46 protein-coding genes and 2 pseudogenes are annotated in these 48,097 nt (G+C 66.0%); 26 read left to right on the top strand and 22 right to left on the bottom strand.

The genetic code is table 11. The annotated features are described in order from the left end of the window. Positions 1-76: 76 nt before the first annotated feature. The 6 genes and pseudogenes from AB0H61_RS37670 (at position 77) to AB0H61_RS37695 (ending at position 5,801) form a co-directional block, all read left to right on the top strand. Positions 77-466, top strand: coding sequence for a hypothetical protein (locus AB0H61_RS37670; RefSeq protein ID WP_357313422.1), 390 nt, complete (start codon positions 77-79; stop codon positions 464-466). 128 nt (positions 467-594) lie between these two features. Next, positions 595-837 (top strand): annotated as a pseudogene (locus AB0H61_RS37675) (zinc-ribbon domain-containing protein); the annotation flags it as partial. A gap of 45 nt (positions 838-882) precedes the next feature. Beyond that, a complete protein-coding gene (locus tag AB0H61_RS37680) occupies positions 883-2,163 on the top strand; it encodes a zinc-ribbon domain-containing protein (RefSeq protein ID WP_357313518.1) in 1,281 nt (426 codons plus the stop codon). Positions 2,164-2,325: 162 nt separating this feature from the next. Continuing rightward, on the top strand, positions 2,326-2,814 hold the full coding sequence (locus AB0H61_RS37685; RefSeq protein ID WP_357313424.1) for a hypothetical protein: 489 nt from the start codon (positions 2,326-2,328) through the stop codon (positions 2,812-2,814). 33 nt (positions 2,815-2,847) lie between these two features. Beyond that, complete coding sequence (locus tag AB0H61_RS37690; RefSeq protein WP_357313426.1) at positions 2,848-3,915, top strand: serine/threonine-protein kinase; 1,068 nt, start codon at positions 2,848-2,850, stop codon at positions 3,913-3,915. 1,416 nt (positions 3,916-5,331) lie between these two features. Beyond that, a pseudogene (locus tag AB0H61_RS37695) lies at positions 5,332-5,801 on the top strand (NUDIX domain-containing protein). Positions 5,802-5,924: 123 nt separating this feature from the next. Here the strand turns inward: AB0H61_RS37695 and AB0H61_RS37700 are convergent. From AB0H61_RS37700 to AB0H61_RS37730, 7 genes are all read right to left on the bottom strand, one after another. After that, positions 5,925-6,137, bottom strand: coding sequence for a hypothetical protein (locus AB0H61_RS37700; protein ID WP_357313428.1), 213 nt, complete (start codon positions 6,135-6,137; stop codon positions 5,925-5,927). After that, positions 6,134-7,555, bottom strand: coding sequence for a hypothetical protein (locus AB0H61_RS37705; protein WP_357313430.1), 1,422 nt, complete (start codon positions 7,553-7,555; stop codon positions 6,134-6,136). The genes AB0H61_RS37700 and AB0H61_RS37705 overlap by 4 nt, the downstream gene beginning before the upstream one ends. 286 nt (positions 7,556-7,841) lie before the next feature. Continuing rightward, positions 7,842-8,756 (bottom strand): HNH endonuclease signature motif containing protein, encoded by a 915-nt coding sequence (locus tag AB0H61_RS37710; protein ID WP_357313431.1) that lies wholly within the window; start codon positions 8,754-8,756, stop codon positions 7,842-7,844. A 75-nt stretch (positions 8,757-8,831) separates the two neighbouring features. After that, positions 8,832-9,056 (bottom strand): hypothetical protein, encoded by a 225-nt coding sequence (locus AB0H61_RS37715; RefSeq protein ID WP_357313433.1) that lies wholly within the window; start codon positions 9,054-9,056, stop codon positions 8,832-8,834. A 147-nt stretch (positions 9,057-9,203) separates the two neighbouring features. Further along, positions 9,204-10,097, bottom strand: a complete 894-nt coding sequence (locus tag AB0H61_RS37720) for a Shedu anti-phage system protein SduA domain-containing protein (RefSeq protein WP_357313435.1) — start codon at positions 10,095-10,097, stop codon at positions 9,204-9,206. Between the two features lie 47 nt (positions 10,098-10,144). Beyond that, positions 10,145-11,239: a redox-regulated ATPase YchF gene (gene ychF, locus AB0H61_RS37725; protein WP_357313437.1), complete on the bottom strand. Its 1,095-nt coding sequence runs from the start codon at positions 11,237-11,239 to the stop codon at positions 10,145-10,147. Positions 11,240-11,475: 236 nt separating this feature from the next. Next, entirely contained in the window at positions 11,476-12,048 is a 573-nt protein-coding gene (locus AB0H61_RS37730; protein WP_357313440.1) for a TetR/AcrR family transcriptional regulator, read from the bottom strand. 76 nt (positions 12,049-12,124) lie between these two features. Here AB0H61_RS37730 and AB0H61_RS37735 point away from each other — a divergent pair, with 76 nt between their 5' ends. Then, on the top strand, positions 12,125-12,757 hold the full coding sequence (locus AB0H61_RS37735) for an NAD(P)H-binding protein (RefSeq protein WP_357313441.1): 633 nt from the start codon (positions 12,125-12,127) through the stop codon (positions 12,755-12,757). Between the two features lie 39 nt (positions 12,758-12,796). Here the strand turns inward: AB0H61_RS37735 and AB0H61_RS37740 are convergent, their stop codons facing one another. Continuing rightward, positions 12,797-13,720, bottom strand: a complete 924-nt coding sequence (locus tag AB0H61_RS37740) for a zinc-binding dehydrogenase (RefSeq protein WP_357313444.1) — start codon at positions 13,718-13,720, stop codon at positions 12,797-12,799. A 380-nt stretch (positions 13,721-14,100) separates the two neighbouring features. Here AB0H61_RS37740 and AB0H61_RS37745 point away from each other — a divergent pair, with 380 nt between their 5' ends. Both AB0H61_RS37745 and AB0H61_RS37750 read left to right on the top strand, forming a co-directional pair. Next, on the top strand, positions 14,101-14,928 hold the full coding sequence (locus AB0H61_RS37745; protein ID WP_357313446.1) for a helix-turn-helix domain-containing protein: 828 nt from the start codon (positions 14,101-14,103) through the stop codon (positions 14,926-14,928). A gap of 19 nt (positions 14,929-14,947) precedes the next feature. Then, on the top strand, positions 14,948-15,376 hold the full coding sequence (locus AB0H61_RS37750) for a VOC family protein (protein WP_357313448.1): 429 nt from the start codon (positions 14,948-14,950) through the stop codon (positions 15,374-15,376). Positions 15,377-15,398: 22 nt separating this feature from the next. Here AB0H61_RS37750 and AB0H61_RS37755 read toward each other — a convergent pair whose 3' ends face one another. From AB0H61_RS37755 to AB0H61_RS37765, 3 genes are all read right to left on the bottom strand, one after another. Continuing rightward, on the bottom strand, positions 15,399-16,247 hold the full coding sequence (locus AB0H61_RS37755) for a carbohydrate ABC transporter permease (RefSeq protein ID WP_357313520.1): 849 nt from the start codon (positions 16,245-16,247) through the stop codon (positions 15,399-15,401). A 236-nt stretch (positions 16,248-16,483) separates the two neighbouring features. Beyond that, positions 16,484-17,362, bottom strand: coding sequence for a sugar ABC transporter permease (locus tag AB0H61_RS37760; RefSeq protein ID WP_357313522.1), 879 nt, complete (start codon positions 17,360-17,362; stop codon positions 16,484-16,486). A gap of 35 nt (positions 17,363-17,397) precedes the next feature. Continuing rightward, a complete protein-coding gene (locus AB0H61_RS37765) occupies positions 17,398-18,702 on the bottom strand; it encodes a sugar ABC transporter substrate-binding protein (protein WP_357313450.1) in 1,305 nt (434 codons plus the stop codon). 336 nt (positions 18,703-19,038) lie between these two features. Here AB0H61_RS37765 and AB0H61_RS37770 point away from each other — a divergent pair, with 336 nt between their 5' ends. From AB0H61_RS37770 to AB0H61_RS37780, 3 genes are all read left to right on the top strand, one after another. Further along, entirely contained in the window at positions 19,039-21,315 is a 2,277-nt protein-coding gene (locus AB0H61_RS37770) for a carbon starvation CstA family protein (RefSeq protein WP_357313453.1), read from the top strand. Then, positions 21,312-21,554 carry a YbdD/YjiX family protein gene (locus tag AB0H61_RS37775; RefSeq protein ID WP_357313455.1) on the top strand — a complete coding sequence of 81 codons (243 nt, stop codon included), beginning with the start codon at positions 21,312-21,314 and terminating at the stop codon, positions 21,552-21,554. Before AB0H61_RS37770 ends, AB0H61_RS37775 begins: the two co-directional genes overlap by 4 nt. Positions 21,555-21,905: 351 nt before the next feature. After that, complete coding sequence (locus AB0H61_RS37780; RefSeq protein WP_357313457.1) at positions 21,906-23,495, top strand: Ada metal-binding domain-containing protein; 1,590 nt, start codon at positions 21,906-21,908, stop codon at positions 23,493-23,495. Between the two features lie 4 nt (positions 23,496-23,499). On the opposite strand, the gene AB0H61_RS37785 is transcribed toward AB0H61_RS37780, so the two are convergent. Then, the gene (locus AB0H61_RS37785; RefSeq protein ID WP_357313459.1) at positions 23,500-23,673 is read right to left on the bottom strand and encodes a hypothetical protein; all 174 of its coding nucleotides are present in this window, start codon (positions 23,671-23,673) and stop codon (positions 23,500-23,502) included. Between the two features lie 294 nt (positions 23,674-23,967). Between AB0H61_RS37785 and AB0H61_RS37790 the strand changes: the two genes are divergently transcribed. After that, a complete protein-coding gene (locus AB0H61_RS37790; RefSeq protein ID WP_357313462.1) occupies positions 23,968-24,465 on the top strand; it encodes a methylated-DNA--[protein]-cysteine S-methyltransferase in 498 nt (165 codons plus the stop codon). 83 nt (positions 24,466-24,548) lie between these two features. Further along, on the top strand, positions 24,549-24,728 hold the full coding sequence (locus tag AB0H61_RS37795) for a hypothetical protein (protein ID WP_357313465.1): 180 nt from the start codon (positions 24,549-24,551) through the stop codon (positions 24,726-24,728). A gap of 137 nt (positions 24,729-24,865) precedes the next feature. On the opposite strand, the gene AB0H61_RS37800 is transcribed toward AB0H61_RS37795, so the two are convergent. Continuing rightward, positions 24,866-28,174, bottom strand: a complete 3,309-nt coding sequence (locus AB0H61_RS37800) for an AAA family ATPase (protein WP_357313467.1) — start codon at positions 28,172-28,174, stop codon at positions 24,866-24,868. Between the two features lie 73 nt (positions 28,175-28,247). Next, positions 28,248-29,429 carry an exonuclease SbcCD subunit D gene (locus AB0H61_RS37805; protein WP_357313471.1) on the bottom strand — a complete coding sequence of 394 codons (1,182 nt, stop codon included), beginning with the start codon at positions 29,427-29,429 and terminating at the stop codon, positions 28,248-28,250. Positions 29,430-29,623: 194 nt separating this feature from the next. Here AB0H61_RS37805 and AB0H61_RS37810 point away from each other — a divergent pair, with 194 nt between their 5' ends. Then, on the top strand, positions 29,624-30,781 hold the full coding sequence (locus AB0H61_RS37810) for a DNA recombination protein RmuC (RefSeq protein WP_357313474.1): 1,158 nt from the start codon (positions 29,624-29,626) through the stop codon (positions 30,779-30,781). A gap of 146 nt (positions 30,782-30,927) precedes the next feature. Beyond that, positions 30,928-31,806 carry a DUF6542 domain-containing protein gene (locus AB0H61_RS37815; RefSeq protein WP_357313476.1) on the top strand — a complete coding sequence of 293 codons (879 nt, stop codon included), beginning with the start codon at positions 30,928-30,930 and terminating at the stop codon, positions 31,804-31,806. An 88-nt stretch (positions 31,807-31,894) separates the two neighbouring features. Here the strand turns inward: AB0H61_RS37815 and AB0H61_RS37820 are convergent, their stop codons facing one another. Continuing rightward, on the bottom strand, positions 31,895-32,905 hold the full coding sequence (locus tag AB0H61_RS37820; RefSeq protein ID WP_357313479.1) for a 4-hydroxy-3-methylbut-2-enyl diphosphate reductase: 1,011 nt from the start codon (positions 32,903-32,905) through the stop codon (positions 31,895-31,897). 111 nt (positions 32,906-33,016) lie between these two features. Here AB0H61_RS37820 and AB0H61_RS37825 point away from each other — a divergent pair, with 111 nt between their 5' ends. From AB0H61_RS37825 to AB0H61_RS37840, 4 genes are all read left to right on the top strand, one after another. Next, a complete protein-coding gene (locus AB0H61_RS37825; RefSeq protein WP_357313481.1) occupies positions 33,017-33,658 on the top strand; it encodes a lipid droplet-associated protein in 642 nt (213 codons plus the stop codon). A 91-nt stretch (positions 33,659-33,749) separates the two neighbouring features. Next, positions 33,750-35,108: an exodeoxyribonuclease VII large subunit gene (xseA, locus tag AB0H61_RS37830; protein WP_357313483.1), complete on the top strand. Its 1,359-nt coding sequence runs from the start codon at positions 33,750-33,752 to the stop codon at positions 35,106-35,108. Then, positions 35,105-35,365 (top strand): exodeoxyribonuclease VII small subunit, encoded by a 261-nt coding sequence (locus AB0H61_RS37835; protein ID WP_357313485.1) that lies wholly within the window; start codon positions 35,105-35,107, stop codon positions 35,363-35,365. Before xseA ends, AB0H61_RS37835 begins: the two co-directional genes overlap by 4 nt. A 50-nt stretch (positions 35,366-35,415) precedes the next feature. Beyond that, positions 35,416-35,760 carry a VOC family protein gene (locus AB0H61_RS37840; RefSeq protein ID WP_357313488.1) on the top strand — a complete coding sequence of 115 codons (345 nt, stop codon included), beginning with the start codon at positions 35,416-35,418 and terminating at the stop codon, positions 35,758-35,760. 67 nt (positions 35,761-35,827) lie between these two features. Here AB0H61_RS37840 and AB0H61_RS37845 read toward each other — a convergent pair whose 3' ends face one another. Beyond that, entirely contained in the window at positions 35,828-36,394 is a 567-nt protein-coding gene (locus AB0H61_RS37845; RefSeq protein WP_357313490.1) for a DUF4245 domain-containing protein, read from the bottom strand. Between the two features lie 132 nt (positions 36,395-36,526). On the opposite strand from AB0H61_RS37845, the gene glpX reads away from it, so the two are divergent. The 4 genes from glpX to AB0H61_RS37865 all read left to right on the top strand — a co-directional run bounded on the left by glpX (position 36,527) and on the right by AB0H61_RS37865 (position 40,620). Next, positions 36,527-37,570 (top strand): class II fructose-bisphosphatase, encoded by a 1,044-nt coding sequence (gene glpX, locus AB0H61_RS37850; RefSeq protein ID WP_357313493.1) that lies wholly within the window; start codon positions 36,527-36,529, stop codon positions 37,568-37,570. 167 nt (positions 37,571-37,737) lie between these two features. Next, the gene (locus AB0H61_RS37855; RefSeq protein WP_357313496.1) at positions 37,738-38,766 is read left to right on the top strand and encodes a phosphotransferase; all 1,029 of its coding nucleotides are present in this window, start codon (positions 37,738-37,740) and stop codon (positions 38,764-38,766) included. 39 nt (positions 38,767-38,805) lie between these two features. Further along, entirely contained in the window at positions 38,806-39,066 is a 261-nt protein-coding gene (locus tag AB0H61_RS37860) for a zf-TFIIB domain-containing protein (RefSeq protein WP_357313498.1), read from the top strand. Between the two features lie 150 nt (positions 39,067-39,216). Continuing rightward, a complete protein-coding gene (locus AB0H61_RS37865) occupies positions 39,217-40,620 on the top strand; it encodes a class II fumarate hydratase (protein WP_357313501.1) in 1,404 nt (467 codons plus the stop codon). Between the two features lie 120 nt (positions 40,621-40,740). Here AB0H61_RS37865 and AB0H61_RS37870 read toward each other — a convergent pair whose 3' ends face one another. The 3 genes from AB0H61_RS37870 to AB0H61_RS37880 form a co-directional block, all read right to left on the bottom strand. After that, positions 40,741-41,598, bottom strand: coding sequence for an acyl-ACP desaturase (locus AB0H61_RS37870; RefSeq protein WP_357313504.1), 858 nt, complete (start codon positions 41,596-41,598; stop codon positions 40,741-40,743). 115 nt (positions 41,599-41,713) lie between these two features. After that, the gene (locus AB0H61_RS37875; RefSeq protein WP_357313507.1) at positions 41,714-42,244 is read right to left on the bottom strand and encodes an esterase; all 531 of its coding nucleotides are present in this window, start codon (positions 42,242-42,244) and stop codon (positions 41,714-41,716) included. A gap of 216 nt (positions 42,245-42,460) precedes the next feature. Then, complete coding sequence (locus AB0H61_RS37880; protein WP_357313524.1) at positions 42,461-43,735, bottom strand: PhoH family protein; 1,275 nt, start codon at positions 43,733-43,735, stop codon at positions 42,461-42,463. Between the two features lie 434 nt (positions 43,736-44,169). Here AB0H61_RS37880 and AB0H61_RS37885 point away from each other — a divergent pair, with 434 nt between their 5' ends. After that, complete coding sequence (locus tag AB0H61_RS37885; protein WP_357313509.1) at positions 44,170-44,442, top strand: hypothetical protein; 273 nt, start codon at positions 44,170-44,172, stop codon at positions 44,440-44,442. 49 nt (positions 44,443-44,491) lie between these two features. Here AB0H61_RS37885 and AB0H61_RS37890 read toward each other — a convergent pair whose 3' ends face one another. Together AB0H61_RS37890 and AB0H61_RS37895 are read right to left on the bottom strand one after the other, a co-directional pair. Then, positions 44,492-44,914, bottom strand: a complete 423-nt coding sequence (locus AB0H61_RS37890; protein WP_357313511.1) for a limonene-1,2-epoxide hydrolase family protein — start codon at positions 44,912-44,914, stop codon at positions 44,492-44,494. A gap of 50 nt (positions 44,915-44,964) precedes the next feature. Next, positions 44,965-45,711, bottom strand: a complete 747-nt coding sequence (locus AB0H61_RS37895; protein ID WP_357313513.1) for a TetR/AcrR family transcriptional regulator — start codon at positions 45,709-45,711, stop codon at positions 44,965-44,967. 113 nt (positions 45,712-45,824) lie between these two features. Here AB0H61_RS37895 and AB0H61_RS37900 point away from each other — a divergent pair, with 113 nt between their 5' ends. Then, positions 45,825-47,021: an FAD-dependent monooxygenase gene (locus tag AB0H61_RS37900; RefSeq protein ID WP_357313515.1), complete on the top strand. Its 1,197-nt coding sequence runs from the start codon at positions 45,825-45,827 to the stop codon at positions 47,019-47,021. A 103-nt stretch (positions 47,022-47,124) separates the two neighbouring features. Here the strand turns inward: AB0H61_RS37900 and AB0H61_RS37905 are convergent, their stop codons facing one another. Next, complete coding sequence (locus AB0H61_RS37905; protein ID WP_357313516.1) at positions 47,125-47,898, bottom strand: hypothetical protein; 774 nt, start codon at positions 47,896-47,898, stop codon at positions 47,125-47,127. Positions 47,899-48,097 lie beyond the last annotated feature (199 nt).

Raw genomic sequence — 48,097 nt, forward strand, 5'->3', positions numbered from 1 at the left:
CGTAACCAGCACACCGCACCGATCCGAGACTTCGCCGTCGGTTCCAAGATCCGGTACCCGGATTACCTAACCGACGTTGCGTGACGCGGCACTAGCAGACCTCCTCGTTCAGCAGGATGACGAGCGGCTCTCCTCGCTGAGCGAACAATTGCAAATCGTGCGAGACAAGATCGCGCGCGCACGCACGGACTACAAAAATGATCTGATAGATGGCGACCTGTACTCCGAAATCAAGGGCGAGTCCGAAACCGAGATAGCCCGCCTCGACGCCGAGCGCCTTACACTTTCGGCAGGCTCCGCCGCGTCTGCCATCCTGATTGCTCCATCGCCGGGCGCAGCGTTCGAGGGCGCGGACCTTGCGGCTCGACGGGCAATCATCGACCTGCTGTGCGAGGTACGCCTCTTTTCCGCCCCGCGTGGCCGAAAAGTACTCGACCCCAGGACCGTTCACATCACACCTCGTTAACCCACTGGTGTGTCCCACAATGCCGCCCGCCGGTCAACCACTGACTGACCTGTCGTGCCTGAAGGCGTCCAGATACTCAACGATTCCTGATGAAGCAATGATGAACTAGAGTCCAGCCCTGGCATACGATGGCAGCACGGAGGGGGTCCCAGACGTTGAAACCACCGAAACGGGTTGGCCGTCCGCCTCGTTCGTACTTGATTGATAGTCGCCCCGACATCGCAGCTCAGTTCCATCCGAGCTACAACACGGTCGAGCTCGCCACGTTGGGTACCGGATCAACAACAAAGGTCTGGTGGTGTCACAGGGACGAGGACGGGCGGATGCATGAGTGGCCCGCGACCCCCGCGCATCGAACCGCCGGCCGCGGCTGCGCAGTGTGCGCTGGCAAGCGGGTCCAGCCCGGGATCAACGACTTGGCGACCAATCGCCCAGATATAGCTAGAGATTGGCATCCCGACCGCAACGATCTGACACCAGACAAGGTGTCGCCAGGCTCGGACAAGAAGGTGTGGTGGCGCTGCCCCCAAGGCCATGAATACGAGAACACGATCTCGAAGCGGACGATAAATGGCAGAGGTTGCGCCGTCTGTACAGGTCAAGCAGTTCTGAACGGATACAACGATCTCGCGACACTGAATCCCATCCTCGCTGGCGAGTGGCATCCCGACCTCAACGGCGAACTCATGGCGGCTGACGTGACCGCTGGCACCGGGCGGCTCATCTGGTGGCTCGGCAAGTGCGGACATCCATTCACCGCTACCGTCGACCAGCGCCGCCGCGGGAACGGGTGCGCGGTCTGTGCTGGTCACCAAGTATTACCAGGGGTGAATGATCTTGCCACGACGCATCCGGCTGTCGCCGCAGAGTGGCACCCTCACTTGAACTCCCCGCTCGATCCCAACACGGTGACGGCCGGATCCGAATTGAAGGTCTCCTGGCTCGGCTCCTGCGGCCACACCTTCAAGGCCACAATCAACAGCCGCGCACTCGGAGGAAACGGCTGCGGCGTATGCCACGGAACTCAGATCGTAAAGGGCATCAACGATTTGGCTACCAATGCACCAGATGTAGCTGCAGAGTGGCATCCAAATCTAAACGAGAAGAATGCCACCGAGGTGTACTGCGCGTCACAAGCATACGCATGGTGGCAGTGCAACTCGGGACACGAATGGCGTGCAATAATTCGGACACGTTCGGTCCATCCGCGAACCGGATGCCCAAAATGCTCGGCTTCAGGACCGGAAAAAGAACTCCTCGCGGCCTTACAGACGAACTTCGATGAGGTAGAACATGACGCGCGACTATCTGTCCGATGGGGAGCGTTCAAGAGCTCGCGAGTCGATATTCGCGTACACGTCGACGGCGCCGATGTCTTAGTTGAGTACGACGGCGCATACTGGCATCGCAACAAGATCGACAATGACACCGCCAAGACATTGGCCCTGCTCCGAGCCGGATACCGCGTTGTGCGGGTGCGAGAGGGAGACCTGCCGGACCTAGCGCTCGATAGTCCGCACCTGCTGCAAATTCGGCGGCCAACGTCGACCACCCTGGCCGAAACTGCGTCCTCGATCGCGGCGTGGATCAGGACGGGCGGCCCTTCGACATCGACGAACTCACCGTCGACACAGTTCTCGTCGACAAATCCTGGTCAATCTCGGTCTACATCGCCAAGAGCTGCTTCGACACACTGATCGTGCGGTCAGCCTAGCCGGTTCCGCGGATCCAGCGCGTCTGAAGCTTCAGTGCGCCAAGGTTTAAGCTATACGGCTGACCGCCGCGTGCTGTCGCCTTTCCAACCGGGGTTTCGTCTGATGTGCCACTTACCGTGTTCCTGCTCTAGAAAGGCGTGAAGCGTGAAGGTTCTGGGTGCTGCCGTCTCTTCCGGTGTTCTCTACTACGGAGCGCTGGACACACCCGGCCGTGCCGCAGCCCCCAGGGCGATAACCGGGACTCCCGAACGCCTGGTTCCCGCAGCCGGCCTGACGGGAGCGAGCCGGTTGGCGGACACGTTCTCCAGGATCACCCAGGACATACGAATCCTTGAACCCGATGCCGTCGTACTCGTCGGTACCCGCAAGCACAGCCAGTGGAAGTACAAGGACGCGGTGGAGCGCATTTCTTTGATTTCGGCCCTGATTCTGTCCTGTGCTCAACTCGATGTGGCCTACGAGGAGTTGACCACTATGCGAATCGGCAAGGCACTCGGACTTCCCCCCACGTCTCTGGCCTCATTCAGTCACGAGACGATCGGCATGCCACAAAGGCCGACATACTGGGCACCGGGGCGAGCAGCCGCATTCGCCGCAGCCATGACTTACGCCATTGACGGATCCAAAGACTGACGCGCTCGGCCGCGCGGACAAAGGAGACTGCCCGTGAACCAGCGCGAAAGACAGCTCACCCTCAACTATGAGTGCCTGCACAGCATGCCCAGCGGCCTGAGAGAGGTGCGCGTCTGGTGGGACCCAGTTTTGGAGAACTGGCTGGTCGGTAAACGTATCGACCTGTCGGAAGTCCAGGACAGCGCAGACTTGGTCGAGCCCCGTGTCATGGAGATGATCGACCACCCCAACGTGGTCAAGGTCCGCTCCGTCGCCACGGTGGCGGGCTTTCCGCCGCCTATGCGAGTGGTCGAGGTGTTGATGCCCTTCTACGACAAGGGCAGCATCACCGACGCCCTCGAAGCTGGCGAACGCTTCACCGCCGGCCAGGCCCTGGGCATCATCCGGGCGGCTCTACAGGGGCTGACGGAGATGCACGAGCGCCACGGCATCCTGCACCGCGACGTAAAGAGTCCCAATCTCTTCCTTACCGGCGACGCCCACACTTTAAAGATCGGAGACTTGGGCCTGGCCGGCACGATGGACGCCACTGGCAAGGCTCCGTGCGTGAACGCACCACAGCTGTACGCGCCGCCCGAACTGCTCACAGGCAACGGCCTTACCCGGGCCTCGGACTTGTACTCGCTGGGCGTGGTCCTGCTCGAACTACTCCGCGGAAAGTTCGACTACGACTCGTACTCGAAGACGCACACAGTCGACTCCCTGCTCAACGGGCAGTCACCGCTGCGCACGGAGGATCGGGTACTGCCCGTGTGGGTATGTCGGTCACTGCGCAAAATCGTCCAGAAAGCCATGGATCCCGAGCCGCCACGCCGCTTTCAAGCAGCTCGCGAGATGAGCGACCAGATTGCCAGGGTCAAGATCGCCGACTGGCAGGAAACAGGTGCCGACGTCTGGGAAGCTCCTTTCCTCCGCGACAACCACATGCGCGTTCGAGTCACAGCGCAGCCCCTCTGTCGTGGCGGTGGCTTCACCCTCATCACGCAGAGACGCAAAACGACGTTATGGCGACGCATCGAGACAGACGTGACGGTAACCGACTTGCGGCATCAGCGGGCGCTGGCCGTCTTTGAGAAGGCCAATAGCCTAGCCGTCAGCTGAACTACGGCGAAGTCGACAACGCGATTCTGCTCCGATGTGAGCGGGTTGGAGGCCGCTTCACCGCAGAACTCGGCCGACGCCTCGAACCTCGCCGCGGTACCCACACCCGCAGGAACAAGTGCTCCTGCCTGCGCTAGTCCCCACATCTCTTTTCGGATGCGCCCCGGATCCACACCGCGCTGGCCGACGAGCGGCGAAAGCACACCTCTCAAGCCATCACTCTGCGCTTCGTCCGTGCATGCCCACAACTGTTCGACCAGTACTTCGGCGGCCCAGGCGTGCCGGGGCAAGGTGCGCTCGGGTAGCCGAGAGATGCACAGCATCAGTAGGGCACCCTGGGGTGAGAGCGTGTTCACTGCCAGCTCCTTCCCTTCGGTTAACAGCCTGCCGAGGAACCTCTACTTCAGCGTGCCTCACGGCATACAGCCCTGCAAGACTCGAACGCTAAAATGTAGAACATACATTCGATTCACGAGACCTGGGGCGTAGCAAACGGAACCAATTGACAGGGATACAGGAAGCGATTCGGGGCCTTCTGCTGGACTCGCACACCGTTTCGTAGCCAGCCTGATACGCCCTCCCAGCCGAGTCTTCAGACGACTCGGCCGATCTGGTTGCGGCCGTATCAGACTGAGTCCTGCCGTTTCCGCCCCGACAAGCGGTGCCCTGTGGAGTTCAAAAACTACATACTAGAACTCGAGTCCGGCGGTGCTGCATGAACACCGCTGCTGAAGTGGGTTGCGGAGGCATGCGACGGCCGCGGCAGGCGAAGGTCGAAACCTCGGTCGGCCTCAACATCACCAGTTCCTGGTATTGCCCCGGCGGTGCTGAGATACTCAGCCACCTTGGGATACGAAGTGCGGAAACGCTTCTCGTCTCCGAGCAGCTCGGAAAGCTCCTCGTGGCGCTCTGGTGTCAACACGAATCCCGTCATGTAGTCCAGTGTGACGACCACCGCGCACACCCGTCCGCCGATCGATCAACACGGATACAGGCTGCGGGTTTCTCCGAACGCACCTCAGCGGGGCTATCCACGCCCTCGACATGCGTTCAATCGTCACGGCAGCGCCATGAGATGCACATGCGCCAGGCACTCGGCCCAGCTGGAGACGCCCCTGTCATACCTGCCACAGTAATCACCCAACCGACCAGCTCACGGGCGCTTCGGTAGGCGTAATCACTTCTTCGAGCCAGAAGCTACTCCGCTTCGGAACTCGGGCGGAATGACGCTGTATAACTCGATCTTAAGGTTTGACGACGAGATGATCGTCAACATGCACGCCTGCGGGCAGCCGGGGGCCTCTCCGCCGGCACTCCACCTTCGGCAGCTGCCCGCCAACGGTTTGTTCGAGATGTACCTGAAGAGTTTCGAGCAAGTCCGGACCGAGAGCACGCCAGCAGAATTCGGAGCCTGGGATGAGCCGGACCGACTACTTTCACGATCCGGACGCACCCGTCCCGAACAGCATCAAAGTCGCTATGAGCGCCTTGGTGCAGGACGAGCACGGCCGCATCCTCATGATCCGGCGTACGGACAATGACAAGTACTCCATCCCTGGCGGCGGCCTGGAAGCTGGCGAGACTGTCGCCCAGGCCGTCGCTCGCGAGGTTATGGAAGAGACCGGAATCGAAGTCGACGCAACCGAACTGATCGGCGTGTTCTCAAACCCCGATCATGTGATCGCCTACGACGACGGGGAAGTCCGCCAAGAGTTCTCACTTTGCTTCCGGGCGAATCCCATCGGAGGTACGCCACAAACCAGCTCGGAGTCTAAGGAGGTGCGGTGGGTCGATCCCGCCGACTCGGCGAGATCGACGTCCACCCATCGATCCGTCTCCGCATCAGCAAGGGACTCGAAGCTTCGGGTGAGCCCTACTTCACTTGAGCAGCCGCCTCCGCGATGCGTTGCTGGTCCTCGCGGCGGCCTCGACCAAGTACGGCGCAGCCTCGGCGACCGCGTCCGCGACAACATGGCCTGGTCCGTACCTGGCTTGGACCTCAGCGACCCTCAACGCTGGTTGTGCCCCCGGGTAGGGGTAATCGTCATGCCTGCCCACCAGAGCGCATCCCGCAAGGGCGTGCGCTCGTCGGCCCACTCGATCTCGATTGCACGCCGACGGGCTTCGACTTGGGCGGCGGAGTGATTGGCCACGAGCCCGCACATACGACGCTCGACTTTGCCTAGAATAGGGTCGGGAGGGATTTTTTTCAGCATCCTCATAGTCCGAGTCTACTTTCAAGATACTTCTGCAACGTTGATACAGCCGCAGTCGAAATATTAGGCCCGATCATCGACAAGAACCGCCGCAGCTTTTGTCGAGCAACAATTCGATCTGGCACCCGCGCGGCATCGTCTTCCACTTCATGCACGGCAGATTCGAGCTCGGATGCCTGGGTTCCACCGAAGGTACCGATCAACTCAAGCAATTGTTGAGCGTCTGGACCGAGATTGACGGTGCCCTGCAGGTTTTGAACCACATTGCCTGTCATATTCCGAATGACTTGCTGATTCACTGTGACATTGATCTGACTTGCAGGTGGCGTCGGATTCCAGCCCGATTGCGAACCCATGACCATTGTAGCGACATTCTCCGACGGAACGAGATTGTCGATGAACCGTTGAAGCTCTAAACCAGATGCTTGACTATCAATAAGCTCGGATTCGAACTGCTGGCGCAAACTCAGAACTCGCTGCTCACGGGCGTGCCTAAGGTCGAGATGCAGACGGCGAGCCGCTTTCGCATAGCGCGTTACCATCTGATCGGCAGAATGCCGATCTATCCCAGAAATCTCCAAATCACGTGCAGCTTGTTCGGGACTGACCGAACATGCCTCAAGGAAATCGGAGAAGTCTTGGAACTGTAGCGTCAGGTCTCTTCCACCGTGAGAATTTTCGGAAAAGAACTCGTAAACGTGACCCGCTGGGGTGCTATAGCCGTCCTGCCTGACAGCATCCCTACCCGTCTGGTTCAACCAATTCCTAAAAAGCCCGATTAGCGTAGATGCCTCATCGGCATACAGGCGACCTGCTGGGATATACACGCGAAAGACCAGGTGCCGATCGAGATCATCTAAGAATTGCGCAGCCATCGTCGACCGCTCCGCGTTCGTTCTATACGGCAAAACATTCAACGCGCGGAATGCTAAAGCTTCGTTTACGCGCGCGCGCACCTCATCAGGAACCACCCCAAATAACTCGTGCGGATTGGGGAATTCCAAGTCAAAGGACGGGTCAGACCGCCTCAGTTCCTCAATAAGTTCTTCTTGCCGCTGTTGCTCTTGCCGCCGTTCCTCACGCCTGATTTCATCGAGAGGGCTTGGCGTCCGCTCGTGCTCAAAAAAGAATACCGCTTCGTGAACGAAAATGACATGCGGGACATCTTTCAAAGCATCCAACAGATCCCGACCCACAGATTCAAAATTACTACTTTCGAACCTGCAATAATCATATCCGGTAAATACCGCAATTGCACCTTTTATTCCAGGGTCGCGTAGGAAGCCGACTATCGTCCGCCAATTATCCGGACCCGACTCCAGCAGCTTAGTGCGATATCTAACACCGTTCGCAGATAAACGGCTAGTGGTTGACTCAAAATTTGCGCCAATGAGCAGAAAGAATTCGTCGCTACTGGTCGACATAGCGATCCAACCTCCCCCAGGCAGAAAATCCACCCGTATTGAAGTAGCGTGCCTAGGGGCTACACCCCAAGGAGACATTAACTGATGCCAAGGCTATCAGCCCTGGAAACGACTGTTCGACCGCGTCCAGCACATGAAACCTGCCGCATGACTTCTTCGCAGACGCTAATCCGCTACGGAACTTACCCGCTCACAGCGCCTGGGCTAACGTCACCGCGTCAGCCTCACCTGGATGGATGCGCTGGTTGCAGGGGTGCGCGACACCTTCATCCCAACGCCGAACAACCTAACCCGCGTTCAGCTCTACAGTTCCGGTCCAGGCTTCATGGCGGTCTCTTGCCGCGGCAAGGAGCCGCTCACGGAGTTGGTGGCGCGACCGCCCTCGGGTCTTCACCGCATGGCAGTCCGGGCACAGCGCAATCATCTGCACTGGATGATCCCGGCCGCCTGTGGCAATGTCGGATACATGATCCACCTCGAGCACCGGGTGCCCTCGGTCGGTGTGATCCGGTGCAGGCTTGCCGCATGCGGGGTTCTCACATAAGCCTCCACTGCGGAAGATGACAGACCGCCGGGCCGCAGCCAGCCGGATCGGATCATTGGTGACTCCTGGGCGACGCTTCCCGCGGGTGCTCGGTTCACGTTTCATGACCACCTCGATCAAATCCTGGTAGGCACGCTTGGGATCATCGTCGCGTGGGTCTTCATCGGACAGCGCGGGATCGTCGTCGGCGATCGAGTCACTCCCAAGGCCTACCGCCTTTGCCACGGCGGAGTAATCGAAGTCACCGAAGAACTTGTCGATAATCGCGGTGACGATCTGCACTCGAGCCAGACCAGACGAGCGGAGGAGTTCGTAGACCGGCTCGGGAAGCCCTCCTGCGGGCTGCTGCTCGTCAAACCATCGGTGCAACCTGGCATCACCGTGAGCGGCAGGGACGGGAGTCGAGGTATCGAGTGTCCAGAGGTCGCCACGACACAGCGCGGCAATCGGGTAGTCGGGGCGTCCCCCGGGTCGCTCACCAGATCTGTGGTGTGCGGTCAACAAAGGCACGAGTTCAGCGTGTGTGCGCTCCCACGTCAACACACGGTCCGCGCCCCGTTGCGCTCTACCGATCGCCCACAGCAGCACCACTGCCTGTTTCAGCATCGGGCCACCCGCCACGGTGGCGGGACGAAGTTTATCGATCGCGCGGACCATGTCGTGGACCGTCGCTGTAGGAACGCATTCGACCACGTCGAATCCCAAACGCTGCAAAACGCCAGCCGCATGGCGTCAGCCACCGGAAATCTCCGTGGCCTTCAAAGGTGGCTGTCCGATGAGATAGGAGTGCGCGGCACCGGCAAGGGCCTTGGAATCGTATGACCTGCCCTGATATACGACGAATAGCCGCCGAGACTCGGCGAACCCATACCTGGCAAGGAACTGCTCACGCCCGACACGGTCGAACTCGCCGATTGCCGCAATGACCGCGTCCCGCGTCAAGTCCTTGAGCACCACGTCGACACGATAGGCGACCACACCGACAACGCCCCTGTCTCGCCCCAGACTTCGCTCCCCTAGCCGGGCGCACAGGCTGAATACTGTGCCTGCAAGTACCCCGATCGGTCGCACTTGGCGCGCGGGCGCCTACGTCGTCAGCGTCGGCTACTCGGCGTCCAAGATCGACTTCACATCGACCGGCCGCCAACTCGATTTCGCAACTTCCTGATCATGCCAATAGCGCCACCGTTCCGCCAAGTAGCGCTTCCGATCACTGGACATCATCGCGCTTCGCTCAAATGCGGCCTCGACGTCGGCCCCGAAGACCTTCGTGTCTCGGCCAGAGCTTGACGTCGTGCTGTATGTCGGGGAAAAAGCGAATACGCGAGGACCATGGCTGGTCATCGTCGCCGTCAGCGACCACCTCAGGTCATAGCTGGGGCGCAGAGAATCGAACGTCATGAACGACTCATTCGAACGGCGGAGGCCATCTCGTTTGAACCGAAGCTCGTCAGGGTTCCTGTGAATGCCCCCTGGCTCAAACTCTGAGCTGCGACCATATATCAGCAGATAGTAGGGCTCGATCGGTCGATTCTTGTACTGCTCGCGAACGAGATAGTGCGATCTGAACAGAACCTGATTCGCATCTGATCGGAACCAGGCACGCCAGTCGTTGAGTTGCTCTTGCGCGTGAGTGAACTCAGCAGTCGGCTTGCCATCTCGGGTAAACCATCGCTTCGATGGCTTTTCTATCTCAATCAGAACCGGCGTAATGCAACCGCTGGAACGCGTGACCCACATGAAGTCAGGATGGCGCTGTCTACCTCCGCCAACCAGCCCAGGTTCCCGCCATACTGCAGTCATTTCGGACCCATGGTGACCGCCGTGGCCAACGTCGCCGAGACCGCCAGGAATCATGGACGGATGCAACTCAAGAAAGGTCTGCACCTCGGTTTCGGCAGGGTCCGTGCTCAACAAGGCTTGCCACTCGCGCATGACTGCACGCGAATACTCCTCCCACTCCATCGCGGGCGGGCGGGCGAGGACGGGGTCGACCATGAGCTCCCTCTGTGATCAGACGCATCGCAACCTGGGCGTGGAAAGCGTTACCCCTTCTTAGTGGTTAGTCCGCTTCGGAACTCGACAACGTCGCCGTCGGACATGATGTAGTCCTTACCTTCCATGCGGACCTTGCCCGCGGCCTTGGCGGCGGCCATGGAACCAGCCTCGACCAGGTCGGTGAAGGCGACGATTTCGGCTTTGATGAAGCCGCGTTCGAAGTCGGTGTGGATGACGCCGGCGGCCTTGGGGGCGGTGTCGCCCTGGTGGATGGTCCAGGCGCGGGCCTCTTTCGGGCCCGCGGTGAGGTAGGTCTGGAGACCGAGGGTGTGGAAGCCGGCGCGGGCCAGGGCGTGCAGACCCGGCTCGGTCTGGCCGATGGACTCCAGCAATTCCAAGGCGGATTCGTCATCGAGTTCGAGGAGTTCGGCTTCGACCTTGGCGTCGAGGAAAACCGCATCCGCCGGGGCGACAGCGGCTTTCAGCTCGGCGACCTTCGCCTCGTCGGTGAGCACCGATTCGTCGGCGTTGAAGACGTAGAGGAAGGGTTTGGTGGTGAGCAGCGAAAGTTCTTTCAGCAGTTCGGTATCCACCTTGTCGCCCGCCGCGAACAGCGTGGTACCGCTGTTGAGGATCTCCTGCGCCGTTTTGGCGGCATCGGCGATCGGCTTGCGGTCCTTCTTGATCTTGGCTTCCTTCTCGAAGCGCGGGACCGCCTTTTCCAGGGTCTGCAGGTCGGCGAGGATGAGCTCGGTCTCGATCACCTCGATATCGGCGGTCGGATCGACCTTGCCGTCCACGTGCACCACGTCGTCGTCGGCGAAGACGCGCACCACCTGGCAGATGGCGTCGGCCTCGCGGATGTTGGCGAGGAATTTGTTGCCGAGGCCCGCGCCTTCGGAGGCGCCCTTGACGATGCCCGCGATGTCGACGAAGGACACTACGGCGGGCACGATGCGCTCGGAACCGAAGACCTCGGCCAGTGTGTTCAGCCGCGGGTCGGGCAGCGGAACCACCCCGACGTTCGGCTCGATGGTCGCGAACGGGTAGTTCGCGGCCAGCACGTCGTTCTTGGTCAGCGCGTTGAAGAGCGTCGACTTTCCGACGTTGGGCAGGCCGACGATTCCGAGGGTGAGACTCACGAGGTAGAGAGTCTACGCGGCGCGGTCGGCCACCCGCCCCGCGCCTGCCGCGGCCGACGGCGGCACCGCCGAGCACAGCCCGGCAGTGCGGTGGAAGCGAACCGCGCTGCACCGTTCCGAACTGCTCGATGCGCGACAGCCACCTTCGACCCGGCCCCGCTCACGTCGACCGGGTCGGTCGCGCTTCCCGCCGACAGTCCTGCGCCACACACCTCGATCGGTCCGATAAGCACGTCTTACAGACCGCGCGCCAGCGTCCGCGCCAGGCTCCGGGCGAGTTCGTCGGGCGCGGCGGTCGCGGCCGGCCCCTCCTGGTAGTACCGCAGGAAAGCCTGATGGAAGCAGGCGCCGTCGAGTAATGCCGCCACCGCGTCGACCTCGACCGCGTCCCCGACCCGGGCAAGTCCCTGTTCGGCGCGCAGATATTCGGCGATGCCCGCGATCGCGTGACCCGGCCCGGCCCCGTGTCTGCTCATCGCGTCCCGGTGGGCAGCCATCCGCTGGGGCTGCGCCAGCAGTCCGCCGAGCAGCGGCAACGACTGCTGGTAGAAGTTCAGCGCACCGCGGGCCAGGGTGGCGAGATTGTCCTCGACCGTGGCCGCACCGGGCTTCGGGCGCGCCTCGACCGGACCGGGCATGCGGTACCGGAGGACGTTGAGAATGATGTCCTCCTTATCGCTGAAATGCTTGTACAGCGCGGCTTCGGAGTACCCGGCGGCTTTGGCGATCTCCTTGGTCGTGGCGTGTGCGACACCGCGCTCGCGCATGATCTGCGCGGCGGCATCGAGGATTCGGTCACGAGTGCCCACGAAACTCCCCCTTGACAGGTTGGTAAGTGCTCACCCATTCTAGGTTAGTAAGTATTCACCAACCAAGGGATTCGACATGCGACTCACCATCTTCGGAGCCAGCGGCAACACCGGCGGACGTCTCGTCCAGCAAGCATTGGAACGCGGACATGAGGTGACGGCCGTGGTGCGCGAGCACTACGACGGAGCCCGGCACCCGAATCTGCGGATCGTTCGCGCCGATGTGATGAATCCGGGCGATATCGCCGAGGCGATCCGGGGCGCGGACGCGGTGCTCGACACCATCGGATCGCGGGATTCCGGGCCGACCTCGGTGAGCACCGATGCGGCGCTCTCGATCACGAAGGCCATGGAGTCGACTGGCGTCCAGCGCCTGCTCATTGTCAGCAATAGCGCGAGAGTCGCGGGGCCGGGCGATGATTGGTTCACCCGGTTCGTCGTGAAGCCGCTCATCCTGCGCCCGCTGCTGCGTCACAGCCTCACCGATATGGCCGCCGCCGAGCAGGTCGTCCGCGACAGCGTGCTGAACTGGACCATCGTTCGCGCACCGCAGCTCACCGACAACCGGGCGAAGGGTTCCTACCGGTCGGCAGTCGACCGCAATGTCACCTTCGGCATCCGCATCACCCGCGACGACCTGGCGACCTGCCTGCTCGACCTACTGACCGCACCGCAGGCCACCCATCACCACGTCAACGTCGCCAATTGAGCGAAGCGGTGGTCACCGAGACGGTCGGCGGCAGCTGGATCAGGGGATGAGAACGACTTTGCCCAGGTTGGCGCGGGTTTCGATGGCGGTGTGCGCGTGGGCGGCCTCGGCGAGGGGGAATTCGGCGTGGACGGCGGGGCGCAGTTGGCCGGAGGCGAAGTACTGCCACAGTTCCTGACGCCAGTGTTCGTAGATGTCCGGGGTTTCCCTGGCGACCCGGGCCATCTGGAAGCCGATAACCGATTTCGCGCCGACGAGCAGGTCGTAGGCCTGGATGGTGCCGCCGCCCGAACTGTAGGCGACCAGGCGACCGCCGGGTGCGAGCGCCGCCAGGGCCGGGCCGAGGAGTTCGCCGCCGACGGCGTCGAGCGCGTAGTCGGCGGGCTCACCCCAGGATTCCTGCGGGTAGGCGACGACCTCGTCGACACCGAGTTCGTAGAGGAACTCCGCCTTGGCCAGGTCCGAGACCGCGGCCACCACGCGTTCGGCGCCGCGCACCCGGGCCAGCTGCACCGCCAGATGCCCGACCCCGCTGGCAGCGGCGGTGATCAGCGCCGACTCGCCCGGCTGCGGGCGCGCCGCGTCGAGTGCGCCCAACGCGACCAGGCCGCTGCGCACCAGCGCGACGGCGTCGACGGCGGACGCGCCGTCGGGGATGGTCGAAGCCATGGCCGAGTTCAACAGCGCGTACTCGGCGTAACCGTGGCCGAAGCACAGGCCGGTGACGCGATAACCGGGCATACAGCTGGTGACGCCCTCGCCGACCGCGACAACCTCGCCCGCGATCTCCCCGCCGAGGGGGATCGGCTCGCGGGGCTCGCGGACCTTCCGCACCACGGGAAGGGTCACGCCGATCGCCTCGACGCGGACCAGGAGTTCGCCGAGCCCGGGCGTCGGCACCTCGGCCGACACCACCTCGAGCACCTCAGGACCACCGCTGTGCTCGTATTGGACCCGACGCATCACAACCTCCGTCAATCGTTAGAAGGCGTAACGGTAACCGGGTAGCAACTCGATCTCACACATCCGCGGGCGCTCTTGTGCGCCATCTCACCGCCGTGCTGCGGCCCCGGAAGGACCGCCTTCCCGACGCGACAGCCGACTGCCGCGCGACCAACCGACCGATGGCTGCCGGACGCACAACGTGTCGGCGTCCATCGGATGAGTGCCCGAACGCCACCCGGCCCCTCGGTCCTATCGCACACCACCCGACCCCTCGGCCATGCTGCCGCGCGCCACCCGCCCCGTCCCGCGGCTGCCGCCATCTCGGACGGCTCCGCGCCGAGTCGGCCTGTATGCGCTCATCGAGTTGCGCACCACACTCCCGGGCGTACCGTGACCCTATGGAGCCGACCACAGAGGTGGTGCGGGCGCGACCAGCACCGATGCTGGCGAGCTTCATCGACTACTACCTCGGTTACCGGATGACCGGATACGAACCCGGCCTGCACCGCGGCATGCCGTCGCGCCATATGACTTTCATCGTCGCCATCGGCCCGACCATCGACGTTGTCGCACAGACGGATCCGCGACAGAGTCCGCAGAACTACCGGTGTGTGCTGAGCGGCTTACAAGCGAGCCCGGCCTCCATCGCGCACCACGGCTCCCAGGAGGGCGTGGCGATCACGCTGACGCCGCTCGGGTGCCGGACCCTGTTCGGGATGCCCGCCGCCGCGCTCTGGGACACCTCGGTGGAGTGCGCCGATGTCGCGGGCCCGGTCGGCTACCAACTGTGGGAGGAACTACAGGGCCTGCCCACCTGGCCGGACCGCTTCGCCGCCTGTGATCGGGTGCTGACCCGCCTCGCCGACCCGGACCGTACGGTCACGCCCGAACTGGCGTGGGCGTGGCGCACCGTGGTCGGGACCGGCGGCACCGCGAGTATCGGTCCGCTCGCCGACGAAATCGGTTGGAGCCGTCAATATCTCACCCGGCGATTCGGCGCGGAGTTCGGTCCGAGCCCGAAGCTCGCCGCCCGCGTCACCCGGTTCGAGCGCGCCTACCGGATGATCCAGAGCACCCCGTCCTTCGTCACCCTCGCCCAGATCGCCGCGACCTGCGGCTACTACGACCAGGCGCATCTGAATCGGGACTTCGCCGAACTGGCCGGATGTAGTCCGACGACCTGGCTGTCGCAGGAGATTCCATCCGTCCAAGACGACCCGGGGTGAGACGCGCGAACCTGGTGACATGACGAATCCGACAACCTCCGAAACCACCGTCCACACCGCCACCGCGCTCTGGCCGTGCCTGGCCTTTCGCGATGCCCGCGCCACCGCCGAATTCCTGGTCGAGGCCTTCGGCTTCGAACTCGGGGCGCTCTATGCCCGCGAAGACGACCCGTCGATCGTCGAGCACGCCGAAATGCGCTGGCCGCTCGGCGGCGGCCTGATGTTCGGCTCCGCGGGTCGCGATGACAGCCCGTTCGGTAGCCGCCCGCCGGGCACCGCCTCGATGTATCTGGTCTGCACGGACCCGGACGCATTATTCGCCCGCGCCACCGCGGCGGGAGCCGAGGTAGTCCGAGGTCTGCGCGACGAGGACTACGGTTCCCGAGGGTTCACCGTCAGTGATCCCGAGGGCAATCTGTGGAGCTTCGGCACCTACGGCGGGGAGTAGGCCGACACGGCGGGCGGGCGGCTCACCGGCCGCCCATGCCCGACATGGCGATGCCGCGCACGAATGCCCGCTGGGCCAGCGCGTAGATCACCAGCAGGGGCAGCAGAATGATCACGGCGGCGGCCATGAGAATCGGCCATTGGGTGTGATACTGCCCTTGCAGACGGATCAGACCCAGTGTGGCGGTGGCGTATTCGTTGCGCTGAATCATGATGAGCGGCCACAGGAAGTCGTTCCAGACCGAGATCCAGGTGAGTACCGCCAGCACCATGAGCGCGGGACGGGTGTGCGGCAATAGGACACGCCAGTAGATCTGCCAGGTGGTGCAGCCGTCGAGGATCGCGGCCTCCTCCAATTCCGTGGGCAGAGTTCGGAAGAACTGCCGCATGAGGTAGGTGCCGAATGCGCTGCCGAACAGTCCGGGGACGATCATCGCCCACGGGGTATCCACCCAGCCGAGCGCGCGCATGAGCAGGAACTGCGGGATCACCGTGACGGTCAGCGGCACCATCAGGGTGCCGAGGTAGGCCAGGAACAATACGTCCCGGCCGCGGAACCGCAAGCGCGCGAAGGCATATCCGGCCAGTGAGCAGAAGAACACCTGCCCGGCGGTCACACACGCCGCGTAGACGGTGGTGTTGAACAGCATCCGCCCCAGCGGCAGGAGTTCGAAGACGCGGCCGTAGTCGGCCCACTGCGGTTGCGCGGGAAGCAGAGTCGGTTCGGTGATCTCGCCGTCGCGTTTCAGCGATCCGGATACCGCCCACAGGATCGGCATCAGCGCGCACCAGGCGATGCCGACCAGCACCGCATAGATCACGGTGCCGCGCACCAGCCGCCGCACCGTCGCACTCTCGGCCCGGCCGCGGATCCGGACAACGTCGCGCTTGCCGCGCGCACCAGCCCAGCCGGACCGGGGCCGAGGGTGTCCGTCCGACAGCGGAGCGGGTACCGAGATGGCGTCGAATTCATCTCCCGGCCCGGTCACCTCGGGCTCGGTGCCCGCGCGGACACCATCGGATTTCTCCCGCGCCGGGCGGATGGTGTCCGGGTCGGCCCACACGGAACCGCACTGCATGGCGGACCGCCGGAAGCTCTTCGGCCGCATCAGAACTCCACCTCGTCACGTCGGGCGAATCGCCATTGCAGCAGTGTCAGTACCAGCAGAATCGCGAAGATCACCCAGGCCAGGGCCGAGGCGTAGCCGACCTCGTAGAACCCGAAGGCGTGCTGGAACAGCATGATGCCGAGCAGATACGTCCCGGTCTCCGGTCCCCCGTTGGCGCCGGTGAGCGCGTAGGCCTGATCGAACGCCTGCACCGAGTTGATCACGGTGATCACGAACACGAACGACAGCGGTCCCCTGATCAGCGGCACCGTAATCGACCGGAAGCGCCGCAGCGCACCGGCGCCATCGATCCGCGCCGCTTCGTACAAGGTGTCCGGCACCCCCTGCAATGCCGCGAGCAGGATCACGGTCGCGAATGGCACGCTCTTCCAGACCGTCACGATGCTGAGGGAGATCAGCGCCCAATCCGGATCGGTCAGCCATGGCACCGGGTCGATCCCGACCCGGCCCAGCATGATGTTGAGCAGCCCGTCATCGGTGGTGAAGATGAACCGCCACACCACCGCCATCGCCACCGTGGAGGCGACCAACGGCAGGAAGGCGATGGTCCGGAAGATGGCTATACCGGCCAGCTTTCGATGCAGCGCCGACGCCACCGCCAGCCCGATCACGACCGTCGGCACCAAGGTGAGCACGGTGAACACCGCCGTATTCCGCAACGCGATCGGGAACAGCGGATCCGATCCGAACAGCCGCTGGTAGTTCGCCATCCCCACGAACCGCGGTGGACTGAACAGATCCCACGAATGGAAACTCAGGTACAGCGAGAAACCCAGGGGAAACAGCAGAAATACCGCCACCGCCGCCAGATTCGGCGTCACGAACGCCCACCCGGCCCGCTCGCGCCGTCGCGCCAACGCCCCATGTACGCAGGTGGATTCGGGGCGGGCGGTCATCGGGCGTCCAAGATGGCATTGATGTCGTTCGGGCTCAGCGATGACGCGGGCGCCGCACCACGCAGCACCCGATTGCCACTACGTTCCAGCAGCGCCGACACCTTGCCCCAGGCCGGGGTCACCGGTAGCGGCCGGGAATTCGCGGGCCCGTCGGTCATCACCTCGAGGTTGCGGATATGACGGTGCGCCGTCGCGAATCCCGGCGAATCCATCGCGGATTTCAGTACCGGTACGAACAACCCCGACCGCGCCACGATCGCCTGCCCCACCGGACCGGTCGCGAATTTCACGAATTCCCAGGCTTGTTCGATCCGCGGGCTGTCGGCGGCGATGGACAAACCGGTGCAGCCGACATCGGTGATCGCGCCGGGCCCGCCGTGCGGCCCGACCGGCAGCACCGTCAGATCGATATCCAGATCGTCCTGTCCGGCGAATTCGGAATAGAGCCAATGCCCGCCCATCGCCATTCCCGCCCGGCCGCGGCGGAACAGATCCGGCGCCGAAACCGACTGCTGGTCACCGACTCTCGGAGCGACCCGGTGCCGCACCGCGAGATCCGCGTAGAACTGGAAGCCCTCGGCGAAACGTGGATCGCCCAGATTGGTGTGCGTCGGGTTCACCGCGGGGGTGAACCACTCCGCTCCGTTGTTCATGCCGAAGCAGGCCGCGGAGAAATACGGCACCCAGGCATCGGTGAACCCCCACTGCGCGGTGCGACCGGAGGATGCACGGCGGGTGAGCGCGCGGGCCGCATCGAGGAACTCGTCGTAGCTCCACGCGTCGCGCCAGCGGACCGGAGGAGTGATTCCGGCGTCGGCGCACAGCTCCCGGTTGTAGTAGAGAAACACACCGGACCACTGTTCGGGCAGTGCGTACTGACCGCCCGCATACGTGAAGGTGTCGTAGAGCGTGGGGTAACTGTCGCGACGCAGCGCTTCGGCATGGGCGGGGTCGCGGTCCAGCAGTGTGCGCAGATCCAGCAGTACCCCACGCTCCGCGAGCCCGGCATACAGCAGCTCCCAGGCCATCATGACATCCGGGCATTTGCCGCCCGCGCAGTAGGTGAGCATCTGCTGAAGCGGATCCGGGCCGGACATGATGGTGCGAATCCTGATCTCCGGGTGCCGTTTCCGGAATTCTTCGATGATCGACAATCGCACCCGCGCCTCCTCGGGGCGGGCCTGGAAGAAGAAGGTCAGCGCATCGTCGTCGGCGCCGCACCCCGCACTCAGCAGCGGCAGGGCGAGCGCCGAACCGAGCAATGTGCGTCTGCGCACCCCCGGCGTGTTGTCGACTCCCACGACGTGCCTTCCTCACTTCGAGCGACTCGTTGTCCGGCTGAACCTGTTCCGATATCCCCGGGCAGTCGTCGAGCCGTTCCCGCGCAAGGGAGATCTATCGAGCCCGGACTCGGCGCGACGAGAGCGATGCGACGGCGTCGACTTCATCCCGCGCGACGCCCGCCGGTTCCGGCATGGCAGCATACTTCCGGCAACATCCAGGTGACTGCCGACACACTGAACAATATTTAACGGTGAGCCTTCGATGGCGGAAATCCGCGCAATCGCGATCACCGATCGGATACGTTGTCACGTGTTTCAGCAAGATCCTGCAGCGTTTTACAGGAGAGTAGGCAGATGGCGACAATCGAATATCTGCGGACCGACCCCGATCTGCCGCCCGTCGGCGTGGTCGACCGGTCCCCGATAACCCCGGCGAAGAAGGCGATCTTCGCCGGGATCGCGATCCTCGGAGCGGTCGCCTGGGCCATCCTCGCCATCGCGCGCGGCGAGAACATCAATGCGGTCTGGATCGTGATCGCGGCGGTATGTACCTACTTCATCGCCTATCGGTTCTACGCCAAGTTCATCGAATGGAAGATCACCAAGCCGCGCGACAATGTCGCGACTCCGGCCGAAATCCTGGAGAACGGCAAGGATTACATGCCGATGGACCGGCGGGTCCTCTACGGCCACCACTTCGCCGCCATCGCGGGCGCGGGACCGCTGGTCGGTCCGGTCCTGGCCGCGCAGATGGGTTATCTGCCGGGCACCATCTGGATCGTGGTCGGCGTGGTCTTCGCCGGCGCGGTGCAGGACTTCCTGGTGCTGTGGGCGTCGACCAAACGACGCGGCCGCAGCCTCGGGCAGATGGCCAGGGATGAGCTCGGCGCCATCGGCGGCGTGGCCGCGATCGTGGCGATCATCGTCATCATGATGATCCTGCTGGCGGTGCTGGCGCTGGTCGTGGTCAATGCACTCGGAGAGAGCCCGTGGGGTGTTTTCTCCATCGGCATGACCATTCCGATCGCCCTGTTCATGGGCATCTACCTGCGCTTCCTGCGGCCGGGAAAGGTCGGCGAGGTCTCCGCGATCGGCGTCGCGCTGCTGCTGCTCGCCATTGTCTCGGGCGGCTGGGTCTCCGAAACCGAGTGGGGCGCCGACTGGTTCACGCTGTCGCGGACGACCATCGCGTGGCTGCTGATCGGTTACGGCTTCTTCGCCTCGGTACTGCCGGTGTGGTTGCTGCTCGCGCCGCGCGATTACCTCTCGACCTTCATGAAGATCGGCACCATCGGCCTGCTCGCGATCGGCATCGTCATCACGATGCCGGTGCTCCAGGCGCCCGCCATCTCCCAATTCGCCAGCTCCGGCACCGGTCCGGCGTTCGCGGGCAGCCTGTTCCCGTTCCTGTTCATCACCATCGCCTGCGGTGCGCTGTCCGGATTCCACGCGCTGGTCTCCTCCGGCACCACGCCGAAGCTGCTGGAGAAGGAGTCGCACGCCCGGATGATCGGGTACGGCGGCATGTTGATGGAATCGTTCGTCGCGGTGATGGCCATCATCACCGCCTCGATCATCGACCAGCACCTGTACTTCGCCATGAACGCGCCGCTCGGGCTCACCGGCGGCACCCCGGAAAAGGTTGCGGCGTACACCAATTCGCTCGGCCTGTCCGGTCCGCCCGCCACCCCGGCCGACTTCTCCCAGGCCGCCGCCGATGTGGGTGAGAAGAGCATCATTTCCCGCACCGGTGGGGCGCCGACCCTCGCCGTCGGCATCTCCGAAGTGTTCCACCAGTTCCTCGGCGGCTCCAGCATGAAGTCGTTCTGGTACCACTTCGCGATCATGTTCGAGGCGCTGTTCATCCTCACCACCATCGACGCGGGCACCCGTGTCGCGCGGTTCATGGTGTCGGACGCGCTGGGTAACTTCGGCGGGCCGCTGCGCAAGTTCAAGGATCCGTCGTGGCGCGTCGGCGCCTGGCTGTGCTCGCTGTTCGTGGTGGCGGCCTGGGGCTCGATCCTGCTGATGGGCGTCAACGACCCGCTCGGCGGCATCAATGCGCTGTACCCGCTGTTCGGCATCGCCAACCAGCTGCTGGCCGCGGTCGCGCTGACCGTGGTGCTGACCATCATCGTGAAGAAGGGCTTGGTGAAGTGGGCCTGGATTCCGGCGGTTCCGCTGGTCTGGGATCTCACCGTGACGATGACCGCGTCCTGGCAGAAGATCTTCTCCGCCGATCCGAAGCTCGGCTATTGGAAGCAGCACAGCCTCTGCCAGCAGGCCAAGGATGCGGGCAAGGGCTGTCTGACGGCGAAGACGCCGGAGCAGGTGGACACCGTCATCCGCAACACCTTCATCCAGGGCACGCTGTCCATCATCTTCGCGGGGCTGGTGCTGATCGTCGCGGTCGTCGGCGTCCTGGTTTGCCTGCGGGCCTGGCGCAAGGGCGGTTCGGAGACCACCGAGTCGCCGGAGGAGCCGTCCAAGATCTTCGCGCCGAGCGGCTTCATCGCCACCCCGGCGGAGAAGGAAATCCAGAAGGAGTGGGACGAGTTGATCGCCTCGGGCAAGGTGCGCGCCCCCGGCGCGGCGCATGCGCAGACACCGGTGGAAATCCCCGCGTCATGACCGAACCCGTTGTGCCGCAGGGCGGCCGGTCCACCGGACCGGCCGCCCTGCGGCGCATACGCGACGGGGCGAAGACCGCCGTCTGGTGGTTCGACTCCGTACTCGGCGGACAGGACTATCAGCGCTACGTCGACCATCTACGCCGCAATCACCCGGGCTGCGCGATCCCGACCGAACGCGAGTACTGGCGCAATCGGCACGCGGACGCCGATCGCAATCCCACCAACCGCTGCTGCTGAAACCGCTCGGTCAGCCTTGGAGCCGCTAACCGACAGGCTTGGGCAGCTGTCGCCAGGAACACCGTGCGCGTTCCACACCGGGCACCGTCGCCGTCCTCGATCAAACCTCGAGCCGCTGGCCTACAGCCATCGCAGGAACGCTGAGCGCGGCGCACTTCGGGCGGTGTCGCCGCTCTCGATCAGCGCTTCGACTCGGTGGCCGAGCACCTGTCGCGGGAACTCCTAGCGCGCCACGTGCCTGGCGCCATCGGGGTTGCCGGGCCTGCGGTCGCTCACGGTCGGAGCCGGGGTCGGACCGAGGGCGCGTTCGTGTCTGATTTCCGCTAGCACGGGGCCGCGCGAGCTGACATTGTGGATTGGGTGACGATCACGGCGTTGGATTTCGAGCGGTGCTATCGGGCGGTGTCGACGCGGGACTCGCGGTTCGACGGACAGTTCTTCACGGCGGTACGGACCACCGGGATCTATTGCCGCCCCTCCTGCCCCGCCATCACACCCAAACGCACCAATGTCACCTTCCTGCCCACCGCCGCGGCCGCACAGCACGCCGGATACCGGGCCTGCCGCCGCTGCCTGCCCGATGCCGCACCCGGCTCACCGCTGTGGAACACCAGGGCCGATCTGGCCGCCCGCGCCATGCGGCTCATCGGCGACGGGGTCATCGAACGCGGCGGCGTACCCGCGTTGGCGGCCACCCTCGGCTATTCGCAGCGGCAGTTGACCCGGGTACTCACCACCGAACTCGGCGCCGGACCGCTAGCGCTGGCTCGGGCGCACCGCGCGCACACCGCGCGGCTGCTGATCCAGACCACCTCGATGCCGATGTCGGATATCGCCTTCGCGGCCGGCTTCGCCAGCATCCGGCAGTTCAACGACACCGTGCGCGAGGTCTTCGCGGTCAGCCCCACCACCATGCGCACCGAGGCCCAGCGGGCGCGCAAGGATCCGCACGGCGTGCCCGCCACCAACGGCTCCCTCACCCTGCGGCTGCCCTACCGGGAGCCGCTGGATCGGGCCTGGCTGGAATGGTTCCTCGCCGCGCATGTGGCGCCGGGTATGGAACTGTGGGAGGACCACGCCTACACCCGTAATCTGCGCACCCCGCACGGACACGCGACCACGAGACTGAGCTTCCAGCGCGACCACGTGCGCGCCGAACTCGCCCTGCACGATATGCGCGATCTCGCCCCGACCGTCGCGCGACTGCGGCACCTGCTCGACCTCGATGCCGACCCGGTCGGCATCGACGAGATACTCGGCGTGCTGCCGGGCCGCACGGAGCCGGGGTCGCTGGACAGCGCGCAACTACCCGATGCGGGCGCCGCGCCCGCCACCGACACTCGGACACAACCGGGTGGAGCGCAGCGCCCGCTGTTCACCCCGGGCATCCGGGTGCCGGGCTGCCTGGACGGTCCGGAGTTGTTGCTGCGCACCATGATCGGACAGCAGATCTCGGTTTCCGCGGCGGCGACGCATACCGCGCGGCTGGTCGAGGCACTCGGCGAATCCGTCGACGGGCCGGTGGCTCGACTGTTCCCGACTCCCGCGGTGATCGCCGAACGCGGCGCGGAGGTGCTGACCGGTCCGGCTCGCCGCATTCGCTCCATTATCGGCGCGGCGACTGCCCTCGCCTGCGGCGACCTGCAACTACATCAGGGCCGCACCGCCGCCGACCTGCGCCGCGACCTGTTGGCATTGGACGGTGTCGGCCCGTGGACCGCCGACTACGTCACCATGCGACTGCTGGCCGACCCGGACATCCTGCTCGACACCGACCTGGTGGTCAGGCAGGGCGCCACAGCGCTCGGCGTCGACCTCGCCGACACCGGGCGGTGGGCGCCCTGGCGGTCATATCTGTCCATGCACCTGTGGAAGGCGGCACTGGCCGGGCGGGCGGCGGGATCGCGTAAGAACGGCAACGGGCGGGCGGGTACCGCATGAGTTATTACCCGAAGGGATTGGCCAGCCAGTTGGACGGACGCACCGCGAGCATCACGATCAGCGGGGGTCCCGGCAGCAGAAGACTCGACACCGTCGGGCAATTCGCCACCGACCGGTTGGACGAACCCGCAGCAGGCATCACGATCAGCGGGAGTCCCCGCGGTAGAAGACTCGACACCGTCGGATAATTCGACACACCATCGCGTGGGTCGGGTTCCGTCGCAACACCACTCGCAAATAGCGCAAGAGATCGACTCGGCGGCGTCGTACAACGACCCAGCTCAAGCACGAAAAGCCGGGCGCAAGACCGAAAGCCGAGCGCCAGCACCAGAGCTCAGCGCAAGCTGGAAAACCCCGACGCAAGCCCCGAAGCCCAACATCAGCCGGAAAACCCTGTACCAGCACCAAAAACCCAGCGCACGACCGAAACCCAGCACCAAACCCAGCGCCGCACAGAAAGCGAGCACACAGCATGAGCACCGCGGACTTCACCATCGTCGACACGCCCATCGGGCCGTTCACCGCCCTCGCCGATGCGGACGGCACCGTGCTGGCCTCGGGCTGGACCGACGACGCCGAGAACCTGCGCCAGCTGATCCACCCGCGGCTGCGCCCGGCCGAACTGCGCCAACGGGATTCGCTCGGCGCGATCAGCACCGCCATCATCGACTATCACCGCGGTGATCTGACCGCCATCGACGCCGTCCCGGTCCACCAGCACTCCGGCGAATTCCTGTTGCACGCCTGGGAAGTCCTGCGCAAGGTCCCCGCGGGCGACCCCATCACCTACACCGAATTCGCCGCCATCTCCGGCCGCCCCAATGCCACCCGCGCCGCCGCCAACGCCTGCGCCCGCAACGCCGCCGCCCTCTTCGTTCCCTGCCATCGCGTCCTGCGCATCGGCGGCGCCCTCGGCGGCTTCCGCTGGGGCCTCGACGTCAAGCGCTGGCTGCTGAGCCACGAGTCATAGACCTCGAATCACACCTCGACACCCCGTAGCGCGGATGTACAAAATTCGTAGCACCCTGGGCGCTGACCAGCTAGTTTCGAACTATGTCCGTCACCCGACGCACCGCGGTTCCGCGCGACGAGGTCATCGCCGCGTTCCTCGGCCTGTTGTCGGACATCGGGAATCCGAAGGAGGACGCCGACCAGTTCGTGGACGATTCGCTGTACGACCCGTATGACCGCGCGCATCGACGCGGGGAGTTCGAGATCGAGACCGGCGAATGACGTCCGCGATAGCGCACGGCCTCATAGAAGTTGACGGCCGGACCGCACCACACCGGGGACGCAGACGATCGTCGCTAGCATCGGGCGAATGCGATCATCGGCCACTGCACGCCATCCCGGCCGTACGTCCGGCAAGTTCAGGCGACGGTGGTTTCGAGGTGGGAGCCGGTGCGGCCGCGGATGACGTGCAGGCGGCAGGGGATGCGCTGGCGCATTTCGTCTACGTGGCTGACCACGCCTACGACGCGGCCGCCCGCGCGGAGTTCGTCGAGGACGCCCATGACGGCGTCGAGGGTGTCGGCGTCGAGGCCGCCGAAACCCTCGTCGATGAAGAGGGTGTCCAGGACGAGGCCGCCGGATTCCGCGGCGACCGTATCGGCCAAGCCGAGCGCCAAAGACAGTGAGGCCATGAAGGTTTCGCCGCCGGAGAGGGTTTTGGCGGGCCGGATCGCGCCGGTGTAGTCGTCGCGGATGTCGAGGCCGAGGCCACCGCGGCGACCGCGCGGGCCCGCCTTGTCGGAGTGCACGAATTCGTAACGGCCGCCGGACATTCGGCGCAGACGAACGGATCCGGCCAACGCCACCTCTTCGAGGCGGGCGGCCAGCACATAGGAACGCAGCGACATGCGCCGGTTGTTCTCGCCGCGCCCGGCGACGACATCGGCGAGGGCGGCGAGTTCGGCGTGGGCGCGCCGCAGCGGGGCGATGCGATCCAGCGCGGCCCAGAGTTGGCCGCCCAGATCCTCCAGCAGATTCACCCGGCGGGTCGCCTCGGCATGGGCGGCGACGGCGGCGTTCAGCGCGGTCTGCGCCGCCGTGACCAGGCGTTCCGACTCGGCCAGATCACCCGGTTCGCTCGATGCGGCCGCCTGGATCGCGGGCTCGGCGAGTACCGCCTCCGCATGCGCGCGAACCCGATCGGCGGCCACCAATTCCGCGTCGATCTCGTTCTGGCGCTGCGGAGTTCGCGACGCTGCGGTGACAACCTTCGCATACGCGGTGAGCATCGCGACGTCGTCGCGCGGTGGTACCTCGACCACCGGCGCGGCCGAGGTATGCCCGGGCGAGGCAGCGTCGCCCGGAACCGGCGCGTCAACCGCGTCGATCTGGAAACCCGCTGTGCGAGCGAGATTTTCGACGCGGTCCGCGATGACGGTGACCTGGTCTCGAGCCGCGGCGGCCGCGGCGCGCGCATCGCGCAGCGTGGTGGCTCCGGTCACGAGGGCGTTGAGACGGGTCCGGCGGCGGTCGATGGTTTCATCGGCGCCCGCGGCGGCGCGCAGGCGGGCGGTGAGCTCGTCGAGACGGACGGTGGCGGTGGCGATGTGGGTGGTGACGGTGCTGCGGCGGGTGTCGGCGGCGCGCAGTTCGTCGTGCAAGCGGGTTTCATCGGCACGCAGACGGTTCAGCTCGGCGGTGAATCCTTCGGCCAGTTCGGAGATTTCGGCGGCGTCCTGATAGCGGTCGGTGGCGGCGCGCAGGGCGGCGGCGAGTTCGACGCGGTCGGCATCGCCGCCGCGGGCGATGAGCGCCTCGATCTCCCGTTCCAGTCCGGCGATTCGGGCCAGCACGCGATCTCGCGCGTCCTCCGCGGCACGTTCGGCGGCGACGGCCGCGTCCTCGGCGTCCTTCGATACCGCGTGTGCGGTCGGGCGGGCCGGATCGGGATGGTCGGCGGATCCGCATACCGTGCACGGTTGACCGTCGCTCAGCTGACCGGCCAGTTCGGCCGCCATTCCGGCCAGCCTGCGCTCGCGCAGCTCGAGTACCTGTTCCTTTGCGTCGTTGTGAGCGGCCCGGGCGGTTTCGAAGTCGATCTTGGCGCGATCCAGATTATTTCGGCGCGTGGCCAATTCGACCGCGGCGGCGGCAGCGGTCTGCAGCCGCTCGCATTCGGCGGTGAGCGTCGGCAAGGTCGCCGCGGCGGCAGTGGCCTCACGCAACCGCGTGTCGACGGAGTCGATCGTGGCGGGCAGTTCCGCGCGCCGCCGAGTCAACGTGCCGACGGTTCCGGTCAGCGCGGCGTCCTCGGCCCGCAGCGCGGCCAACTCGGCATCGAGCCGGTCCGCGGTCGCCGCATCGGCCCGAACCTCTTCCAATGCCCCGATCTGCGCGCTCCACCGCTGGATCGCCCCATCCAGATCCGCGTCCTCGCGAATCATCGGCGTGCCGATATTCGAGGCACCCGACTGCCCGGCCGTGGACTGCCTCGAATCAGCTTCGGCCCGTGCGCCCGAGTGCTCGTCGCCGACGGGACGCACCTCGAGCGCGGATCGCTCCGCCCCACGCTGCCCTACGGCACCGGGCGATATGGCGGCCGTCCCCGCGCTCCCGGCCGAGGTAACGGTCTCGTCGCATTCGAAGGAGACCAATGCCACGCCACCGATATCGGCCGCCGCCGGATCGACGAGCTGGGCCGCCAATTTCGCTGAGGCGCCGCGCATGTCATTGTGCAGTCGCCTGCTCGTCATGACCGCCGCGCGCGCCTCGTCGATCGCCTCCGCGACCGGTTGGGCGCGATGGGCGAGTTCCAGCTCGGCCTGTAGCGCGGCGCGATGGCCCGCCGCCGCGGTGTAGTCGTCGAGTTGCTGTCGGGCGGATGCCATGCGGCGGCGCAGCTCCGTCAATCGGCGCTGCTCCTCGGCGTGGGCCCGCACGCGCGTCGATTCCTGTTGGCGGCGTTCGGCTTCGGCCGTGGAGGTCGTCAGCTCGGCGCGCGCGGTGGCGAGCAGATCCTGTGACCAGTTCACCGCGTCCGGCAGCTCGACCGCCTCGGTGACATTGCGCCCGGCCGCCATGGCGACATTGTCGATCAACCGGTGGATGGCCTCGGTCCGTAGCTTCATATCGGCATCCGAGGCGCGGCGCTTATCCGCGAGCCATTGCTCAGCGGTGCCGAATCGTTCGGTGTCGAAGAGCTTTTCGAGCAGTTTCTCGCGATCTTCGTTGTCGGCACGCAGAAACCGCGCGAAGTCGCCCTGCGGTAGCAGCACCACCTGGAAGAACTGATCGGCGCTCATGCCGAGCAGCCGGATGATCTCGTCCCCGATATCCGGGATCCGGGACAGGTGTTCCCCACGCCCGTCCAACCAGGTCAACGTGGCCTTGGCCGGATCGGTGCGCATACCGGTGCCGCGGAGCTTGGGCCGCTCGAATTCGGGAATCCTGGTGAGCCGCAACCGGCGTCCGCCGATGGTCGCCTCCAGCACCACCTGCGGCGGCGTCTGCTCGGGGGCGTGATCGGAGTGCAGCCGTTTACTCTCGCCGCGCGCGCCCGGCACCCGGCCGTACAGCGCGAAGGCGATCGCATCCAGCACGGTGGTCTTACCCGCACCGGTCTGCCCGTGCAGGAGGAACAATCCGTCGGCGCCGAGCGCGTCGAAGTCGATGACGGTGGTCTCGGCGAACGGGCCGAACGCGGTCATCTCCAGCCGGTGCAGTCTCATGCACCGGCCTCACTCGATGACCCGCCCGGGATCATCCGCGCGACCGGATCGGTCCGCTCAGCTCGTGCGATGTTCATGCCGACAGTTCCCCGGTAACCGCTGTCACCGCGGCGTCCACCCGATCCGGCTCCGCCACCGCGGCGGCGAGCGCCCGCTCCAGCCAGACCATTTCACCGTCACTGGGCACACCGCGCACATCGGTGAGGAAGCTCTGCGCTACTTCGGTATCGCGGCGACCGTGCACCCGTTCACGGTAGCGCAGCTCGGGGTTGCCGTCGGGGCGCGACCATTCCACGTGCACCGCGTGCGGGAAGCGCCCGCGCAAGGTGCGCAGCGCGTCGACCGGGCGGGCGGTGTCGGTCAGAACCGCGGATACGTAATGCTCCTGCGCGCCGGCGTGGGCCGGATCGCCGAGGAGTTCGTCCAGGGTGCCGGTCAGCCTGCTCAGTCCCCGCACCAGCGGGAGGTCGCGACGCTCGACCGAATGCAGCCCGGACGCATCCAGATCGATGATCCATACCGCTTTGCGATGTGAACTCTCCGCGAACGAATACGGCAGCGGCGAGCCCGAATAGCGCACCGACGCCGACAGCGTCTGCGGCGAATGCAGGTGGCCGAGGGCGACGTAGTCGATGCCCTCGAAGGCCGACAGCGGCACCGTCTCGACTCCGCCGACGGAGATGGACCGCTCCGATCCGGTCGCCTCACCGCCGACCACGAAGGCGTGCGCCAGCACCACCGTGCGGGTGTCGCCGCGCCGCGCGATATCGGCCCGGATCCGGCTCATCGCCGCGTCCAGAATGTCGGCGTGCGAACGTGCCTGCGGCACACCGAGTTCGGCGCGGGTGATCTCCGGTTCGAGATACGGGATGCCATAGAAGGCGACCTCGCCGTGCGCGTCGGAGAGCACCACCGGCCGATCGGCCTGCGCCACCGTGGTGCGCAGATGCAGCCCGCCCGCGGCGGCGAAGCTGGCGCCCGCGCCGAGCCGGGCGGGCGAATCGTGATTGCCCGAGGTGGCGACGATCTGCGCGCCCGCGGCCCGGATGGCCTCGAATCCGCGGTTACACACCGCGATAGCGTCGGAGCTCGGGATCGACCGGTCGTATACGTCGCCGGGCAGCACTACGACATCGATCGATTCGGCGGCCACCAACTCCGCGATGACGGTCAGCGCATGCTCCTGATCGGAGAGCAGATCGACGCCGTGGAAGGTGCGCCCGATATGCCAGTCCGAGGTGTGCAGCATCCGCATGGGCCGAAACCGTAGGCGTACCCACCGACAGAATTCAATTGTCTGACCCGCCGTGTCGGATTTGCCGGACTCGGCCCGGCGTGTTCACCGGTGTCGCACCGCGGCACCGGTTCTCCGAACCACCCGGGTTTGCCGACGCGCTGCTGTCCGGTAGCTCGGCGAGTTCGTCGGTGACGTACGGCACTATCTGCGCTATGACCGCACCGATGCTCGTCGCACTGATGCTGGTATTCGCCGCCGGGATGGGGCTCGGCTGGCTCGGCCACGCCGCGCGCGCGGGCCACCGCGCCACCGCGGCGGAGGCGAGACTCGCGGCGTCCACCGATAACGAACGGCTGCTACGCCAGTCGCTCACCGCGGCGAACGAGGATGCGGCACGCAGGCATTCACATGCCATCGGCGCCATGGTGGAACCACTGCGAGAGGCGGTCGGCGCGCTGAATCAGCACATCCAGCAGGTCGAGCACCATCGCATCAATGCCTATTCCGGACTGCGCGAACAGGTCGCGGGCATGCAGCGCACCTCGCATCAACTCTCCAGCCAGACCGGCCAGCTGGTGGCGGCGCTGCGGGCGCCGCAGGTACGCGGCCGCTGGGGTGAAATCCAATTGGAGCGGGTGGTGGAGCTGGCGGGTATGACGCGACACTGCGATTTCGACACCCAGGTCAGCCGCGCCGCCCGCGGCGACGGCAATGCCGACCGTACCGGCACCGTCCGCCCGGATCTGGTGGTGCGCCTGGCGGGCGGCAGACATATCGTCGTCGATGCCAAGGTGCCGTTCACCGCCTACCTCGATGCCAGCACCGCCGACGATCCGGATGTGCGCGCCGACTTACTGATCCGGCACGCCAAACATCTGCGCGCCCATATCGACCAGCTCGCCGACAAGGCATACTGGGCCGCCTTCGATCCCGCGCCGGAGTTCGTGGTGCTGTTCGTACCGGGCGACCCGTTCCTCGATGCCGCGCTCACCACCGATTCCGGGCTGCTGGAGTACGCATTCGGCCGCAATGTGATTCTCGCCACCCCGACGACCCTGATCGCATTGCTGCGCACGGTGGCGTTCAGCTGGCGGCAGGAGGCCATGTCCCGCGATATGGCAACGATTCAGCAATTGGGAAGGGAGCTTTACGCCCGGCTCGGTATGACCGGCAGGCATCTGGATCGCCTCGGCGCACAGCTCGGCAAGGCGGTCGACGCCTTCAATTACACGGTGGCCTCGGTGGAGTCCCGGGTCATGGTCACCGCCCGCAAGCTGCACGACCTGGAGGTAGCCGAACAGCAGGTACCCGCCATCGAGCGAGTGGATTCCTGGCCGCGGGCGGTGGGTTTCGCCGACGCCGACGATTAACCCGAGCGTCTGGTTGCCGACCACCGGAATCCGGTCGGCTCGAATGCCGAGCCGCACATGTGTCGCTCGTCGCATGCGTCGCTCGTCCGAGCCCCGGTGGCCGTGCCGTAACACCCCCCGGCGCGACGACAGTTAGTGTTCATAACGTGGCTGCTTCCCAACGTGTGCGATCCCGGGTGCCCGCGCCGCAACGTTCGATCCTGCCGTCGGTGTCGGGTATCCCGGCCGGGGCGGCGATCCTGATTGCGGTTGCCAGCACATTTCTGGGGTTCTTGATCGATGCCAAGGGCGAGGGCGGGGAACTGACCGGCACATTCGCCGCGCTGTATGTCGCGGGCTGTGTGGCGGCGGTGCTGGCTGTTCGCCACCGCGGGCTCTTCACCACGATGGTGCTGCCGCCACTGCTGCTTTTCATCGCCGTCCCGCTGTCCTATCAGCAGCTGACCGGCCGGGCCTCGACCGGACTCAAGGACATCCTGCTGAATCTGGCCATCCCGTTGGTGAACCGCTTCCCCACCATGATCCTGGCCACAGTGCTGGTGCTGGCGATCGGCGGGCTCCGAATCTTCCTCGATCGACGCGACGAAGCCACCGAACGCGCCGACGAGGGCCGCCGCGGTTCGAGTTGGGGTCGCAGCAATGCGACCGGACGCACCCGACAGGCCAAGGACGCGAACGGCACGCTGGCCGACGCCACCAAGCGCCGCGCCCGGCGCAAACCCGAACCGCTGGTGGATCTATCCGATCAGAAGACCGACAAGTACGAACCCCCGCGCCCGGGCAGGCGCCCGGCCGGTGAGGTGGCGGATACGCCCCCGCGGGTCGCCACCAAGGGCCGTCCGGCCGAGGGTAGGCCGGCTGCCGGACGGGTGGCCCGCCCCACCGCCGCCATGCCGCGCTCCGAGGCGGAGCCGCCGCGCGCGGGCCGCGGCCGCGGCGAGGTACCGCCGCATCCGCGCCCGAACGTGCGCTACCGAGAGCGCGATTCACAGCACACCGAGCGCCGCAAGCCCGAGAGTCTCTAGCCGAGAGCGCTCCGGACATCCCGCTCGACGAGCCGAGGCGCGAATCCCGCCACGCGGAAGCCCTCGGCGCGATCGATGACCGGCGGCGCTACCGCCGGGTGGTGCGCAGTTCGCGCGGCAGGGCGAAGACCAGGGTCTCGTTCGCGGTCGTGACCGGCTGGACATCGGCGAACCCGTGCTCCTCGAGCATGTCGAGAACGCCGCGCACCAGGATCTCCGGCACCGACGCGCCGGAGGTGATGCCGACAGTGCGCACACCTTCGAGCCAGGCCTGATCCACTTCACGGGCGTAATCGACCAGGTACGCGGCCTTGGCGCCCGCGCCGAGCGCGACCTCGACCAGCCGCACCGAATTCGAGGAATTGCGCGAACCGACCACGATCACCAGATCGCACTCCGGCGCCATGGCCTTCACCGCGACCTGACGGTTCTGGGTGGCGTAGCAGATGTCATCGCTGGGCGGATCCTGCAGCAGCGGGAACCGCTCGCGCAGCCGCTGCACCGTCTCCATCGTCTCGTCCACGCTGAGCGTGGTCTGCGAGAGCCAGATCACCTTGTTCTCATCGCGCACGGTCACCTTGTCGACCGAATCCGGCCCGTCCACCAGCTGCACGTGTTCGGGCGCCTCGCCGGCGGTGCCCTCGACCTCCTCGTGGCCCTCGTGGCCGATGAGCAGGATGTCGAAATCGTCGCGGGCGAAGCGCTTGGCCTCCTGATGCACCTTGGTCACCAGTGGGCAGGTCGCGTCGATGGTGTGCAGGTTCCTGGCCGCCGCCGACTCGTGCACGGCAGGCGAGACGCCGTGCGCGGAGAACACCACGACCTGACCATCGGGCACCTGATCGGTCTCGTCGACGAAGATCACACCGCGCTCGCGCAGGGTCTCCACCACGTGCCGGTTGTGCACGATCTCCTTGCGGACGTAAATGGGGGCGCCGTGCTTCTCCAGCGTCTTCTCCACCGTCTCCACGGCACGGTCCACGCCCGCGCAGTAGCCGCGCGGCTCCGCGAGTAGGACGCGCTTTCCACCGTCGGCATCGGAGGTTCCGGAACCCGCCGAGCGCGCGATTCCGACGTTCAAGGGGATGGCCGAAGACATGCCGACAGCTTACTTGCGCGATGCGGTCCCCGCCCCGGCGGATAGACACGCGAGAATCTGTCTGTGACACCTACCCTTTGCATAACACGGCGTATCGGGCAGGCTAGGACCATGCTTCGACCACCCTTCCTGGCGCGGGTCGCCGCGGGCGCCGCCGTATACGCACTCGAAGAGACCCGTCGGCTTCCCACCGCCGCAATGAATTTCCCGATCACCGCGATCAGTCAGCTGTTACAGACGACGATGCATATCCAGCAGTTCGTCACCAGCCTCGCGCTCAAGGGCGACGCCGTTTTCGACCGTCTGGGCAGCACCTCCGAAGAGCAGCCGGAGTGGGCCACCTTCGACGAGGATCTCGAGGACGAGCAAACCTCCGGCACCGGCTCCGCGGCCCCCGCCCGCAGCAGCCGCTTCGACCTGTACACCACCGACGACACCACGACCAGGGCCGGTGAGACCAACGGCCACGCCACCGCGGTGCAAACCATCACTGTGCCGGAGATCACCGAGCCGCAGCCCGAGGCGGAACCGGAACCCGAGCCGGTCGCCGCCGCCGAGCCGGAGATCGTCGAGCCCGAGGTGGCGATCCGCTACGACTACGCGAATATGACCCTGGCCCAGCTGCGCGCCCGCCTGCGCATGCTGACCGTCGAGGATCTCACCGCACTGCTCGATTACGAGCAGCAGACCCGTGCCAGGGCGCCGTTCGTCACCATGTTGACGAACCGGATCGCCACCGTGCGGGCCCAGTGATCCGAGTCCTGACGTCATCGTCGACGGTTGGCCGGGTCGCACCGGCCAACCCGATGCGCGTCTGTCGGACCCGGCGCGTATATCTGGCGGTATGACACAGGACGGCACGCCGGTGCAGCGCGGCGCCACGGCGCCGGCCGCTGCGGCACCCGCCAACTCCGCCGAACAGCCCTGGCCGGTGCGCTCGGTCGCGCTCAAGGTCGCCCAGTGGATCGACCGCCTCGGCAGTATCTGGGTGGAGGGCCAGATCACTCAGATCAACCTGCGCCCCGGCACCCGCACCGCGTTCCTGGTGCTGCGCGACCCGTCCGCCGACATGTCGCTGTCGGTGACCTGCGACCCCGATCTGATCCGCGCATCGCCGGTTCCCCTACAGGAGGGCAGCCGGGTCGTGGTCTACGGCAAACTCTCGTTCTTCGTCGGCCGCGGCACGATCTCCTTGCGCGTCATCGAGATTCGCCCGGTCGGCATCGGTGAACTGCTGGCCCGCATCGAACGTTTGAAGGCGCTGCTCGCCGCCGAGGGATTGTTCGATCCGCGGCTGAAGCGGCCGATTCCCTTCCTGCCCGAGACGGTCGGGCTCATTACCGGCCGGGCCAGCGCCGCCGAACGCGATGTCTTGACCGTGGCCCGGAATCGTTGGCCCGCAGTACGTTTCGAGGTCCGAAACACTGCGGTACAGGGCCCTACCGCGGTACCGCAGATGTTGGAGGCCCTGGCTGCCCTCGACCGCGACCCGGCCGTCGACGTCATCGTGCTGGCCCGCGGCGGCGGCAGCGTCGAGGATCTGCTTCCCTTCTCCGATGAGGCGCTGTGCCGCGCCATCGTGGCCGCCACCACCCCGATCGTCAGTGCCATCGGCCACGAACCCGACAACCCGCTCAGCGATCTGGTCGCGGACCTGCGCGCGGCCACCCCCACCGACGCCGCGAAGCGGATCGTGCCCGACGCCGCGGCCGAACTCGCGGGCATCCGCGATATGCGAGACCGCGCAGCCGCCGCATTGCGCGGCTGGGTGGAACGCGAAACCAGGGCGCTGGCACAGCTGCGTTCGCGTCCGGTGCTCGCCGATCCGCTGCGCGAAATCGACCGGCGCACAGAGGAAGTCGAGCGGTTACGTACCTCGGCGCGCCGTTGCGCCGATCACCTGCTGCGCACCGAATCCACGGCCACCAGGCATCTGCGCGAGAAACTCACCGCGGTGGGCCCGGCCGCCACACTGTCGCGTGGCTACGCTGTCGTCCAGCGGGTGACCGGCCGGGAACGCCATGTGGTGCGCAGCATCGAGGACGCGCCCGCGGGCAGCCAGCTGCGCATCCGGGTCGCCGACGGCGCCGTCAGCGCGGCCGCGCTCGGCGCCCAATCACTCGGGAAGAGCATTGTGACCACGGCGGATTCCGGCACCGGGCCGGGCGAGCACGATTCCGAGACAGGGAGGAACCGACGTTGACCGAGTCCGGCAAGGATGCGGGGAGCCGTACCGAGAGCGAACTGGCCGAGATCGAAACCTTCGGCTACGAACGCGCCCGCGACGAACTGGTCAATGTCGTGAAAATGTTGGAACAGGGCGGCATGGATCTCGACGATTCACTGGCGCTGTGGGAACGTGGCGAGGCGCTGGCCAGTCGCTGCGAGCAGCATCTGGCGGGCGCTCGCAGGCGCGTGGAGGATGCGATATCCCGCTCCGAGGCCGAAGAAGAGGCGTGACACGCCGGTCTCCGGACCGGGCGGAGTGACGGCAACCCAGAGGAGAGGCAATGACCATTCGTCGCGCGACCCCGGATATCCGCACCGACGATATGGAGCGCAGCCGCGACTTCTACAAGCTGCTGGGTTTCACCGAGGCGATGGACCTCGGCTGGGCGGTGACGATGGCCTCCCCGTCCAACCCGACCACCCAGGTCCTGCTGGTCGGTCCCGACGCCGAACACCCGCAGCCGGATATGAGCGTCGAGGTGGACGATGTCGACGCCGTACACGCGGATCTGGTCGCCGCGGGCGCCGACATCGTCTACGCACTGCGCGACGAGCCATGGGGTGTGCGGCGCTTCTTCGTCCGCGATCCCAGTGGCACCATCGTCAATGTCGTCAGCCATCGCTGACGACAGCCACCGCCGACCCGACTACTCGGAGCGCGCGAAATACGGCGGTCGGCGTCAGCGCGAGAACTCAGCGCGACAGTGGCTGCGCGATGGTGACGGCCTGCGCCAGCGTGGTGAACGCGGCCTGATCCCCCGCGCCCTTGATCAGAACCCGCGACTGCCCGAAATCGGCGATCCAGGCGGTTTCCTCGGTCGGCTCGGTGAAAACCGTCCACTTCTGGTCGCCGATCTGCTCGGTACCGGTGGCGTATCGGGAGCCGAGAACGAACCGCGCGAGCGCCTCGTCGGTGGCGCTGCTCTGGGTCAGCTGCATGTAGGTGCCCTGCGCGGTGATGTACCCCACGGTGCTGACCGGCCCGCCGCCGGCAGCGGTAATGGTGTTGCGACTGCCGGAGTTCGGCCGCCACTGCTCGGGAAGGACCGGATTCCGGATCGGGAACGGCAGCGTGCGGGCGTCGGCGGTGAGCGCCGCGGCAACGTCGAACTTCGGGATCTGCCCCTCGGTCGGGCCCTTCGCACTGAAGCTGCACTGGCTGGCCAGACCGGCGAAAACCACGGCGATCAGCACCAACGGGATCAACGAGAAGAACAGATCCTTGTAGTCGTGGAGGATGCGTGGCTTTTGGTAGGACACGCTCCCAGTATCCACTCGACCGGAGGCCGGTCCCGCGTGCACCCCCGGTGCCTCGACCATATGGTGCGAAGTCCGTCGAGCAGGGAATGAGACAATCGTCCGGTACGCACTACCCGAGGGAGGCATCACGCCATGACGGCATCTTCGCCCGCACCCAGCCGCCGCGAGGCCCCGGACCGCAACCTTGCGCTCGAACTGGTCCGGGTGACCGAGGCGGGCGCGATGGCAGCGGGCCGCTGGGTCGGCCGCGGTGACAAGGAGGGTGGCGACGGTGCCGCCGTCGACGCGATGCGGCAGCTGGTCAACTCGGTTTCGATGCGCGGCATCGTGGTGATCGGCGAGGGCGAGAAGGACGAAGCGCCCATGCTGTACAACGGCGAGCTCGTCGGCGACGGCACCGGCCCCGAGCTGGACTTCGCGGTCGATCCGATCGACGGCACCACGTTGATGTCGAAGGGTTCGCCCGGCGCCATCGCGGTGCTCGCCGTCGCCGAGCGCGGTGCGATGTTCGACCCGTCCGCGGTCTTCTACATGCACAAGATCGCGGTCGGCCCCGACGCCGCCGATGTGATCGATATCTCCGCACCGATCGGTGAGAACATCGCCCGGGTCGCGAAGGCCAAGAAGCTGTCGAAGTCCGATCTGACCGTCTGCATCCTGGATCGCCCCCGACACGCCGAGCTGATCCAGCAGGTGCGCGACGCGGGCGCCCGGATCCGGCTGATCTCCGACGGCGACGTGGCCGGCGCCATCGCCGCGGCCCGCCCCGATTCCGGCACCGACATCCTGGTCGGCATCGGCGGCACCCCCGAGGGCATCATCGCCGCGGCCGCCATGCGCTGTATGGGTGGCGAGTTGCAGGGCATGCTGGCCCCGAAGGACGACGAGGAGCGCCAGAAGGCCATCGACGCGGGTCACGACCTGGACCGCGTGCTCACCACCGAGGACCTGGTGGCGGGCGAGAACGTCTTCTTCTGCGCGACCGGTATCACCGACGGCGACCTACTACGCGGTGTCCGCTACTACGGTGGCGGCGCCTCCACCCATTCGATCGTCATGCGCTCCAAGTCCGGCACCGTCCGCATGATCGACGCCTACCACCGCCTCACCAAACTCCGCGAGTACTCCTCCGTCGACTTCATCGGCGACGAGCACGCGGTCCCGCCCCTGCCCTGATCGACCGGTGAGCCCGGTGCGGTTCGTGCGTGATCACCGCAGGGAAGCTCGCCGACGACGAATCCGGAGAAGACGCGTATGCCATTGGCTGCGCGTCTTTTTCGTGCGAATGCGATATCCGCCGACTACGGTCCGAGTAACCGCGCGGCGGCGACACAACTCGGGCGATGGGGAATGTGGTGATGGGGGCGAAGGGCGAGCCGGGGCCGGTGGTCGCAGCGCTGATCGAGGTCGCGGAGCTGGCCGGCGGCACCGGCGCGCCGCACCTGCTCGTGGACCGCGCCGATGTCATCGTGCTGCGCCTCGGTGGCATCGTGGTCAAGGCGCATCCGGCCGATACCGACGTCGCGCGACTGGTGGCCCGTTTGCGCGTGGCGAGCGCCCCGGCCCTGGCCGACATCCTGCTCGCACCGATAGCGGTCGGCGGACAACCGGTGGTCCGGCACGGCGGACGCCTGATCACGGTGTGGCCGTACGGCGTACCCGTCGACCCGGACGATCCCGATGCCGCCCCGTGGGAGCAGGCCGCGACCCTGCTCGCACGACTGCACGCGACACCGGTATCCGACCTGTCCGCATCCCACGACCCGGTCGCCGATCCCGCACACCCGGCCGAATACACCGCCGATGCCGACCGTCACTCGGCAGCCGACGGCGCCGTCGCCCGGTACCCGATACCCGATGCGGGTGGGCCCGCCCGGGTGTACCGGGCGCTCGCGCGTCTGCGGGCGGCGGGCGATGGCGTCGACGCGAGTGCGGCCGCTACGGTATGCCGAGCATTCGCTGGTCTGCCCGAGTTGGCCGCCCAGCGGCGCGGGCTGGTCCACGGCGACTTCCATCTCGGCCAATTGGTTCGACTCGTCGATGAATCCGAAAGCCCTTGGCGGCTGGTCGATATCGATGATCTCGGGCTGGGTGAACCGGCATGGGATCTCGCGCGACCGGCCGCCTTCTATGCCGCAGGCATTCTCGATCCTGTTGTATGGCAACGATTTCTGGGATCGTATCGGGCATCGGGCGGCACGGCGGTGCCGATCGAGGGCAACGAGTGGGCCACCTTGGAGCTGCCCGCCCGCGCAGTGGCCGTACAGGCCGCGGCGCTGGCGGTGGCGAAGGCCGATGGCGAATCCGATGAACTGGATGCGGCTTTGGTGGACGCGTGCCGTCGAATAGCTGATGCCGACGCCACATCATGACATCGCCATGCGTGCACGAATGCGGGTAGCGTGGCCGGAATGCAGTGTCCGAAATGTCGTGGATTGATGCAGACCTACAACCGCAGCGGGGTACACATCGAGCAGTGCGGTAACTGCCGGGGGATCTTCCTGGACTACGGTGAGCTCGAGAATCTGACCCGGCTCGAATCCGGGTACGCCTCCCCACCGCCGCCGCCCGCGGCACCCGCCCCGGCCTGGGGCGCTCCGGCCCCGCACTACGGGCACGGCCACGGACATCACAAGCACAAGTCCTTCGGCAAGATGCTCTTCTCGTCCTGATCCACACCCGCCACTCCGACCGACGGCATGCGGCGGGACCCGCTGAACAGAGCGGCCGCCGCACCGGTCGCTTATTCCACGGGCGGGGTGTGCGAAGGACCTCAGGCGTGGCAGCCCACATGCGATCGACCGCGGCATAGGCTCGGATCCATGACCGAGCAGACGCAGTACCGAATCGAACACGACACCATGGGCGAGGTACGAGTTCCGGTGCACGCCCTGTGGCGCGCGCAGACGCAGCGGGCCGTGGAGAACTTCCCGATCAGCGGGCGTGGCCTGGAGCGGGCGCAGATTCGGGCGCTCGGACTGCTGAAGGCCGCCTGCGCGAAGGTGAATCGGGATCTCGGGCTGCTGGATCCCATCAAGGCCGACGCCATCATCGCCGCCGCGAACGAGATCGCCGAGGGCAAACACGACGACCAGTTCCCGATCGATGTCTTCCAGACCGGCTCGGGCACCAGTTCCAATATGAACGCCAACGAGGTCATCGCGTCGATCGCCAAGGCCGATGGCGTCGACGTGCACCCGAACGACGACGTGAATATGTCGCAGTCCTCCAACGACACCTTCCCCACCGCCACCCATCTGGCCGCGACCGAGGCCGTCATCAAGGACCTGGTCCCGGCACTGGAACATCTGCGGCTGGCGCTGCTGGACAAATCCGACGAGTGGCGCACCGTGGTGAAGTCCGGGCGCACCCACCTGATGGACGCGGTGCCGGTCACCCTCGGCCAGGAATTCGGCGGCTACACCCGGCAGATCGCCGCGAGCATCGACCGCGCGATGGCCGTCCTGCCCAGGCTCGGCGAGCTGCCCATAGGCGGTACCGCGGTGGGCACCGGACTCAACGCACCCGATGGTTTCGGCGCGAAGGTCGTCGCCGAGCTGGTGCGCTCGACCGATATCGATGCACTGTCGGAGGCCCAGGATCATTTCGAGGCGCAGGCCGCCCGGGACGGTCTGGTGGAGGCGTCCGGCGCGCTGCGCACCATCGCGGTGAGCCTCACCAAAATCGCCAACGACATTCGCTGGATGGGTTCGGGCCCGCTCACCGGTCTCGGCGAGTTACGGCTGCCCGATCTGCAGCCCGGCAGCTCGATCATGCCCGGCAAGGTGAATCCGGTACTGCCCGAGGCGGTTACGCAGGTCGCCGCACAGGTGATCGGCAATGACGCGACCGTCGCGTTCGCGGGCGCCGGCGGCGCCTTCGAGTTGAACGTCTACATCCCGGTCATGGCGCGCAATCTGCTGGAATCGATCCGGCTGCTCGCCAATGTCTCCCGGCTGTTCGCCGACAAATGCGTTCGCGGTCTGGTGGCGAACGAGGAGCATCTGCGGACCCTTGCCGAATCCTCGCCGTCCATCGTCACCCCGCTGAATTCCGCGATCGGGTACGAAGAGGCGGCCGCGGTGGCCAAGGAGGCACTGCGGGAGAAGAAGACGATTCGCCAGACGGTGATCGATCGCGGACTCATCGGCGACGGACTCAGCCTGGAGGAACTCGACCGGCGCCTGGATGTGCTGTCCATGGCCAAGCTTCGAGACCAGCAGTAGATCGCGCGGCGAGCGCACCTCGCTGCCTCGACCAGACCGGCCGAGTAGTGCGCCACCGATTCGGCGGCGCGAGTCGGGAATCCGGTCGATGCGCACATCCGCGCACCGACCGGACAGTATTCAGCCGCGCAGGTGCGCGAGCTCGGCGCGGGCCGCCTCGCCCGCTTCACCGAGGTCGGTCCGCCCGAAAACGTTCCACCGCTGTAGCAGCGGGCCGAAGACCAGCTCGCCCTCCTTGGCGGGATCGTAGATGCCCGCCTCGGCGAGCAGCTCGTCACTGCTGCGCCCGTCCGGCAGGGTCACCGAGGGCACGTGGAAGGCGGCCACGCTGTCGGCGATGGCACGCATCGTCTGATCCGGTGCGATCGCGAATGCGGCGGCGACCAGGTCGGCGAAGAATATCGACTGCAATTCGTCATCGGCGGCGATGCGCTCGGCCATCATGGTGACGATCTTGTTCTCCCCGAGCGCGGCGGTGTTGCGATGCCGGATCGCGGCGGCCGCCTCTTCGAAGGCGCAGGTCGCGAGCACGTCGAGCAGGTGCAGCGCGGGCCTGCGGAAACCCTTGGTCATATGGTCCATGCGCAGCCGCTCCAACTGCACCGGATCCACCGACCGGGTGACCATGAGGTAGTTGCGGATCATGATCTCGTGCCGGTTCTCTTCGGCGGTCCACCGGCCGACCCAGCGCCACCACGAGCCGGTCCGCAGGTACTTGCCGACCTCCCGGTGGTACGAGGGCAGGTTGTCCGCGACGAGGACGCTGACGGTCAAGGCCAGCTCGGCGAGCTCGCTGAGCTCGGATTGACCCGGCTCCCAATCGGTCCCGCCGAGGAAGCCGAAGTTGCGGCCGTCGTCCCATGGCACGTAGTCGTGCGGCTGCCAGCCATCGGCGACCTCGATGTGGCGACGCAGATTCAGTTCCACCTCATCCGCGAGCGCTTCGAGCAGCTCACGGTCGGTCAAGAGATTTTGCACTGTCACAACCTAGCTGCTGAGCCCGTCGCGCGGGGATCTACGAGTGAGAAGGGGAGGAGAAAATCGGACCGGCGTCCGAAACCGCGCGATGCCCGGCCCCGGACGCCGCACCAGCCTACTTCTCGGTGACGGTGATCTGGCCGTCGACCCACGTGATGGTGCCGCCGGTGAAATCGCTCTGCTTACCGCCCGGGATGTCCTTCTCGTCACTGGTCGGGTAGCCGAGGCTGCCGGTGGCGCCACCGGCGGCCTCCCACGCCTCGCGGATCTCACCCCACACGATGTACGGGGCGCCGTCCTTGGCCTGATAGATGGTGCCACCTACGAAGTCCTGGTAGACGCCGCCGTCGGGGCCGCTTTCCTGGGCCTCCTCCGGGACGCCGAGCGGGCCGGTCTGGCCACCCGATTTCACGTATTTGTCGAAGATGGCGCCCGACACGGCGACCTCGTCCCCGCCCTGGGTCGCGATCTTGGTTTCCTCCGCGGCCCCGGAGGCAGCGGTGGTATGCCCCGCACTGTAGGTCGGCATGGTCGTGGTGGTCGCCATCATCGACGTCATCGTGTCCTTCGCGTCGGTCGCCGTGTCCTTGGCGTCGCCGCTGCCACAGCCTGCCGCCACCAGCAGTGCCGCGGCTGCGAGGGCCACCGGGTATCCAGCCGTTCGTCGAGCGAAGTGGTGCATTTCCATCCTCTCGAAAGTGGCTATCGAACGCCCCGAACCCGGTGCGCCGCATAGCCTGGGCCGACGTTCAGCAACGACCCGGCGAATCGAAAGAGACTCGCCGGGTCGTTGCCGAACAGGTATCGAGCGGATATTACCCATCGAAGTGTGAAGTGAAACACACCCTATGGGTTTGCCAGATCAGGCGTTCGGGCCATACTCCTCCAGCATCTCGGTCACCAAGGCGGCGATCGGTGACCGTTCACTGCGGGTGAGCGTGACGTGCGCGAAAAGCGGGTGCCCCTTGAGCTTTTCGATCACCGCCGCGACACCGTCGTGCCTGCCGACCCGCAGATTGTCGCGCTGAGCCACATCGTGGGTGAGCACCACCCTCGATCCGGTGCCCAGTCTGCTGAGCACCGTGAGCAGCACATTGCGTTCCAGCGACTGCGCCTCGTCGACGATCACGAAGGAGTCGTGCAGTGAGCGACCGCGAATGTGGGTGAGCGGCAGCACTTCCAGCATGTCGCGGCTGAGCACCTCCTCGAGCACCTCGGCGGAGGCCAGCCCGTCCAGGGTGTCGAAGACCGCCTGAGCCCACGGCCCCATCTTCTCGCTCTCGCTACCCGGCAGGTAGCCCAGGTCCTGGCCGCCGACCGCGTAGAGCGGACGGAAGACCACCACCTTGCGCTGGGTGCGGCGCTCCAGCACCGCCTCCAGACCCGCGGTGAGCGCGAGTGCGGACTTTCCGGTGCCCGCCTTACCGCCCAGCGAGACGATGCCGATGCTCTCGTCCAGCAACAGATCCAGCGCGATGCGCTGTTCGGCGGAGCGGCCGTGCAAACCGAACGCCTCCCGCTCCCGCACCAGTTGCACCCGCTTGTCCGGGGTGACCCGGCCGAGCGCGCTCGAACTGGTACCGAGCAGACGGATTCCGGTGTGGCACGGCAGTTCCCGGGCCTCGTCCAGATCGATCACCGATTCGGAGTAGATCTGATCGATCTGCGCGGTGGCCACGTCGATTTCGATCATCCCGGCCCAGCCGGAGGTCACCACATCCTGGGCGTGGTACTCATCGGCGTGCAAACCGACGGCACTCGCCTTGACGCGCAACGGAATATCTTTCGACACCAGGACGACTTCGCGGCCCTCCGCCGCGAGATTCAGGGCACAGGCCAGGATGCGGGAGTCGTTGGTGTCGGTGCGGAAGCCGACCGGAAGGACCGCGGGGTCGGTGTGATTGAGTTCCACCTGCAGCGTTCCGCCCTCGGTGCCGATCGGCACCTGCTGATCCAGCCTGCCGTACTGCAGGCGTAGATCATCCAGGTTGCGTAGGGCCTCCCGCGCGAACCAGCCCAGTTCGTGATGGTGCCGCTTGCCTTCGAGTTCGCTGATGACGACCAGCGGTAGCACGACGTCGTGTTCGCCGAACCGGGTGAACGCCCAGGGATCGGAAAGCAGGACCGAGGTGTCGATGACATAGGTCTTGGCACCGGAATTACGGGAGTGCGAGGAGCGGGCCCCCTTCTTGTCCGAGGAGACAGCGGCTGTTTTCCCGGTGTTCCGAGAGGCCGAGGGAGCGGAAACGGAGCGTGCAGCAGTCACGGTGGGCTCCTAATGTGTCCGTGCGGCACCCGCGCGGACGATCTCGCTGGACCGGTCCGTCCTGATGGATCCGACGTAAGTCAGAAGCCACGAGGGCCGGGTGCCGGCCCCCTCGCGCTGAATAGCTCAGTCACGGCCAGGACCTCCCGTACGAACCACAACGACGCGGCCCGCATCTCCGACGCTACCGAAGACCACCCGGTCTCCGCTCCCGGAGCGGTAGGCGCGTCGATGAAGATCCCGTTAACGCGCGTCACCGCACAACTCGTCACCGCAGGTCATCAAGGCCCGTTAGAGTCGAAGACATGGCCGGTAACGAGGAACTCGAGAAGCTGTCGTCCAAGGAATTGCACGACCGGGCGGTGAAGCTGGCCGTACGCCACGGCGACGTGAAATTCCTGTGGCGACTGCTCACCTCGATCCCGGCCGCCGAGGCGGCGGCGGGCAATCTCGGGGAGAGCGAGGCCGACATCAAGTGGGTGGTGCCGATGATCGACGACTACTTCCACGCCGGGGACGGCGATATCGCCGAGGTGCTGCGCCCGTTCTACCTCCAGTACCTGAACGAGCGCTCCTAACCGTACGCGGGGGCGAAAGGTCTTCGCCGCGAGGTGGACCCGCGGTCGATCAGCGGCGCGAGAAGACCGCGCGCCAGAGTCCGACCGCGACGCCGCGCAAGAAGTTCTCCCACGAGAAGTGGTCGTGCCACAGCACGATTCGGCCGTCGCGCAGCTCAAAGGTGCCGGTTACCCAGAACCCGATCCGCACCGGACCGACGCGCAGGTAATCGGTGCGGTCGGTGAGCACGATGTCACCGTCGGCGGCGATGTGGTGCATATCGAGGCCGAAGCCGAACTGATCCCTGTTCAGACCGCGCAGCATCCCGCCGACGCGCCGAATGCCGCGCACGTCGGGCAGCGAGGTGTTCTTCCAGACGATGTCGGGGTCCAGCAGTTCCAGCGCCTCGTCGACGGCGCCGAGCTCGAGTGCGGAGAAGAACTCCCGCACCGTGGTGATCGGCTCCTGCTTCAGCTCCGGTTCATCGGACATGATCCGACTGTAGGCCGAACCGCCGCGCCACGGGGCCCGAGTTCGGCGGATCAGTGATCGCGGGCGCGCGAATCGGACCCGTCGCCACCGGCGACCAGGGCGCTCACGCCATCGAGGATGCGGTCGATGCCGAACCGGAGGGCGGCGTTGTCGTCCCCGTCGGCGGCCTGCTCGGCGAATGCCGCGCGCACCTCGGGGTAGCGGTCGCCCGCGGCGGTCATCATGTCGGCGAGCTGACCGGCGATCTGCTCGTCCATCACGCCGTCGTCCCAGCCGCGTAGTTGCTGGGCCAGGCTGCGGACGTGTCCGTTGAGCAGGACGATGGTGTCGAGCCGCTGGCCGCCTCGCAATCCGGTCCCGCTGAGCGCGGTGAGGGCCGCCTCCAACCAGGCCATCTCGTTAGGACCGATGGGCCGCACCCCGACGATGAGTTCGATTGCCCAGGGGTGTGCGCGGTACCGATCGAAGATCTCCTCGGCCCACCGGCGCAGGCCGTGTCGCCAACCCCGCTCCGCCGAATCGCCCTGTGTCGCGGTGATATCCGGTGGCTCGCCGATTGCGGCGTCCAGCATCAACGCGGTGAGCTGCTCCTTGCCGGGCACATAGCGGTACAGCGACATCTTGGTGAAGCCGAGCCGCTCGGCCAACCGCTGCATGGACAGGTTGGCCAGCCCTTCGGCGTCGGCCAGCGCGATGGCTTCGCCGACGATTCCCTCCAGCGACAGCGCGGGCTTGGGACCGCGCTTCGGGCGCTGCTGGATGCCCCACAGCAGTTCGACGGTGGTCGGTGATGGCATGACCGAAATCCTTCCGCACAACGACTTGACTTCCAAACTGTGTCTACCATACTCTAATTCGTGTCCAACGGAAACAGATTCCATCGGACGCAGATACGACATCGGGAGACACCATGCGCACCAAGACCGTCCTCATCTCCGGCGCCAGCATCGCGGGCCCGGCCCTGGCCTACTGGCTCGACCGCTACGGATTCACCGTCACCGTGATCGAGCGCTCCCCCGCGCTGCGGAGCGGTGGTCAGGCCGTCGACTTCAAGGGCGCCACCCATCGGACCGTGCTGGAACGGATGGGCATCTGGGACCAGATCCACGAGCGGCGCACCGGCACCACCGACACCGTCTTCGTGGACGAGAACGGCGCGCGGCTGGCGTTCATGTCCGGCGACTTCACCGGCGGCGATGTGGAAATCCTGCGCGGCGATCTGTCGGAGATCATGTACGAGAGGACGCGCGACGAGTGCGAGTACATTTTCGGCGACTCCATCAGCGCGCTCACCGAAACCGAGGACGGCGTATCGGTCGAATTCGAGCACGGCGCACCGCGGACCTTCGACCTGGTCTTCGGCGCGGACGGAATCCACTCCCGGGTGCGGCGCCTGGCGTTCGGACCGGAGCAGGAGTTCGTCGAGAACCTCGGCCATTACTACTGCGTCGCGGGGGCCAGCCCGTGGAGCACTGCGGGCACCGGCCCCCGCGAGCGGGCGACCGCCTACGGCTACAACGCGCCCGGCAGGCTGGCGGTCAGCGGCGGCTCGAAGGCACAGCAGCTCTATATGTTCACCGCGCCGGAGCTGGACTACGCCCGGGATGACGTTGCGGCCCAGCGGCGCATCGTCGCCGAAGCCTACGCGGGACTGGGCTGGGAGGTGCCGCGCATGCTCGCCGAGATGCCGGAGTTCGACGATTTCTACCTCGACTCGATCAGCCTGGTGCAGATGGGGAAGGCGGGGTACACCAAGGGCCGGGTCGCCCTGGTCGGCGACTCCGGATACGGAAACACCCTGGGCGGCTTCGGAACCGGGCTCGCGGTCGTCGGGGCCTATGTCCTCGCGGGTGAACTCGCGCTGCACGACGGCGACCACACCGTGGCCTTCGCCAACTACGACCGGATGATGCGTGACTACGCCAAGATCGCGGGCAATAGCAACGCTGGGCGCTTCCTGGCCCCGAGGACCGCGCGCGGCATCAGGATGCGCAACTGGTTCCTCGGATCGCGGATGTGGAATCTGATGCTGAAGTACGCCGACAAGGCCAGCAACGATATCGACCTGCGCGACTACCCCACCCTGGTCGCCGCGCGCGTGAACTAGTACCGATCATCAGTGCACAGTCGGGCGGTGCTGCGAATGAATGCTCGACGCCAAAGCCGTACACCGAATTCGTCCCGCTGACGGTAATTCGCTTTCTGCCGGTTCAATTCGCGGCGGGAACTGCCGACGAAAGAGGTTGACCACCGGCAGAAACACGCGGCCTGCGAGCGGAATACACCAACGCGGGAGGCAGGTTGCGGTACACCGTCCTGCTCGCGACCACTTCTTCGAATGCCCCGCGCAGCTGCGCGAGCTGGTGACGGCTCGGCGGGGCCCAGCGGGTGAACGTGTAGGTGAACTGGGTGTACACACCGCTCTCGGGCAGAATCGAGGCGATTTTCGCGATGAGCGTGTGGCCATGTGGGCCGGTGAATGCCGGCCAAGGGAGGCTGCTCACTACGACGTCCGCTGTGCGCAGACCCCGATCAGCGAGGATGCGGGGTAGTTCCCAGGCGGAGTCGGTGACAATCTCGGCGCGGGGAAAGCGCTGAACCAAATGCGCAGCCAGTCGCCCGTTCAGTTCGATCGCGATGTGGCGGCCCCGGCCTGAGAGTTTGCGTTGGATCGCCGCGGTGGCGGGTCCGGTGCCCGGACCGAGTTCCACCACCACGGGCTCGCCCCGCTCCGGCACGGCGGCGATGAGCCGCTCGACCAGGCGGGCCGAACTCGGTATCAGGGAAGCCGTCTGGAGCGGGCTGCGCAGGAACTCGCTGGCAAAAAGCACTGTTTCACTCAAAGGTATGACCTTGCGGTGTGGGATCTGCGGGATAGGAATTTCCTGTGTTGAACCGGCACGCTTGCCACCTCTCGACAGGTCATCGTGGACGGTGTTGGATACCCCACAAAACGTTCGTTGCAGGTACCAGCACCTGGTCAATGCATATTTTTTCCACGGAGAAATGCCGCCGAATCCAGGTGAACATGGACGAATTGATCCAAAGTGTGGAGTTTCTGTGATTGTCCAGTGGTGGCAGGACGGCGGAACCTATCGCGCGGTCGCGCGGACGAAGTCGACGACAACTGCGGCGAGTTCTTCGCCCTTGTCCTCCTGGAGGAAGTGCGCCGCGGAGGTGATG

The sequence above is a fragment of the Nocardia sp. NPDC050710 genome (genome assembly GCF_040654375.1).
Classification (GTDB): Bacteria; Actinomycetota; Actinomycetes; order Mycobacteriales; family Mycobacteriaceae; genus Nocardia.

What these genes read in the sequence shown, in the direction of transcription:
- AB0H61_RS37700 (WP_357313428.1), bottom strand. Translation starts at nt 6,137, where the DNA reads ATGAGGATGCTGAAAAAAATCCCTCCCGACCCTATTCTAGGCAAAGTC.
- AB0H61_RS37705 (WP_357313430.1), bottom strand. Translation starts at nt 7,555, where the DNA reads ATGTCGACCAGTAGCGACGAATTCTTTCTGCTCATTGGCGCAAATTTT.
- AB0H61_RS37710 (WP_357313431.1), bottom strand. Translation starts at nt 8,756, where the DNA reads ATGGTCCGCGCGATCGATAAACTTCGTCCCGCCACCGTGGCGGGTGGC.
- AB0H61_RS37720 (WP_357313435.1), bottom strand. Translation starts at nt 10,097, where the DNA reads ATGGTCGACCCCGTCCTCGCCCGCCCGCCCGCGATGGAGTGGGAGGAG.
- AB0H61_RS37735 (WP_357313441.1), top strand. Translation starts at nt 12,125, where the DNA reads ATGCGACTCACCATCTTCGGAGCCAGCGGCAACACCGGCGGACGTCTC.
- AB0H61_RS37740 (WP_357313444.1), bottom strand. Translation starts at nt 13,720, where the DNA reads ATGCGTCGGGTCCAATACGAGCACAGCGGTGGTCCTGAGGTGCTCGAG.
- AB0H61_RS37745 (WP_357313446.1), top strand. Translation starts at nt 14,101, where the DNA reads ATGGAGCCGACCACAGAGGTGGTGCGGGCGCGACCAGCACCGATGCTG.
- AB0H61_RS37750 (WP_357313448.1), top strand. Translation starts at nt 14,948, where the DNA reads ATGACGAATCCGACAACCTCCGAAACCACCGTCCACACCGCCACCGCG.
- AB0H61_RS37770 (WP_357313453.1), top strand. Translation starts at nt 19,039, where the DNA reads ATGGCGACAATCGAATATCTGCGGACCGACCCCGATCTGCCGCCCGTC.
- AB0H61_RS37775 (WP_357313455.1), top strand. Translation starts at nt 21,312, where the DNA reads ATGACCGAACCCGTTGTGCCGCAGGGCGGCCGGTCCACCGGACCGGCC.
- AB0H61_RS37790 (WP_357313462.1), top strand. Translation starts at nt 23,968, where the DNA reads ATGAGCACCGCGGACTTCACCATCGTCGACACGCCCATCGGGCCGTTC.
- AB0H61_RS37795 (WP_357313465.1), top strand. Translation starts at nt 24,549, where the DNA reads ATGTCCGTCACCCGACGCACCGCGGTTCCGCGCGACGAGGTCATCGCC.
- AB0H61_RS37800 (WP_357313467.1), bottom strand. Translation starts at nt 28,174, where the DNA reads ATGAGACTGCACCGGCTGGAGATGACCGCGTTCGGCCCGTTCGCCGAG.
- AB0H61_RS37805 (WP_357313471.1), bottom strand. Translation starts at nt 29,429, where the DNA reads ATGCGGATGCTGCACACCTCGGACTGGCATATCGGGCGCACCTTCCAC.
- AB0H61_RS37810 (WP_357313474.1), top strand. Translation starts at nt 29,624, where the DNA reads ATGACCGCACCGATGCTCGTCGCACTGATGCTGGTATTCGCCGCCGGG.
- AB0H61_RS37820 (WP_357313479.1), bottom strand. Translation starts at nt 32,905, where the DNA reads ATGTCTTCGGCCATCCCCTTGAACGTCGGAATCGCGCGCTCGGCGGGT.
- AB0H61_RS37825 (WP_357313481.1), top strand. Translation starts at nt 33,017, where the DNA reads ATGCTTCGACCACCCTTCCTGGCGCGGGTCGCCGCGGGCGCCGCCGTA.
- xseA (WP_357313483.1), top strand. Translation starts at nt 33,750, where the DNA reads ATGACACAGGACGGCACGCCGGTGCAGCGCGGCGCCACGGCGCCGGCC.
- AB0H61_RS37840 (WP_357313488.1), top strand. Translation starts at nt 35,416, where the DNA reads ATGACCATTCGTCGCGCGACCCCGGATATCCGCACCGACGATATGGAG.
- glpX (WP_357313493.1), top strand. Translation starts at nt 36,527, where the DNA reads ATGACGGCATCTTCGCCCGCACCCAGCCGCCGCGAGGCCCCGGACCGC.
- AB0H61_RS37855 (WP_357313496.1), top strand. Translation starts at nt 37,738, where the DNA reads ATGGGGAATGTGGTGATGGGGGCGAAGGGCGAGCCGGGGCCGGTGGTC.
- AB0H61_RS37860 (WP_357313498.1), top strand. Translation starts at nt 38,806, where the DNA reads ATGCAGTGTCCGAAATGTCGTGGATTGATGCAGACCTACAACCGCAGC.
- AB0H61_RS37865 (WP_357313501.1), top strand. Translation starts at nt 39,217, where the DNA reads ATGACCGAGCAGACGCAGTACCGAATCGAACACGACACCATGGGCGAG.
- AB0H61_RS37885 (WP_357313509.1), top strand. Translation starts at nt 44,170, where the DNA reads ATGGCCGGTAACGAGGAACTCGAGAAGCTGTCGTCCAAGGAATTGCAC.
- AB0H61_RS37890 (WP_357313511.1), bottom strand. Translation starts at nt 44,914, where the DNA reads ATGTCCGATGAACCGGAGCTGAAGCAGGAGCCGATCACCACGGTGCGG.
- AB0H61_RS37895 (WP_357313513.1), bottom strand. Translation starts at nt 45,711, where the DNA reads ATGCCATCACCGACCACCGTCGAACTGCTGTGGGGCATCCAGCAGCGC.
- AB0H61_RS37900 (WP_357313515.1), top strand. Translation starts at nt 45,825, where the DNA reads ATGCGCACCAAGACCGTCCTCATCTCCGGCGCCAGCATCGCGGGCCCG.